We start from the raw sequence: 57,671 nt of genomic DNA, 5'->3' as shown, positions 1-57,671 counted from the left end.
CCGGGGCGCCCCCAGGATCTGGGCCACCGCCTCGGCTTCTTCGTCAGTGAGGTGCAGAAGCGGCCTGGCTTCGTCCGGATCCTCCCGGGCATAGACGACGACCTCGAATTCGCCGCTGCGGCGCGCGATGATGCCGATGCGGTCGCCCTTGTGGTCGGTGAATTCGTAGCGAAGGCCAACGCCCGGCAGCAGCACCTCGTTGACATCCATACCGTCAATCGTGACAGGTCGGACGGAGGCGCTGTCGCCGGATCGCCGAGCTCCTAAACAACTGCTAGAGAATCAGCCCTGCCGGGCCATCCCCGTGGTGTGCCGGCGGGGAATCGGCAGCAGCATCGACACCTCGCGGCGGTAATCGCTGTATTGGTGGCCGAGCGACGCGACCAGGTCACGCTCTTCGAGCTGCGTGGCGATCAGGATGTAGGTCGTCATACCGATCGAGAACAGCAGATGCCCGGCCGTCATGACGGGTGCGGCCCAGAACGCGATGACCATCCCGAGCATCAGGGGGTGACGCACCACGCGGTAGAGCAGACGGACGCGAAATTCAATGCTGGTGTAAGGCTTTTGGCGCGACGCCAGGTACACCTGCCGGAGCCCGAACAGGTCGAAATGGTTGATCAGGAACGTCGCCAGCAGCGCTATCGCCCAGCCGAGCCAGAACAGCACCCACAGCACCGCGCGGGCGGCCGGCAACCGCACATCCCAGATGACCGTCGGCATCGTTCGCCATTGCCAGTACAGCAGGGCCAGCACCACGCTCGACAGCAGCACGTAGGTGCTGCGCTCGATCGACGACGGCACAAACCGCGCCCACCATCGCTTGAACGCGGGCCGGGCCATCACGCTGTGCTGGACACCGAACAAGGCGACCAACGCCGCGTTGATCAGTATCGCTTGGGTGATGGGCGCGGCGAGCCCACGATCGACGCTTCGCGGCACCGCGAGGTTGCCCACGAAACCGATGAGATACAAAAAGGCCGCGAGGAAGAGCAGGTACGCCGCGGCGCCGTAACCAAGCGTCATGTATCGCTTCATGGGCTAAGTGTCCGCCGCATGCGCGCGCTCGCCTATAGGTCGTTTGCCTCAACTTCGCGAAACGGGGCCCTAGGCATTTTTGACTAGTCCGTTGCGCAGCGCGTACATGCTGGCGCCGATGCGGTTCGACACGCCGATCTTGGCGTAGGTTCGCTCGACGTGGTTGCGGGCGGTTTTCTCGCTGATCACCAACGACGCCGCGATCTCCTTGTTGGAGGCGCCGCGAGCGACCAGGCACAGCACTTCGATCTCCCTGGGGGTCAACCCGTCCGGCCGCATGTTGGGCCGTTGCGCCGGCTGCCCCGCCGCGTGCAGCACCGCTTCGACGGCGAGCGGTTCCAGCTCACCGGCCTGCGCCCGCCCGCGCAGCCGCCGGGCCGCCGCGTCCGGGGACATCTGTTCGCGATACGGCCTCGGCTCGCAGGCGGACTGGTAGCAGACCGCGGCCGCCAGGATGCGGTCCGGCAGGCCGAGCGCGGGCCCGGCGAGCCCGCGCGGGTACCCCGAGCCGTCAAGGCATTCATGGTGATTGCCGGCGACCTCCGCGAGCTGCCGGAGCCCGGGAACCTGGTTGAGGATGCGCACCGTCAAATACGGGTGCAGCCGAACGCGTTCGAACTCAGAGGCCGTCAACGACGCCGGCCTGGACCAGATCTGATTCGACACCCCGATACGGCCCAGGTCGTGGACGTGGCCCGCGCGTCGCGTCAATGCCACCGCCTCCGCATCGACACCCGCGGCCCGCGCGGCGTCCCCGGCGAGCCGGGCCACCGCCCGCGAATGCCCAAGGGTGAACGGGCATTTCAGGTCGACGAAGTCGCCGAGGGCGGCGAGCAGGGCGTCCAGCGATTGGTCGTCAAGCCGCTGATGCTGATCGGGCGCCGCCGCCAGGGCCGCCGCCCACGCGTCGCCGGCGGGCGGGCCGGCCAGGACGTCCTCGGCGTGGCGCAGGAACGCGTCGGAGACCTGCGGATCGAATTGGCCGCCGCGCCGGTCGCGCACCATGGCCGCGGCCCCCGCAACGCCATAGGTGCGGTGGTGCACCTCGACCATGTCGGCCAGCTGAGCGATCCGCATCTGAATCGGGATCTCGTCGCCCTGGGCGCCCGCGGGCAGCCCGCCGCCGTCGTAGCGCTCGAACGCAAACGCAACCGTCGCCTGCACGTTGGGGCCCAGGCCGATTCGGTCGGCCAGCACGGCGGCCGAGGTGCAATGCGAGTGGATCAACCGGGAGATGTTGCCGCGCGCGTCGGCGAACAGCGTTGCCATCACACTCAACCGGTGCGCGAGCGGCTGGCCGCGACCCACGTTGCCGGCCAGGAACCGCAAGTACGGTAACCCCGACCAGTCAACGAGATACGAGTCGTGGCGCACGGCGATGTCGTCGCCGAACCACCGCGCGTATTCATGCGAGTCGGCGTGACAGCCGATCCACATGACCAAGGTCGTGTAGTAGGTGCAGTCCCGTTGTTCGGTGTCGAGCCCGAGTCGGTCGGCAAGTCTGGTCGCGATGAGGGCCGCCCGGAGCATGTGCTCGGCGGGCTGGCCCAGGCCGAGGTCGATCGCCACCGACAGCGCGGCCAGCAGCTCCGCGCGGGTCGGCAGTTCGGGCTCCGACATGGGCCTCATTGTGCCCAGCTCATCGGCCCGCGGTCAGCCGATTGACACAGTGCGTCCGACGGCATGATGGTGGCCGGCGTCGAACGTTTCGAAATGTCCCGAGCCCACCACGAACAGGCCGCGTTGCGGCGGCCGGAAGCCCGCCAACCGCGGCTGACGCGGCAGCGGCCCGACCGGTCCGAGGTCCGCACCGCGCCATACCGCGCGCGAGTGCTCCACCGACCACACCCGCGCGGGTGCGATCATGAATCGCTGGCCGTTGGGCGCCGTTCCCGAGAGCCGTACCCTGCCGGCGCGCAGGGTCGGGCCGGCGGCTATACCCAGGGCGGCCAGCACCGCCCGGTTCGTCCACGCGCGCGCCGGCAACCGTCCGCCGACCGCGCTCATCAGCCGCGTCGACGGGGTGGTGCCGATATCGATCTGCCACGCAAGCAATCCCGGGATCTCGACGAACAGCGACCACGGGGTGACCCATGCGACGTCGATGTCGCACTGCACCGCATCGTTGGGGGTCGCCGAGCTGAAGAAGCGGGCGCAGCTCTGCGGGCCCGGCGTCGTCGCGTAGAAGGTCCAGACACCGTCGGGATCGCGGTGCCACACCGACCGATAGCCGGGCGAGAACGACGTCGCCGGAAAGTGCCGCAGCGCCAGGTAGTGTCCGCTGGCGAACGGAAGGCCCATCACACCGAAGCCGACGAACCGTTCGTCATCGCCGGCCGGCAGGTGGGGATTTTGCAGGACGGCCGTGGCGGCGTCCAACGGGGTGCGTGTTTTGGTCATGCGTGAATCGTCCGCGCACGCACGCCTGCAACGCATGGGGCGGACGCCTCAAATCTTCGGGCACCGCCGAGTGTGAAGCCTGCCGCACGTTCGTCGCCGAGTGTGAAGCTAGCTTCACGTTCGGCGGAAGGTGGACGCGCCTAGCGGCGCTTCACCGATTTGGGCGGCTTGGCGCCGCGCCCTTGCTGCCGCGCGGCCGCACGGCGCTCGCGCCGGCTGGCCCCGCCGGGCACCCCGGCCGGCGTCTTCTGACCGTCGCCGCGGTTGCGCTGCACCTGCGCCGAGCCGTCCTCCGACGGACCGGAATACGTCAGCGCGGGCGCCTCGTCATCAATGCCCTTGGCGCGCAACATGCTTGGGGCCTCTTCGCGCACGGCCGTCGACGTGCCGCCTTGCTCCCCCGCGGCGGCGGTCGCGAATTCCGCCAGGCCCTCCGGCGCTTCCACCGGCGCGACCTGAGGCGACGGCACCGCCTCGACGGTGACGTTGAACAGGAACCCGACCGACTCCTCTTTCATGCCGTCGAGCATGGCCATGAACATGTCGTAGCCCTCGCGCTGGTACTCCACCAACGGGTCGCGCTGCGCCATCGCGCGCAGCCCGATGCCCTCCTTGAGGTAGTCCATCTCGTAGAGGTGTTCGCGCCACTTGCGGTCGATGACGTTGAGCAACACGTTGCGTTCCAGCTGCCGCATCGCGCCCTCACCCGCGATTTCCTCGAGCTCGGCTTCCCTTGCGCCATAAGCGCGTTCGGCGTCTTTGAGCAGCTCGTCGAGCAGCTCCTCGCGAGTGAGGTCGTCGCGCTCGGAGTCAGCGTCCAGGCGCATCAACGTCTCGTGGTCGATGCCGACCGGGTACAGCGTCTTGAGCGCCGTCCACAACGCCTCCAGGTCCCAGTCCTCGGCGTAACCGTCGGCGGTCGCGCCGTTGACGTAGGCGGTGACCACGTCGCGGACCATGTCCAGCGCCTGCTCCTTGAGGTTTTCGCCCTCCAGGATGCGGCGGCGCTCGGCGTAGATCACCTTGCGCTGCTGGTTCATCACCTCGTCGTACTTGAGGACGTTCTTCCTGACCTCGAAGTTCTGCTGCTCGACCTGGGTCTGGGCGCTCTTGATCGCGCGGGTGACCATCTTGGCTTCGATCGGCACGTCGTCGGGCAGATTCAGCCGGTTCAGCATCGCCTCCAGCGCGGCGCCGTTGAACCGGCGCATGAGCTCGTCGCCCAGCGACAGGTAGAAGCGGGACTCGCCCGGGTCGCCCTGGCGGCCGGAGCGGCCGCGCAGCTGGTTGTCGATGCGCCGCGACTCGTGGCGCTCGGTGCCCAGCACGTATAGGCCGCCAGCCTCGACCACCTCGGCGGCCTCCTTGCTGGCCTCCTCCTTGACCTTGGGCAGTTCCTCGTGCCAGGCCGCCTCGTACTCGTCGGGGGTCTCCACCGGATCGAGGCCGCGCTCGCGCAGCCGCTGGTCGGTGAGGAAGTCGACGTTGCCGCCCAGCACGATGTCGGTGCCTCGGCCGGCCATGTTGGTGGCCACCGTGATCCCGCCGCGGCGGCCCGCCACGGCGATGATGGTCGCCTCCTGCTCGTGGTACTTGGCGTTGAGCACGTTGTGCGGAACGCGGCGCTTCTGGAACTGCCGCGACAGGTACTCGGAGCGCTCGACGCTGGTGGTACCGATCAGGACGGGCTGGCCCTTCTCGTAGCGCTCGGCGACGTCGTCGACCACCGCGATGTACTTGGCTTCCTCGGTCTTGTAGATGAGGTCGGACTGGTCGGTGCGGACCATCGGCTTGTTGGTCGGGATGGGCACCACGCCCAGCTTGTAGATCTCGTGCAGCTCGGCCGCCTCGGTCTGGGCGGTACCGGTCATGCCGGCGAGCTTGTCGTAGAGCCGGAAGTAGTTCTGCAGCGTGATGGTGGCCAGCGTCTGGTTCTCGGCCTTGATCTCGACGTGCTCCTTGGCCTCGATGGCCTGGTGCATGCCCTCGTTGTAGCGGCGGCCGTAGAGCACGCGGCCGGTGAACTCGTCGACGATGAGGACCTCGCCGTCGCGAACGATGTAGTCCTTGTCGCGGTTGAACAGCTCCTTGGCCTTCAGCGCGTTGTTGAGGTAGCTGACCAGCGGCGAGTTGGCGGCCTCGTAGAGGTTGTCGATGCCGAGCTGATCCTCGACGAACTCGACGCCCAGTTCGTGCACGCCGACGGTCCGTTTGCGCAGGTCCACCTCGTAGTGGACGTCCTTTTCCATCAGCGGCGCCAGCCGGGCGAACTCGAGGTACCAGTTGGAGGCGCCGTCGGCGGGCCCGGAGATGATCAGCGGGGTGCGGGCCTCGTCGATCAGGATGGAGTCGACCTCGTCGACGATGGCGAAGTTGTGCCCGCGCTGCACCAGGTCGTCGAGCGAATGCGCCATGTTGTCGCGCAGGTAGTCGAAGCCGAACTCGTTGTTGGTGCCGTAGGTGATGTCGGCGTGGTAGGCCACGCGGCGCTCGTCAGGCGTCATCTGCGCGAGGATCACGCCGACGTCCAGACCGAGGAACCGGTGCACGCGCCCCATCCACTCGCTGTCGCGTTTGGCCAGGTAGTCGTTGACCGTGACGACGTGCACGCCCTTGCCGCCGATGCCGTTGAGGTAGGCAGGCAACACCGACGTCAGGGTCTTGCCCTCACCGGTCTTCATCTCGGCGACGTTGCCGAAGTGCAGCGCCGCCGCGCCCATCACCTGCACGTCGAACGGGCGCTGGTCGAGCACCCGCCAGGCCGCCTCGCGGGCCACCGCGAACGCCTCGGGCAGCAGGTCGTCGAGGCTTTCGCCGTCGGCGTGCCGCTTCTTGAACTCATCGGTCTTGGCCCGCAGCTCCGCGTCGGTCAGCTTTTCGACCTCGTCGGACAAGGTGTTGACGTAGTCAGCCACCCGCTTGAGACGCTTGAGCATGCGACCTTCGCCAAGGCGCAGCAACTTCGACAGCACAGCTATGTCCCCTGTTGGTAGGAGTCTTTGATAAGGCGACTCCCATGGTAGGCGACGACCCCCCAATGGCCGCCGCAGCGGCGATCGCAAACGCGGCACTGCGGGCCGCGGCGGGTCGCCGCCTGAGGACCCGTCAGGAGAGCCTGATCAGCCCGTAGTCGTAGGCGTGCCGGCGGTAGACGACGCACGGCCGTTCGGTCTGCTTGTCGTGGAACAAGAAGAAGTCGTGCCCGACGAGCTCCATCTCGTAGAGCGCGTCGTCGACCGTCATCGGAGTGGCCGGGTGTTCCTTGGTCCGCACGATCCGTCCCGGCTCGTGGTCCGTCTCGGCGCCGTCATGCTCGACCGGTGGCTCCGGCATGCGCTCCTGCCGCGGCGGCGGCACGACCGCGGTGGCGGCGGCCAGCGACACCGGCGTCTTGTCGCCGTAGTGGACTTTGCGGCGGTCCTTGGCGCGGCGCAGCCGGTTCTCCAGCTTGTCGACCGCGGACTCGAACGCCGCGTAGAAGCTGTCGGCGCAGGCCTCCGCCCGGCTTACCGGCCCGCGACCGCGCGCGGTGATCTCCACGCGTTGACATGATTTGCGCTGGCGCCGGTTGGGCGCGTGTTTGAGCTCGACATCGAAGAGATAGATGGAGCGATCGAACCGCTCGAGGCGGGCGAGTTTCTGGGAGACGTACAGACGGTAGTGGTCGGGGATTTCTACGTTGCGGCCCTTGAACACGACTTCGGCATTGGTCGTCGGTTGAACTTGGCCGTCGGTTTGCGTCGACGGTTGGTCAAGAATCTGACCGGGATCCACGGATAGCCTTGACATACGTGACAACTCGTTTCTTTTTCACGTCGCACGCGCCCTGCGTGCCCGGCTTGCTGACGACGCGCCGACGAGGTGGGAGAGCGGCCTTTTGAAAGTCACCGCCGCAGGCTGCTCGCCGATGCAAGGTGTCGAATACTCACCCCTTCCCGCGAGTGGGGTCTTCAACCTGAGAATGTCGCGACCAGTGAGTCAGACCAGTGAGTTGATTAGCGTTGTCCTCGACGTTAGCTCTTGTTCGCCTCGCCATGCCACTAATTTCGCTGAGCTGTTGCGAGTTCTTCACATCCTCTTGGCGACCGCACAGCCTCAGGCGAACGCGATCGCCAGCACGGCGGTGACCCGAACGCCGGCGGCGTTCAACACCCGCACCGATTCGCGGGCCGTCGCCCCGGTGGTGACGACGTCGTCGACGATCAAGACGTCGGTGCCCGGCCGCGTTCCGCGCAGCACCACCCGGTCCGCGACGTTGCGCTCGCGGGCGGTGATGCCCAGGCCCACCGAGTCGCGAACCAGCGCCCTCATCCGCAGCGCCGGGGCGACGGTGATGGCCGGGTGGCCGGCCACCGCCGTGCGTGCCAGCCGGGTGACCGGGTCGCCGCCGCGCCGGCGCGCCGCCGAACGACGGGTCGGCGCCGGCACGACGGTCAGCGGGGTCTCGACGATTCCCCACGTCAGCAACCGGTGCACGCCGGTGGCCAGCGCGCCCGCCAGCGGCCCGACGAGATCGGCGCGACCCTGCTCCTTGAGCGCCAGGATCGCCTGCCGGCGGGAGCCGGCGTAGCGGCCCAGCGCGAACACCGGCGCCTGCGGGTCAACGCGGGGGCTCACCACATGCGGCTGGTCGGCGGCCACCGACAGCTCCCGAGCGCAGGCGTCACACCAGCGGGTCGATGGCGCCCCGCAGCCGCCGCACTGCAGCGGCAGGATGAGGTCCAGCATGGGGGCCAGTGTCGCGGGCGGGGGTGACAACGCCGGGCGCCGCCTCTTAGCCCGGTAGCACCGGCGCCGCCCCGAACACCGTCAACCCGGGCACCTCCGACCACCCCTGTTGGCTTTCGGCCGCCGACGCCGAATACTGCAGCACCCCTTGGGGTGCCCCGACATAGACCGTCGACGGGTTGGCCGCGACCGTCATCACCGGCATCTGCAGGCCCCGGGCGGGCGCATCGGAGTTCACCCCGTCGAGGTTGACGTACGACACCGGGTGGCTGGCGTCGGTGCGGGTCACCACGATGTCGTCACCGGTTCGCCAGGACAGCGACACCACCGAGTTGCCGAGCCCGAAACCGAGCCGCCGCGGGTACGTCAGGGCGAACTGGCCGGCCTGGGTCTGCTCGACACTGGCCAGGATCACCTGACCGCCGATCACCATCGCGGCGCGCGTGCTGTCGCGGGACAGCTGCAGGTCGGTGATCGGCCCCGGGAACCGGCTGGCCACGGCGACGGAATCGACCGGGATGCGGGCGGGTTGCCCCGACGCCGGCTCCTGGATCGCGCGCAGCACGTTGTTGCCGTCCACCACCACCCAGACCGCGTCGTCCAGTGACCAGCTCGGACGCGACAGGCTGTGCCCGTCGGCGGACTGGACCGCTTCGCCACCGAGGTCACCGATCCACAGCGACGCCGCCTCGTCCGGCGCGCCGCGGTGCAGCGTCACGACGGACGCCACCTGCCGCCCGCTGCGCGACAGCGCGGCGCCGGTCTGGTCGCCCATGCGCCCGAACGCCCCGGGCACGTTGGTGAAGCGCTGACCGTCCAGCGATACCAGCGAGCCGTTCACCAGGGCATGCAGCCCGGCGCCCGCCCCGTCGGCCACGCCCGGGTCGGTGGCGGCCACATCGGAGGTCGTCCACCCCTCGGCGAACCTGTCGTCCAGCGGCGCGCCGTCGGCGTTGATCACATACGGGCCCCGGATGTCGGCCCTTGCCAGCGTCCAAATGATTTGCGCGGCAAGCAATTGCCGGCTGTGCGGATCGGTGGTGGACAGCTTCTCCAGATCGATGCGCGCGCCGCCGTAACCGCGCCCGATCCCGTTCTTGCCGCCGTCGGCCCGGGTCACCGGTCCGCGCAGCCGCAGCGGCGGGGCGAGCAGGTTGCGCACCGTGTGGGCCATCTCGGGCCGCGGCCCGGCGATCAGCTTGGACACCAATTCCGTGGCCAGCTGATCGTGATCGGCGACCGCGACGTAGCGCGGATCGGGTACCACCGTCTTGCCGGTCGGGTCGGCGAAGTACAGCGTGTTGCGCTTGTAGGTCGACTGAAACTGCTGCCAGTCCAGGAAAACCCCGTTGGGCAGGCGGTCGATTCGCCACCCGCCCGAGGTCTTGACCAACTCGATCGGGCCGGGGTCGGGCAGCACCCCCTCGGCGGTTTCGAACACCCCCATGTCCGACAGCGACCCCAGGATGTCCGCCCGCATTGTCGCCGAAACCCGTTCGGCGGCACGGGTTTCCACGAACACCACGTGGTCGATCAGCAATGCGCTACCGGCGTCGTCCCAGGCGTTGGACGCCGACTGGGTGAGGAACTGCCGGGCCGCCAGATGCCGGTTCGCCGGATCGGCTGTGGCCTTGAGGAATTCGCGCAGCAGCACGTCGGGATCCATGCCCGGGGTCGGCTTGGGCAGATTCGACGGGGCAGGCCGTTCGACGGTGCCGATGGCTTGGGGCGCCGACGAACTGGGCACCCCCGCGCAGCCGGCCAGCAGCGAAGCCAGCAACAGCAGCCCGAGCAGGCGGCGCATTACCCGTTCCTCTCGGCGTGTTCACGTTGCCGCGAACGGTCTTTGGTCTGTTGCGCGCCCACCGGGCCGGTGTTGGCGGTCGGCGGAATGGGCTTCATGGGCAGGGGGCTGGTGGTGACCTTGTGGCCGCGAACCAGGGGAAGCGTCAGCCGGAAGCACGAGCCCTCGCCGGGCTCGCCCCACGCCTCCAGCCGGCCCTGGTGCAGGCGCGCGTCCTCCACGCTGATCGCCAGGCCGAGGCCGGTGCCCCCGGACCGGCGCACCCGCGACGGGTCGGCCCGCCAGAACCGGCTGAACACCAGCTTCTCCTCGCCGGGCCGCAGCCCCACCCCGTAGTCGCGGACGGTGACGGCGACGGTGTCCTCGTCGGCGCCCATCCGGATCTGCACCGGCTTGTGCTCAGCGTGGTCGATGGCGTTGGCGATCAGGTTGCGCAGGATTCGCTCCACCCGCCGGGTGTCGACCTCGGCGATCACCTCCTCTTCCGGCAGGTCGACGAGCAGCTCGATGCCGGCGTCTTCGGCCAGGTGGCCCACGTTGCTGAGAGCGCTCTGCACGGTGGTGCGCAGATCTACCGCCTCGACGGACAGCTCGGCCACACCGGCGTCGTGGCGGGAGATTTCCAGCAGGTCGTTGAGCAGCGACTCAAACCGGTCCAGCTCGTTGACCATCAGCTCGGTGGACCGCGCCAGCGTGGGGTCGAGGTCGGCGCTGTGGTCATAGATGAGGTCGGCGGCCATCCGCACGGTGGTCAGCGGGGTGCGCAGTTCGTGGCTGACGTCGGAGGTGAACCGGCGCTGCAGGTTGCCGAACTCTTCGAGCTGGGTGATCTGGCGGGACAGGCTCTCCGCCATGTCGTTGAAGGACACCGCCAACCGGGCCATGTCGTCTTCGCCGCGCACCGGCATCCGTTCGGACAGGTGCCCCTCGGCGAACCGTTCGGCGATCCGCGACGCCGATCGCACCGGCACCACCACCTGGCGGGAGACCAGCAGCGCGATCCCGGCGAGCAGCACCAGCAGGACGGCGCCGCCGGTGATCATGGTGCCCCGGACCAGCGTGATGGTGGCCTGCTCGTTCTTCAACGGGAAGATCAGGTACAGCTCCAGGTTGGCCACCTGCGACGACGCCGGCGTGCCGATGACGAGCGCCGGACCGGAGAAGCCGTCGGTGTGCACGGTGGCGTACTGGTACGACGCCTGCCCGGCCTTGACGAAGCCGCGCAGGGAATTGGGCACCTGGTCGACGGGCCCGGCCGCGGTCGCCGCGCGCGGCCCGTCGCCGGGCACGATCAGCACCGCGTCGAACGCGCCGGCCAGCCCGGCGCCCGACGCGGGGTCGGTCTTCGACGTCAACGTGTTGCGGGCCAGCTGCAGGCTGCTGTCCAGCGAGCGCGTCTCCTCGCCGCTAACGATCCCGCCGACGGTGGTGCGCGCGCGCTCGATCTGCTCGATGGCGGCTTTGACCTTGACGTCGAGCACACGATTGGTGACCTGACTGGTCAACACGAAGCCGAGTGCCAGGATCACCGCCAGGGACAGCCCGAGCGTCAGCGCCACGACACGCAGCTGCAACGAGCGGCGCCAGGCAGCCGCCACGGCTCGACTCACCGCACCCATGCCGCGACTCATTGGGCCGGAGCGCCCCCAGCGGCTCCGAGTGCGTCGCCGGGAGCCCCAGATCACCGCCGGCGCCCTCCCCCACGGCGCTCATCATTGTCGCCAGCGGTCACGGAGGTCCGGCCTTGTAACCCACTCCTCGAACGGTCAACACCACGGTCGGGTTTTCAGGATCCTTCTCAACCTTGGCCCGCAGACGCTGGACATGCACGTTCACCAGGCGGGTGTCCGCCGGGTGCCGGTAGCCCCACACCTGTTCGAGCAGCACATCACGAGTAAACACCTGCCGCGGTTTGCGCGCCAATGCGACCAACAGGTCGAATTCCAGCGGCGTCAGGGAAATCTGCTCGCCGTTGCGTGTCACCTTGTGCGCCGGCACGTCGATCTCGACGTCGGCGATGGAGAGCATCTCGGCCGGCTCGTCATCGTTGCGCCGCAGCCGCGCCCGCACCCGGGCCACCAGCTCCTTGGGCTTGAACGGCTTCATGATGTAGTCGTCGGCGCCCGACTCGAGGCCGAGGACCACGTCCACGGTGTCGGTCTTGGCCGTCAGCATGACGATCGGAACGCCCGAATCGGAGCGCAGCACGCGACAGACGTCGATGCCGTTCATGCCGGGCAGCATCAGGTCCAACAACACTAGATCGGGGCGCAGTTCGCGCACCGCAGTCAGGGCCTGGGTACCGTCACCGATGACCGCGGTGTCGAAACCCTCCCCACGCAACACGATGGTGAGCATCTCGGCCAGCGAAGCGTCGTCATCGACGACCAAAATCCTTTGCCTCATGGAGTCCATGGTGTCACCAGATCGGGACAAACCTGGGGCGCCACACGGGCGTTTCTTGCTCCGAGCCGCAAATATGGGGCCAAATACGGTCAAATTCCCGTGCTCGGGGCCCCCGGCGCGCCCTCCCGGACGGTTGCGGGGACGTCCTTGGCGCCGATGAGGGTGGTGGCCAGGCGGCCCGGATCGACATCCGCGTCGGCGACCAACCAGGGCCCGCCCCAGCCCGCGGCGGCCAGCTGGGCGTACACCGCGCCAGTGCGCAGCTGCAGTTCGTCGTCGCGTTCGTAGCTGTCGCGCGACCGCCCCGGGTCGGATTGCGCCCGGCTGCGGGCGCGCTGCCCGGCCAGCTCCGCCGACACCGCGAGCAGCACCTGCCAGTCGGGGGCGGGCAGCCGCAGCCGCCGGTACTCGAGATCGAGCACCCAGGCGGCCGCCGCCCCGGCCGCGTCCTCGTGCAGGCGCGCGGCGCTGTAGGCCGCGTTGGATGCGACGTAGCGATCCAGGATCACGACGTCGTGGTCGCGGCGCAGCGCCTCGATGTCCTCGACGGCCCCCGCCCGGTCGAGCGCGAACAGCACCGCCATCGCGTAGACGGATGACGCGAGGTCACCATGCTCACCGTGCAGGGCCTCGGCCGCGACGTCGGCGGTCACCGATTTGCCGTAGCGCGGGAAGGCCACGATCGCCACGGACTTCCCGGCCGCCTGGAACGCTTTTCGCAGGCCCTCGGACAGCGTCCGCTTGCCCGCGCCGTCAACCCCTTCGATCGCGATCAGCACGGCGCGAGCCTAGCGGGCCGTCGGGTGTGAAGTTACCTTCACACCCGATGCCGAACGTGAAGCTGATTTCACGTTCGGGTCACCGAGGCTCAGTAGCGGTAGTGGTCGGCCTTGTAGGGACCGTCGACGTCGACGCCGATGTACTCGGCCTGCTCCTTGGTCAGCTTGGTCAGCTTGCCGCCGAGGGCCTCGACGTGGATGCGGGCCACCTTCTCGTCGAGGTGCTTGGGCAGCCGGTACACCTCGTTGTCGTACTCGTCGTTCTTGGTCCACAGCTCGATCTGGGCGATCACCTGGTTGGAGAAGCTGTTGCTCATCACGAACGACGGGTGACCGGTGGCGTTGCCCAGGTTCAGCAGCCGGCCCTCGGAGAGCACGATGATCGACTTGCCGGTGTCCCCGAAGGTCCACAGATCGACCTGCGGGCGGATGTTGGTCTTGGTGGCCCCGGACTTCTCCAGCCGCGAGATCTGGATCTCGTTGTCGAAGTGGCCGATGTTGCCCAGGATCGCCTTGTCCTTCATCGCCTTCATGTGCTCGAGGGTGATGATGTCCTTGTTGCCGGTGGTGGTGATGACGATGTCGGCCTCGCCGATGACGTCCTCGACGGTCTTGACGTCGTGGCCCTCCATCAGCGCCTGCAGCGCGTTGATCGGGTCGATCTCGGTGACGGTCACCCGCGCGCCCTGACCGGCCAGCGACTCGACACTGCCCTTGCCGACGTCGCCGTAGCCGCAGACCAGCACCTTCTTGCCGCCGATCAGCACGTCGGTGCCGCGGTTGATCCCGTCGATCAGCGAGTGCCGGCAGCCGTACTTGTTGTCGAACTTGGACTTGGTCACCGAGTCGTTGACGTTGATCGCGGGGAAGGCCAGGTCACCGGCCGCGGCGAACTGGTAGAGGCGCAGCACGCCGGTGGTGGTCTCCTCGGTGACGCCCTTGATCGACTCGGAGATCTTCGTCCACTTGTCCTTGTCGGTCTCGAAGCGGCGGCGCAGCAGGTTCAGGAAGACCTTCCATTCGGCGGAGTCGTCCTCTTCGGCGGGCGGAACCACGCCGGCCTTCTCGTATTGCGCACCGCGCAACACCAGCATGGTGGCGTCGCCGCCGTCGTCGAGGATCATGTTGGCCGGTTCGTCGGGCCAGGTCAGCATCTGCTCGGCGGCCCACCAGTACTCCTCCAGCGTCTCGCCCTTCCAGGCGAACACGGGCACACCCTTCGGCTCCTCGGGGGTGCCGTGCGGGCCGACGACCACCGCGGCGGCGGCGTGGTCCTGGGTGGAGAAGATGTTGCACGACGCCCAGCGCACTTCGGCGCCCAGGGAGACGAGGGTCTCGATGAGGACCGCGGTCTGCACCGTCATGTGCAGCGAGCCCGAGACCCGCGCTCCCTTGAGGGGCTGCACTTCGGCGTATTCGCGGCGCAGCGACATCAGACCTGGCATCTCCTGCTCGGAGAGCTCGATGTCCCGGCGACCGTAATCGGCCAGCGACAGGTCGGCGACCTTGAAGTCGATGCCGTTGCGGACGTCGGCGCTCAGCGAACTTTCGGTCGTCGTCATAAAAATCTCATTCCTTCTGCGGCTCAGGTTCCATGAGGATTACTTAGCTTAGGTATGCGCTCTTGCGCCACTTTAGTCGGCGGCTCGGGCGTGGCGTCAGGGGACGTTGACGACGCCGTGACGCTCCGCGAACGGCGTCATCAGCCGCGCCAGATCCGCCGCCACATCGTGGTCGGCCTCCGGTGGCATCGACACGTAGCTCAACGCCAGCCGCACGATGGCCCGCGCCAGCACGCCGGCGTCCTCGTCACTGGTGGCCACCCAGCTGCGGGTGAATGCCGTGCTCAGCCGCTCCGACGCCCGCGTGATGATGGGCGCGCTGTCGGTGGTGATGAGCTGTAGCAGGTCCGGCTTGGCGACACCGGACAGCAACGAGATGACCAACGGGTCCGCCGCCGACTCTGCGAAGAAGTCGCGGAAGCCTTGCAAGAACGCTTCGTAGACGTTGCCGACGTTGGCATCGATCGCGGCATGGACGGTGTCGACCAGCCGGTCGGCCAGGCGCAGGGCGTAACCCTGCGCCAGCCCCTGCCGTGAGCCGAACTCGTTGTAGATGGTCTGCCGGCTGATGCCCGCGGCGCGGGCCACGTCGGCCAGCGTGACGGCGGACCAGTCGCGGGTGCCCAGCAGCTCGCGCATCGCGTCCAGCACCGAGTCGCGCAGCAGGACGCGCGACGCCTCGGGGTATGGCATCCGCTTCACAGGCGCGACACTAGTTGTTGGGGCGCTCAGGATCGAGCTACCTCGACCATCTCGAAGTCGGATTTCGCCGCGCCACAGTCCGGGCAGCTCCAGTCGTCGGGAATGTCGTCCCAGCGGGTGCCGGGGGCGATGCCGTCCTCGGGCCAGCCCTTGGCCTCGTCGTACTCGAATCCACACTGCACGCAGATGAAGAGCTTGTAGTCGCTCACTGGTTCACTCCTATCCAATTGTCCGGCTCCTCCTCACCCGCTTGCGCGGCCGCATCGTCGCCGGACGTGGTTTCGAAATCGGCCTTCTCGCGCACTGCGCAATCGGGGCAGCACCAGTCGTCGGGGATGTCACTGAAGGGCGTCCCCGCGGAAAAGCCTTCCCGCGGAGCCCCTTTCGCCTCGTCGTAGGTGTAGTCGCAGCCCGGGCAGCGGTAGGTGGTCATGCGGGCACCCCGTAGCGTGCCAGCACCTTGTCGCGCATCCGCGGGTGGATGTTGACCTTGGTGATGTCGCCGTCGTAGTGCTCAAGCACCCGACGGTCCATCACCTTGCGCCACAGCGGCGGGATGTAGGTCAGCGAGATCATCGACGCGTATCCGCTCGGCAGGTTGGGCGCGCCTTCCATGCTGCGCAGGGTCTGGTACCGGCGGGTCGGGTTGGCGTGGTGATCGCTGTGCCGCTGCAGGTGATACAGGAACAGGTTGGTGACGATGTGGTCGGAGTTCCAGCTGTGCACCGGCGCGCAGCGCTCGTAGCGGCCTCCCGCGTTCTTCTGCCGCAGCAGCCCGTAGTGCTCCAGGTAGTTGACGGCCTCGAGAAGGCTGAAGCCGAAGACGGCCTGGATGATCACGAACGGGATGAGCGCCGGGCCGAAGACCCCGATCAGCACACCCCACAACACGATCGACAGCAGCCAGGCGTTGAGCACGTCGTTGGACAGGTACGTCGCCGGGTTCCACGGGTTCTTGCCCTGCCGGCGCAGGCGCTGGGACTCCAGCCGGAGCGACGAGCGCAGGCTGCCGAAGACGCTGCGCGGCAGGAACTCCCAGAAGGTCTCCCCGAAGCGGGCCGACGCCGGGTCTTCCGGCGTGGACACCCGCACGTGGTGGCCGCGGTTGTGCTCGATGTAGAAGTGGCCGTAGCAGGTCTGCGCCAGGGTGATCTTGGACAGCCACCGTTCCAACGAGTCCTTCTTGTGGCCCATCTCGTGCGCGGTGTTGATGCCGACGCCGCCGAGCACGCCCACCGACAGCGCCACGCCCAGCTTGCCCGCCCAGCCCAGCGGGCCGTCAAAACCGAGCCAGTGCAGGTTGGAGGCGGTGAAGAGGTAGGCACCCATGATCACGCTGAGGTATTGGAACGGAACGTAGATGTAGGTGCAGTAGCGGTAGTACTTGTCGTTCTCCAGCTGCTCCATCACCTCGTCGGGCGGGTTCTGCCCGTCGGGCCCGAACCGCAGGTCGAGGATCGGCAGCAGGACATAGAGCAGGATGGGCCCGATCCACAGCGGCACCTGCGCGGCGGCGTGCCAGCCGAGCTGGTTGAGCCCCCAGGTGATCGGCAGCATGACGAACAGTGCGGTGGGGGCGATCAGCCCCATCAGCCAGAGCCGGCGCTTCTTGTCCCGCCAGACGGGCGGCTCGGACGCTTCGGGGCCTACCTGCCGTTCGAGTGTGGTCATATGCCAAACCTCCTTGTGAGTCACACCACGTTGGAGATTGACAATATCGGTATTGGCGTCTTGTGTCTAGACACAAGGCGCAGTTTTGTAAAGCGATCCTTCTAGGGCACGGTGTCGGGTTCGGCCCTCGCGGGCGCCGCGATCCCCTCCGCCTCGCGACGGCCCTGCACCGAGTGCCGGTAGCCGTAGCCGACGTAGATCGCGGTACCCACCACGAGCCAGACACCGAACCGCACCCAGGTCAGCGCGGTGAGGTTGACCATCAGCCACACACACGCGCAGATCGAGGCGATCGGCAGAAATGGCACCCACGGCGCCCGGAAGCCGCGCTCAAGGTCCGGGCGAGTCCGGCGCAGCACCATGACGCCGGCCGAGACCAGGACGAACGCGAACAGCGTTCCGACGTTGACCATCTCCTCGAGCTTGGCGATCGGGAACACCGACGCGGTCGCGGCCACGACGATCGCCACGAGCACGGTGATCCGGACCGGGGTGCCGTGCGAGCCGGTCCTCGCCAGCTGCCGCGGCAACAGGCCGTCGCGCGCCATCGCGAACAGGACGCGGCACTGGCCGAGCATCAGAACCATCACCACAGTGGTCAAACCGGCCAGTGCCCCGATCGCGATGATCTTGCTGGCCCAGTGGATTCCGTTGGCCGTGAAGGCCGTGGCCAGGTTTGCCGGCTTGTGGCCGGGGACGGTCTTGAGCTGGGTGTAGGACACCATCCCGGACAGCACCACCGAGACCGCCACGTAGAGCACGGTCACGATCGCCAGCGACGCCAGGATGCCCCGAGGGACGTCGCGCTGGGGCCGCTTGGTCTCCTCGGCCATGGTGGCGACGATGTCGAACCCGATGAACGCGAAGAAGACGATCGACGCGCCCGCCAGCACGCCGTACCAGCCGTAGTGGCTGCTGTGCGCCCCGGTCAGCAGCGACAGCACCGACTGATTGACACCCGAGGACTCATGCCCGGCCTCGGGCTTGGGAATGAACGGCGAAAAGTTGGAGCCCTTGATGTAGAAGGCGCCGACGACGACGACCAACAGCACCACCGACACCTTGATGCCGGTGATCACCGCGGAGAACCTCGACGACAGCTTGGTGCCGAGGGCGATCAGGGTCGACACCCCGGCGACAATCAGCAGCGCGCCCCAGTCCAGGGTGATCGACCCGAGCTCGGTTGTGCCGCCGGCAAATCCGAACACATTGCCCAGGTAGCTCGACCACCCCTTGGCCACGACCGCCGCGCCGATCGCCAGCTCCAGCAGCAGGTTCCAGCCGATGATCCAGGCGAGAAACTCCCCGAAGGTGGCATACGAGAAGGTGTAAGCGCTGCCCGCGACCGGCAGGGTGGAGGCGAACTCGGCGTAACACAACGCGGCCAGCGCGCAGGTGACCGCCGCGATGATGAACGAAATCCAGATCGCCGGGCCGGTGATGTCACCGGTTGTCGACGCGGTCACCGTGAAGATTCCGGCGCCGATCACCACCGCGACGCCGAAAACGACCAGGTCCAACCAGGTGAGTTCCTTGCGTAACCGGGTGTCGGGCTCGTCGGTGTCGGCGATCGATTGTTCGACCGACTTCATGCGCCATCGGTTGGCCATCCGCCGCCCTTTCCCATCAACTGGGACCCATTGGTCCGTCACAGTACTGGGTACTCTGCCGAGATGCCGGACACCAAAGCAAACATCAGGGACCATGCGGTGGTCATCGGGGGCAGCATCGCCGGCCTGTGCGCGGCGCGGGTGCTTTCGGATTCCTTTTCCCGCGTCACCGTCTACGAACGCGACGAATTGCCGGACACACCGGCGAACCGGGCGACGGTCCCGCAAGACCGGCACCTGCACATGCTGATGGCCCGCGGCGCAATGGAGTTCGAGAGCCTGTTCCCCGGGCTACTGGAAGACATGGTGTCCGCGGGCGTGCCCATGCTGGAGAACCGGCCCGATTGCATTCACCTCGGCGCCGCGGGCCACGTGCTCGGGACCGCACACACCCTGCGCGACGAATTCACCGCGTATGTGCCCAGCCGCCCGCACTTGGAGTGGCAGTTGCGCAAACGAGTCCAGGACACGGACAACGTTGCGATGGTGCGGCGTTCCGTGGTCGAACCGCGGTTCGACCCGTCGCGCCAGCGGGTGACCGGGGTGCTGTTGGATCCGGCCGACGCCGACAACGGCGACCCGGAATGTCGAGAATTCGTAGCCGCGGACCTCGTCGTCGACGCGGCGGGTCGCGGCACCCGGCTGCCGGTGTGGTTGACGCAATGGGGGTACGAGCGCCCGAGGGAAGACCTCCTCGACATCGGCATCTTCTACGCCACCCAGCAGTTCCGCATCCCTGAAGGGCTGATCGCCGAGAAGGTGGTGGTCGCCGGCGCCTCGCACGACAAGTCGCTCGGGCTGGGCATGCTGTGTTACGAGGACGGCACCTGGGTGCTGACCACGTTCGGGGTGGCCGACGTCAAACCGCCGCAAACCTTCCCCGAGATGCTGGCCCTGGCCGACGAGCTGCTCCCGGCCCACGTCACCACCGCGCTGGCGCAGGCCGAACCGTTGGGGGAACCCGCTTTCCACGCCTTTCCGGCCAGCAAGTGGCGCCGCTACGACAAGCTGGATCGCTTCCCCGCCGGCATCATCCCCTTCGGCGATGCCGTCGCCAGCTTCAACCCGACCTTCGGGCAGGGCATGACGATGACGTCCCTGCAGGCCGGTCACCTGCGGCGCGCGCTGGGAGCCCCCGACGATCAGCTGGCCGCGGAATTGAGCCGGGCCACCGCCAAGACCACCTTCCCCGTCTGGACGATGAACGCCATCGCCGACGTCAGCTTCCACCACGCCGGCACCAAGGGACCCATCCCCTGGTGGTGGCGGCCGGTCGGTGCGCTGTTCGACCAGTTCCTGGGGGCCGCCGAGACCGATCCGGTTCTGGCGGAATGGTTCTTGCGCCGGTTCTCGCTGCTCGACAGCCTCTATATGGTTCCGCCGCCGCGCATCGTCGGCCGGACCATCGCGCACAACCTGCGGCTGTGGCTGGGCGAGCGCCGTCAGGCCGCCAAACACCGGCGGGCAGTGGCGATCGCGAGCGCGGCGGTGGGGGCACCTCCCGCTCGCGGGGGACCGGGCGACGCGGGTCGCCACCATCGGGACTAGTCACAGCCCGACAGTCGCCCTGAACAGCTTGGTGGGCTCGCGCGCGACCAGCCGGATCGGGGCGTCGTCGGCCGCCACCCAGGCGGCCATCCCCCGTTGCAGCGTCAGCGATCCGGACTTGCCGTGCACGGTCGTGCAACCCTCGGTGCACAGCAGGATCTGCGGACCCTCGTGGCTGCACGTGGCGTCGACCTCGTGGCCCAGATAATCGCCGTCGAGCTCCAGCAGCGCGACCGCGAACTCGTCGGCCGGGGTCTCGTAGATCAGGCCGAAGCCCTCGCGGCGGACGTGGGACCGCACCTCCGCCTCGGTGGTCGGGGTGAAGTCGAGCACCCGCAGCAGCTCGGGGACGTCGACGTGCTTGGGGGTCAGGCCGCCGCGTAACACGTTGTCGGAGTTGGCCATGACCTCCACCGCGAAACCGCGCAGGTAGGTGTGCAGGCTGCCGGCCGACACGAAGATCGCCTCGCCCGGGGCCAGCGTGATGCGGTTCAGCAACAGGGCCGCCAGCACCCCGGCATCGCCGGGATAGCGTTCCCCGAGTTCCAGCACCGTCTTGACTTCGCTGGCGAATTCCGTTGCCCCGGAGCTGATGTACTGGATGGCACCGTCCAGCACGGCGGGCACCAGCACGTCGATGTCGGGCTGCGGCGCGGTGATCCAGGTGGTGAACAGCGCACGCAGACCGTCGGCGTCGGACTGGTCGTTGAGCAAGTCGATGAAGGGGTCGAGGTCCGAGACGGCCAGGGCCCGCAGCAGCTCGACGGTGCGGGCGACCTGACGGAACCCGGCGAGCGCCTCGAACGGCTGCAGCGCCACGAGCACCTCGGGTTTGTGCGAGGTGTCCCGGTAGTTGCGCACCGGGGAGGACAGCGGAATCCCCAGCCGCTCCTCGCGCAGGTAACCCTCGGCCGCCTGCGCCGCGCTCGGGTGGGCCTGCAGGGACAGCGGCTCGTCGGCCGCGAGCACCTTGACCAGAAACGGCAGCACGTCACCGAACCGGGCGCGCACCCCGGGGCCGAGCTGCCCCTCCGGATCGGCGACCAGCTCGTCGAGCAATGAGGTCTGGCCCGTGTCCGTTTCCAGCCAGGCCGGGTCGCCCGGATGCGCGCCGAACCAGAGCTCGGCCTCCGGATGGGCGGCCGGAACCGAACGCCCGGTGAATTCCGCTATGGCGGTACGCGATCCCCAGGCGTACGTACGTAAGGCCCCGCGAAGCAGTTCCACTGTTCTATCTATCCCCGCGCCAGGCGCGCGTAAACCGCGGCCATCTCCAGTCGAACGGCCAATACTGCCAGTTGCTGCTCGGCGCCGATGGCACCGCCCAACGCCGGCGCAACCGTCGAGCCGGCCGAGCCGCCGGGCCCGTCGGGCACGTCTTCGGCGGCGAGCAGGTACACGTCGTCGAGCCCGACAGTCCGGGCCGCCACCACCGTCTGCTCGGCAGACAAGGTGAGGGCCAGCACCAGCAGCCGCTGGGGCAGCGGCCCGTCGATCTGCTCGTCGTGGAAGAGCGCGTCGGCGGGGTCCCGGAAGCCGCCGGACACCCCGGCGCGCAACGCGACGACCGCGTCCGACAATCCGCAGGCGGCGACCACCTGGTGTGCGATTCGCAGCAGGACCGAACTGCCGTGCCGGGCCAGCGCCAGCGTCGCGGCGCAGTCGCCGGCCAGCGCGACCTGGCGGTCCGCCATACGCGCGGCAATCGTCTTGGCCGGGTTGGTGAACAGCTCGCGGCCCGCGCTGTTGCGCAGGGCCTCGGCGTCCAGCTCGTCGGCCAGCGCCCGCAGATCGATGCCCGGTCGCTGATCCACGGTTTGCAGGACGGCCAGGCCGGCGGCCAGGTACCGGCACAACCCGAACTCGTCGGGGATCGGAAGCCGCGGCGCCAGCACGGCCGCCCGGCCGGCGGTGGAATCCCGCAGCGGACCCTCGTACGGCGCGACGACGACGACCCGCGCCCCGCGGCGCACCCCGGTCACGGCCGCGGTGACCAGCGCGGGATCGCCGGGATCGTCGCCCGCGACGATCAGCACGTCGAGCGGACCGATCCACGGCGGAACCTCGGCGGTCAGCGCGATCGGCTCGGAAGCCGCACCGGCGACCGTCGCGGCCAGCATGGCGCCGGCGGCTTCGGCGGCCCCGCGGCCGGCGACCCAGATCAGGCTGCGCGGTCGGTCGTCGGCCCGCAGCGGATCCAGCGCGCCCTCGTCGACCGCGGCGGCAATCGCGCGCACCTGCGCGCCGGCCGACGACGCCGAGCGCAGCAGGCCGTCCCGGTCGGCGGCGAGCAGACCCTCGGTGTCCTCGAGATCGATCGCCCGGACGGCGTTCACGGCGCGGCCTCTGCGGGCGCCGACTGGGCCTCGATCTCGGCGCTGATCTGGGCAACGACCGCGTCGACGTCCTCGGTGCTGCGCCCCTCCACGTTGAGCCGCAGCAACGGCTCGGTGTTGGAGCTGCGCAGGTTGAACCAGCTGCCGTCGCCCAAATCCACCGTCACCCCGTCCACGTGGTCGATGGAGTGGATCCGGCTGCCGAAGGACTTCAGCACCGCCTCCGTGCACAGCGAGGCATCCGCCACCGTGAAGTTGATCTCGCCGGACGATTCGTAGCGCTGGTAGTCGGCGGTCAACTCCGACAACGGCCGGTCCTGCTCGCCGAGGGCGGCCAGCACGTGCAGCGCCGCCAGCATCCCGGAGTCCGCACCCCAGAAGTCACGGAAGTAATAGTGCGCCGAGTGCTCCCCGCCGAAGATGGCGCCGGTGTCAGCCATCATCGCCTTGATATAGGAGTGTCCGACGCGGGAGCGCAGCGGGGTGCCGCCGCGTTCGGTGACCAGCTCGGGCACCGCCCGGGACGTGATCACGTTGTGGATGATCGTCGCGCCGATCTCCCGGCCCAGCTCGCGAGCGGCCACCAGGCTGGTCACCGTCGAGGGCGACACCGCCCGGCCGCGTTCGTCGACGACGAAGCAGCGGTCGGCGTCCCCGTCGAAGGCCAGCCCGATATCGGCGCCGGTGTCGCGCACGTACGCCTGCAGGTCGGCCAGGTTGGCCGGATCCAGCGGGTTGGCCTCGTGATTGGGGAAGGAGCCGTCGAGCTCGAAGTACAACGGCAGCAAGGTGATCGAGTCAATCGCGCCGAGCACCGCGGGCGCGGTGAGGCCGGCCATGCCGTTGCCGGCGTCCACGGCCACCCGCAGGGGCCGCAGCCCCGAGGTGCTCACCAGCGAACGCAGGAACGTCCCATAGTCGTCCAGCACGTCGCGGTCGGTGATGATTCCGGGTTGTCCGTCATAGCGCTCGACGCCGGCGATGACCTGCTCGGCGATGGTGCGCAGGCCGCTGTCGGCGCCGACCGGCTTGGCAGCCGCCCGGCACAGCTTGATCCCGTTGTAGGCGGCCGGGTTGTGGCTCGCGGTGAACATCGCGCCGGGGCAGTCCAGCGACCCGGAGGCGAAGTAGAGCTGATCGGTGGAGGCCAGGCCGATCCGCACCACGTCCAGGCCCTGGCTCATCACCCCGGAGGCGAAGGCCGCGGCCAGCGTGGGCGAACTGTCGCGCATGTCATGTCCGATCGCCACCTGCCGGGCACCCTCGCCGCGCATCAGCTTGGCGAAGGCCCCACCCAAAGCGGTGACCAGCGGCTCGTCGAGCTCTTCGCCGACCAGCCCTCGCACGTCGTAAGCCTTGACGACGCGGTGCACAGTCGCGGCGAGCCGAGACATGCGGGGGCCTCCTGACGCCATCGATTTCTAGCCTCTTGGCCGTCAGCCTATCGGCCCCCGGGAAACACGGGACCGCAGCGGTGCGCGGGGGTTGCGTGCGACGCCGGAACGGCTAGTCACCGGGGTCGGGCAACACCCGCAGATGCCCGCGGCGCCGGCCGGACCGATGCTCCGGCGGCGCGAGCACACTACTGCTGGGCGCGGTGGCCCCGCCGTGATGAATGTGCGGGTCGGCGAAGCCATCAAAGCCATTTCGGGGCGCGCCGGTGCCGCCGTAAGGCACGGCGCGCTCGCCGGGGCCGCCTTCGCGCACCGCGTCGGCCAGGGCGACCAGGTCGTCCTCGTCAGGGTGGGTGGGCTCAGAACGGAGGGGACCGGCGTGGCGCACGAGATCCCACCCGCGGGGTGCGGTGATCCGGCCGGCATGGCCGACGCACAGGTCCCACGAATGCGGTTCCCGCGCGGTCGCGAGTGGTCCCACCACTGCCGTCGAGTCCGAGTAGACGAACGTCAAGGTCGCCACGGCGTAGTGCGGACACCCGGGCCGGCAACAGCGACGGGGAACGTTCACGAGCGAAAGGCTATCGTGCGGAAACGCCGGTGAAGCGCCGGACACGCGCAATCGGTCGGCCCCCGATGTCCAACCGTTACCATCGGCGCGTGGGCGATTCGCGCAGCTCCCCGCGGAGAGATCGGTCCCAGGGCCGATTCGCTTCCCATCGGTCCTCCCGGCGGGGCCGCGATGTGCGCGGTCCGCTGCTGCCGCCGACGGTGCCCGGGTGGCGCAGCCGGGCCGAGCGGTTCGACATGGCGGTGCTGGAGGCCTACGAACCGATCGAGCGGCATTGGCAGGCCCGCCTCGCCGAGCTCGACGTGGCGGTCGATGAGATTCCGCGCATCGCGGCCAAGGATCCCGACAGCGTGCAGTGGCCGCCGGAGGTCATCGCCGACGGGCCGATCCCGCTGGCGCGATTGATCCCGGCCGGCGTCGACGTCCGCGGCAACGCCACGCGGGCGCGAATTGTCTTGTTCCGCAAGCCGATTGAGCGACGGGCCAAGGACACCGTCGAGCTCGGTGATTTGCTGCACGAAATATTGGTGGCCCAGGTGGCCATCTACCTCGATGTCGAGCCGTCGGTCATCGACCCGACGATCGATGACGAATAACGTTGTGCCGCGGCGTTAGATGATGCCGCGCTTGAGGCGGCGGCGCTCGCGCTCGGAGAGACCGCCCCAAATGCCGAAGCGCTCGTCATGCTCCAGGGCGTACTCCAGGCACTCATGACGTACCTCGCACCCCAGGCAGATCTTCTTCGCCTCGCGGGTGGAGCCGCCCTTCTCCGGGAAGAAGGCCTCGGGATCGGTTTGGGCGCACAGCGCCCGGTCCTGCCACTGGTCCGCGACGGGCGCCAGCATCGGCTCGGGCTCGAATGCGACTGGCGCATCGGGAACCACGGTCAGGTGCGGCCGAGCGGGTCGGACCGGCGCTGAGCCGATAGGGGTGTGCGGCGTGCTCGCCATGACTCCTCGAAGATGTTCGTAAGACATACGGTCGTCCGCCTCCTCAGTTTGATTGAGAGAGTGAGTGGTTCCCACTTTTCTGATGTGTACCGACAATTCGAACAAGTGATCGAATCTCGGTCTGCGACACCGGAACCGGCCGGCCAACCGGGAAATGACACTGTTGTGATTAGACACGGGTTAATCTGCCGGGTCAAGCACTACGGCCCATTTCCATACCATCTCGTGACCGAATTACGGCGTTTCCGTTGTTTTGCGCATTCGGCGTGTCGATCACACTGTCCACGACTAGGCTTAGGGGCCGCGTAACGAGCCCGCCATCAAGCAGTCGTCGGGCAGTACTGTCGTCCACGTGAAGGTCACCGTTCTTGTCGGTGGGGTTGGCGGCGCCCGCTTCCTGCTGGGGACTCAACAGTTGCTCGGGCTGGGTCAGTTCGAAACGCAACAGCACCCAGATGCGGGAGCCGGCAACCACGAACTTAGCGCAATCGTCAACATCGGCGACGACGCTTGGATTCATGGACTGCGGGTCTGCCCGGATTTGGACACCTGCATGTACACCTTAGGTGGAGGCGTAGACCCGGAGCGAGGGTGGGGTCACCGCGACGAAACCTGGCACGCCAAAGAGGAATTGGCGCGCTACGGCGTGCAGCCGGACTGGTTCGGACTCGGTGACCGGGATATCGCCACCCACCTGGTGCGCACCCAGATGCTGAACGCGGGCTACCCGCTGTCCCAGATCACCACGGCGCTGTGTGACCGCTGGCAACCCGGCGCCCGATTGCTGCCGGCGAGCGACGACCGCTGCGAGACGCACGTGGTGATCACCGATCCGGACGACGGCAGCCGCCGGGCTATCCACTTCCAGGAGTGGTGGGTGCGCTACCGGGCCGACGTGCCCACGCACAGCTTCGCTTTCGTCGGCGCCGAAAAGGCCACCGCCACAAGTGAAGCTGTCGCGGCCATCGCCGACGCCGACGTCATCCTGCTGGCGCCGTCCAACCCGGTGGTGAGCGTCGGCGCCATCCTGGCCATCCCCGGTATTCGCGCCGCGTTGCGGTCGGCGACCGCTCCGATCGTCGGCTACTCACCGATCATCGGCGGAAAACCATTGCGCGGCATGGCCGATGCGTGCCTGTCGGTGGTCGGGGTCGAATCCACCGCAGAGGCGGTCGGCCGGCACTACGGGGCGCGCCGTGGTACCGGGATTCTGGATTGCTGGCTGGTGCACGAGGGCGATCACGCCGACATCGAGGGCGTCGCCGTGGACGCGGTGCCGCTGTTGATGACCGACCCCAAGGCGACGGCCGAGATGGTCCGCGCCGGGCTCGACCTTGCGGGTGTGAACCCGTGACCGAACATGGCACCGGGGCGGCGATCGAAATCCTGCCCGTCGCCGGGCTACCCGAATTCCGGCCCGGCGACGACCTGAGCGCGGCGCTGGCCGCGGCCGCACCCTGGCTGCGCGATCGCGACGTCGTTGTGGTGACCAGCAAGGTGGTGTCCAAGTGCGAGGGCCGGCTGGTGCCGGCGCCGCAGGACGCCGAGGAGCGCGACCAACTCCGGCGCAAGCTGATCGACGCCGAGGCGGTGCGCGTGCTGGCGCGCAAGGGCCGCACCCTGATCACCGAGAACCGCATCGGTTTGATTCAGGCCGCCGCGGGCGTGGACGGGTCCAACGTGGGCCGCGACGAACTGGCGCTGCTGCCGGTCGACCCGGACGGCAGCGCCGCGGCGCTGCGCGCCGGGCTGCGCGAACGCCTCGGCGTCGACGTCGCCGTGGTCATCACCGACACGATGGGCCGCGCCTGGCGCACCGGCCAGATCGACGCCGCGGTGGGCTCGGCCGGTCTGGCTGTGCTGCACGGCTATTCGGGGGCCGTCGACCGGCACGGCAACGAGCTGGTGGTCACCGAGATCGCGGTCGCCGACGAGGTCGCGGCGGCGGCCGATCTGGTGAAGGGCAAACTGACCGCCATGCCGGTGGCCGTGGTGCGCGGCCTTGCGGTGGCCGACGACGGCTCGACGGCCCGGCAACTGTTGCGGCCCGGCGAGGAGGACCTGTTCTGGCTCGGCACCGCCGAGGCCCTCGACATGGGGCGCCGGCAAGCCCAGCTGTTGCGCCGATCGGTGCGCCGGTTCAGCGCCGAGCCGGTCGCCCCCGAGCTGATCGAAGCCGCCGTCGCCGAGGCGCTGACGGCCCCGGCCCCGCACCACACCCGCCCGGTCCGGTTCGTCTGGCTGCAGGCTCACGACGTCCGGCTGCGGATGCTGGACCGCATGAAAGACAAGTGGCGGTCCGACCTCGCCGGTGACGGCCGGCCCGCCGACGCGATAGACCGCCGGGTGGCGCGCGGCCAGGTCCTTTACGACGCACCCGAGGTCGTCATCCCGATGCTGGTTCCCGACGGCGCGCACTCCTATCCCGACGCCGCCCGCACCGACGCCGAGCACACCATGTTCACCGTCGCGGTCGGGGCGGCCGTGCAGGCCCTGTTGGTCGCTTTGGCGGTGCGGGGGGTGGGCAGTTGCTGGATCGGCTCGACGATCTTCGCCGCCGACCTGGTGCGCGCCGAACTCGAATTGCCCGGCGATTGGGAGCCGTTGGGCGCGATCGCGATCGGCTACCCCGAGGAACCCGCCGGGCCCCGCGACCCGGCGGATGCCGGGGATTTGTTGATCCGCAAGTGAGCCGCGCCTTTCGGAGATACTTAAGCCCATGAGGTTCGCGGGCAAGGCGGTGGCGTCCGCCGACAAGGCCCGCGGCGGCTACTACACGCCGACGCCCGTGGCCCGATTCCTGGCCCGGTGGGTTCGCGAGGCCGGACCCCGCATCGTGGAACCCTCCTGCGGCGACGGCGCGATCCTGCGCGAGCTGGCCGCCCTCGGCGGTCGGGTCCACGGCGTCGAGCTCGTCGCCGAGGAGGCCGCCAAGTCACGGGAATTCGCGCCCGTCGACGCCGCCGACCTGTTCACCTGGCTCGCCACCACCGAGCCCGGCGGCTGGGACGGGGTCGCGGGGAATCCGCCCTACATCCGGTTCGGCAACTGGGCGTCCGAGCAGCGCGACCCCGCGCTGGAACTGATGCGGCGCGCGGGTCTGCGGCCCACCCGGCTGACCAACGCCTGGGTTCCCTTCGTGGTGGCGAGCTCGATCTTGGTGCGCGATGGCGGCCGGGTGGGGTTGGTTCTTCCCGCCGAGCTGCTCCAGGTCACCTATGCCGCACAGCTGCGCGAGTTCCTGCTGGGCCGATTCAGTGACATCACGCTGTTGACGTTCGAGCGATTGGTGTTCGACGGCATCCTGCAGGAGGTCGTCTTGTTCTGCGGGGTCGCCGGCGCCGTGCCGGCCCGGATCCGCACGGTCCACCTCGCCGACGCCGATTCGCTCGCGCGGGCGGACCTGGACGCCGCCTGGGCGCCCACGCTGCTGCACGAGAACGAGAAGTGGACCAAGTACTTTCTGGACCCGGCCGCGATCCGGCTGCTGCGAAAGCTCAAGGGGTCGACGGCCATGACCCGGCTAGGGTCGGTCGCCGACGTGGACGTGGGCATCGTGACGGGCCGCAACAGCTTCTTCACCTTCACCGATGTGCAGGCCCGCGAACTCGGGCTGCTGCCCCACTGTGTCCCACTCGTCTCGCGCAGCGCGCAGCTGTCCGGACTGGTCTATGACAGCGATTGCCGGGCAAGCGATGTCGCCGCCGGGCGCCGCGGCTGGCTGCTCAACGCGCCGCGCGACCCTGTCGACCCCGCCCTACTCGCGCACATCGACGCCGGTGAGTCCGCCGGCGTGGACCAGGGCTACAAGTGCTCGATCCGCAAGCCGTGGTGGGGCACGCCGTCGCTGTGGATCCCCGACCTGTTCATGTTGCGCCAGATCCATTTGGCGCCGCGGCTGACCGTCAACGCCGCCGCGGCGACGAGCACCGACACGGTGCACCGGGTCCGGCTGGCCGCCGGTGTCGACGCGACGGCGCTGGCCGCGGTGTTCCACAACAGCGTGACGTTCGCCTTCGCCGAGATCATCGGCCGCAGTTACGGCGGGGGCATCTTGGAGCTGGAACCCCGCGAAGCCGAGCAGCTGCCCATTCCCCCACCGGCGCTCGCCGGCGCCGAGCTCGCCTGCGACGTCGACCTGCTGTTGAAGGCCAACGAGATCGAGAAGGCGCTCGATCTCGTCGACCGCCGAGTCCTGATCGACGGGCTGGGGCTGGGACCCGAGACGGTGGCGCAATGCCGCGCGGCCTGGGTCTCGCTGCGGGATCGCCGGAAACGGCGGGGTTCCCGGTGAGCGTCCGTGAGTCGGCGATCTCGCTCTTGTCCGACTGGCAGGCCCCCGACGACGCGCAGGATTCGTTGCGGCACGCGGTCCTGGCGTTCGTGCTGGCCCGTCCCGACGCGTGTCGGCGCGAGTGCGTGCCGGGGCACGTCACCGCCTCGGCGCTGGTGCTCGACCACACAGGCGACCGGGTACTGCTGACGTTGCATCCCCGCTTGGGCCGCTGGGTGCAGCTGGGCGGCCACTGCGACGAGGACGACGCCGACGTCGTCGCCGCCGCGCTGCGCGAGGCCACGGAGGAGTCCGGCGTCGACGGGTTGCGCATCGAGCCCGAGCTGGCCGCCGTGCACGTCCACCCGGTCACCTGCTCGTTGGGCGTACCCACCCGCCACCTGGATCTGCAGTTCGTGGCGCACGCGCCGGCCGGTGCGCAGATCGCGATCAGCGACGAGTCGGAGGACTTGCGGTGGTGGCCGGCCGACGCGTTGCCGGACGGCACCGACCACGCCTTGGCCTATTTGGTGTCCCGAGCTGGGGGCACCGCCCGCTTGCGGGGGACACGCTAGCGTGGCGGCCGCCATCGAGCGTCACGCTGGCGTGACGCTCGATGCGAAGAGACGGGCCCTAGACGTCGGACGAGTAGCGGATGCCGCCGTCGGGAATCGAAACGCCGGGCCAGACCCGGGCGCCGCGGAGCAGCTCGCAGCGCGCACCGATGTCGGCGCCGTCGCCGATGACGCCGTCGCGGATCAGCGCCCGGGGGCCGATGCGCGCGCCGAAGCCGATGATCGAGCGCTCGATCACGCTGCCGGCCTCGACCTTGACGCCGTCGAAGATCACCGCGCCGTCCAGCCGGACGCCGGGGCCGATCTCGGCGCCGCGCCCGACGACGGTTCCGCCGATCAGCACCGCGCCCGGCGACACCGCCGCGCCGTCGTGCACCAGCTGCTCGCCGCGGTGGCCGTGCAGGGCCGGCGACGGCGCGATCCCGCGCACCAGGTCCGCCGACCCGCGCACGAAGTCTTCCGGTGTGCCCATGTCCCGCCAGTAGGTGGCGTCGACGTAGCCGCACACCTTCACGTCGGGATCGGAGAGCAGGGCCGGGAACACCTCGCGCTCCACCGACACCTCCCGGCCGCGCGGGATCCGGTCGATGATGGCGCGCTTGAAGACATACGTGCCGGCGTTGATCTGATCCGTCGGCGGGTCCTGCGTCTTCTCCAAGAAGGCGGTGACCCGCCCGTCCTCGTCGGTGGTCACGCACCCGAAGGCCCGCGGGTCGCCCACCCGCACCAGGTGCAGGGTGACGTCGGACTGCTGGGCCCGGTGGAAGTCGATCATCTGGCTGAGGTCGGAACCCGAGAGCACGTCGCCGTTGAACACCATCACGGTGTCGTGACGCAGGTGGTCGGCGACGTTGGCGATGCCGCCGCCGGTCCCCAGGGGCCGCTCCTCGGTGACGTACTCGATCTGCAGGCCCAGCTTGGACCCGTCGCCGAACTCCGCCTCGAACACCGCGGCCTGATACGAGGTGCTCAGGATGACGTGCTCGATGCCCGCCGCGGCGATCCTCGACAGCAAGTGGGTCAAAAAGGGCAGCCCTGCGGTGGGCAGCATGGGCTTGGGCGCCGACAGCGTCAGCGGCCGCAGCCGGGTGCCCTTGCCGCCGACCAAAATCACGGCATCGACCTGCGGGTTAGCCATCTCAGCGCCGCCCTTCCGCCAGTTTCCGTCTCCGACTGCGCAACGCACTGCGCACCATCAGGCGGGAACGCAGCGCCAGCGAGGCCCACAGCGCCCAGCGCAGCGGCGCCCGCCACCACCCCGGATGCCGGTCGGCCAGGAACATGTAGGTGCTCTGATGATGCGCCGCCAGGTGGCTCGCCGGGTCGTCCCCGGTGGAGTGGCCCTTGTGGTGCAGCACCTCGGCCGACGGCACGTAGACGCTCAGCCAGCCGGCCCGGCCGAGCCGGTCTCCGAGGTCGACGTCTTCCATATACATGAAGTAGCGCTCGTCGAACCCGCCGACTTGAGCGAACGCGGACCGGCGGACCAGCAGGCACGACCCCGACAGCCAGCCCACCGGACGTTCGGTGGGCTCCAGCCGCTCTTGGCGATACGCCGCCGTCCACGGATTGCGCTTCCAGATCGGGCCGACCACCGCGTGCATGCCGCCCCGGACCAGGCTGGGCAGGTGGCGCGCCGACGGGTACACCGAGCCGTCGGGGTCGCGGATGAGCGGGCCAAGGGCGCCGGCACGCGGCCAGCGGGTGGCCGCATCCAGCAGGGCGTCGATGCTGCCCGGACCCCACTGCACGTCCGGGTTGGCCACGATCACCCAGGCGTCGTGGACCTCCGGCGTCTCGGCGAGCTGCGCGACCGCGCGGTTGATGGCGGTGCCATACCCGAGGTTGGCCCCGGTGTGAAACAACCGCACGTTCGGGTAGCGCTCGACGGCGGCCTCCGGGGTTCCGTCGGTGGAGCCGTTGTCGGCCATCACCACGCAGACCGCGCGATCCGTGGCCAGCGACAGCGAGGCCAGGAAACGCTCGAGGTGTGGGCCCGGTGAGTAGGTTACCGTCACGACCGGCAGGACGTCAGTCACGCGTAGAGGGTAACGGTCGATCGCCGGCAGAGGCGGCCAGCGCCGCGACAAGCGCAGCGCGCCAGGGCCTTAACGGCCGAAGGCCCGCCGCGGCGGATTGCCGGCCCGACAGCGCGGAATAGCTCGGTCGCGGTGCGGGGCGGGGAAACTCCGCGGTGCTGACCGGCCGCACCCGCGCCGGGTCGGCGCCGCATTCCTCGAATATCGCCCGGGTCTGCTCGAAGCGGGACACCGCGCCCTCGTTGGCGGCGTGCAGGATCGGGCCGGGCACGCAGTCGTCGGCGACCTGCAGCAGCGCGGCCGCCAGGTCGCCCACATACGTCGGTGACCCGACCTGGTCGTCGACCACCTTCACCGGGTCGTCCCCGGCGGCCAGGCGGCGCATGACGGCGACGAAGTCCTTGCCGTCATCGCCGGTGTAAACCCAGGCGGTCCGGACGATGACGGCCTCGGGCAGCGCCGCCAGGACGGCCTTTTCCCCGGCAAGCTTGCTGCGGGCGTACACGCCCAGCGGGGCGGTTTCGTCGTCGGGCTCGTAGGGGCGTGGCGCCGCGCCGTCAAAATTGCCACCGAAGACGTAGTCGGTGGAGACGTGGATCAGCCGGGCGCCGGCGCGCGCGCAGGCGCGGGCGATGTTCTCGGGGCCGATGGCGTTGACGGCGTAGGCGCCGGCCTCGTCGGCCTCGGCGGCGTCGACGTTGGTGTAGGCCGCGCAGTTGATCACCACGTCGCCGCGTTGGATGATCCGCTCGGCGGCGGCGGGGTCGGTGATGTCCCACTCGGACGACGTCAGCGCCAGCACGTCGCGGCCCTGGCTGGCCGCCAACGACCGCAAATAGCTGCCCAGCTGCCCCCCGGCACCGGCGATCACGATCCTGCTCGACATCGTTTGAGTCTGGCATGCCCGGGAAAGCCCGGGCGAACGCCTGGGGCGCGCGGGGGTTCGCTAACCGCGAAGCGCGTGTGTCGCAAGTAACCTAGTGGGATGCCTGTGCAACGTGTGGTTCGTGTGATTGCCACTGCGCTCACGCTCGTGGTCGTCCTCGGCACCGGGCTGGCGTGGAGCAACGTCCGGTCCTTCGAGGACGGCATCTTTCACATGTCCGCACCCTCGCTCGGCAAGGGCGGCGACGACGGCGCGATCGACATCCTGCTGGTCGGCCTCGACAGCCGCACCGACGCCCACGGCAACCCGCTGTCCGCCGAGGAACTGGCCTCCCTGCGGGCCGGCGACGAGGAAGCGACCAACACCGACACGATCATCCTGATCCGCATCCCCAACAACGGGAAGTCGGCGACCGCCATCTCGATCCCCCGCGACTCCTACGTCGCGGCCCCCGGGCTGGGCAAGACGAAGATCAACGGCGTCTACGGCCAAACCCGCGAGGCCAAGCGCACCAACCTGGTCAAGGCCGGTGACTCCGCCGAGGACGCCGCGGCGCAGGGCACCGAGGCCGGGCGCGAGGCCCTGATCAAGACCGTCGCCGACCTCACCGGCGTCACCGTCGACCACTACGCCGAGATCGGGCTGCTCGGCTTCTCCTTGATCACCGACGCACTCGGCGGCGTGGACGTCTGCCTCAAAGAGCCGGTGTTCGAACCGCTTTCGGGCGCCGACTTCCCGGCCGGCCCGCAACGGCTCGACGGGCCGGAGGCGCTCAGCTTCGTCCGTCAGCGCCACGAGTTGCCGCGCGGCGACCTGGACCGGGTGGTGCGCCAGCAGGTGGTGATGGCCTCGCTCGCCCACCGGGTCATCTCCGGCAAGACGCTGTCCAGTCCCACCACGGTGCGACGGCTGGAGGCGGCAGTCCAGCGCTCGGTGGTGATCTCGTCGGGTTGGGACGTCATGGATTTCGTCCAGCAGATGCAGAAGCTGGCCGGCGGCAACGTCGCGTTCGCCACCATTCCGGTGCTGGACGGGGCCGGCTGGAGCGACGACGGAATGCAGAGTGTGGTGCGGGTGGACCCGCACCAGGTCGCCGACTGGGTCAGCGGGCTGCTGCACGACCAGGAGCAGGGAAAGACCGAGGAGATCGCCTACACCCCGGCGAAGACCACCGCCAGCGTGGTCAACGACACCGACATCAACGGGCTGGCAACGGCGGTCTCACAGGTGTTGACCGCCAAGGGATTTGGCGCCGGTACGGTCGGCAACAACGACGGCGGCCACGTCAAGGGCAGCCAGGTGCGGGCCGCCAAGAGCGACGATCTGGGCGCCCAGGAGGTGTCCAAGGAGCTGGGCGGCTTGCCGGTGGTCGCCGATTCGTCCGTCGCGCCGGGCTCGGTCCGGGTGGTGCTGGGCAACGACTACAGCGGCCCCGGCTCGGGACTTTCCGGCACCGGGACGGTGATGCCCGCCCGGGTGTCCAGCGTCGGTTCGGTGGCGGCCGACCCGAACGTCCCTGCGCCCTCGCCGATCCTGACCGCGGGCTCCGACAAGCCCGAGTGCATCAACTGAACACGCTCTCCGGCGCCATCCTCGACCCGATGCTGCGGGCCGACCCGGTGGGCCCGCGCATCACCTATTACGACGACGCGACCGGCGAACGCATCGAGTTGTCCGCGGCGACGCTGGCCAACTGGGCGGCCAAGACCGGCAACCTGTTACGCGACGAGCTGGGCGCCGGGCCGGGCAGCCGGGTCGCGATCCTGCTGCCGGCGCACTGGCAGACGGCGGCCGTGTTGTTCGGGGTGTGGTGGATCGGCGCCGAAGCGGTGCTCGCACCGGGCGCGGGCGCCGCCACAGACTTAGCGCTGTGCACCGCCAAGGGGCTGGACGAGGCGGACTCCGCCGTGGCGGCATCGGGGGGTGAGGTGGCGGTGCTGTCGCTGGATCCGTTCGGCCGCCCGGCCCCCGACCTGCCGATCGGCGTCACTGACTACGCCACGGCCGTGCGGGTGCACGGCGACCAGATCGTCGCCGAACGCCATCCCGGTCCGGCGCTGGCCGGACGATCGGTCGACGAGGTCCTGGCCGATTGCCAAAGCTCGGCCGCCGCAAGGGAATTGACGGCCGCGGACCGGGTCCTGTCCACCGCCACGTGGTCCGGGCCCGGGGAACTGGTGGACGGCCTGCTGGCGATCCTGGCCGTCGGCGCGTCGCTGGTGCAGGTGGCCAATCCCGACCAGTCGGCACTGACGCGCAGGATCGAGACTGAAAAGGTCACCCGGGTGCTGTAGGCCAGTCCAATACATATTGATATGGCAATATTTCAATGTTAACGTCGAGCGAGTATCAGCAGACGCTGCGACGACAGGGAGGTCCGGGCAATGGCGGGGTACGCGCTCTTGACGAAAGCGGCATCGACGGTGGTCACCGGCCTCGTCGGCGCGACGGCCTACGAGGTGTTGCGCAAGGCCGTGGCCAAGGCGCCGCTGCACGAGACCGCGGTGTCGGCGGCTGAGCTGGGGCTGCGCGGGACGCGCAAGGCCGAGGAGGCCGCCGAGTCGGCGCGGCTGAAGATCGCCGACGTCATGGCCGAAGCCCGAGAACGCATCGGCGAGGAAGCCCCCACGCCGTCCGTCGGCGACGTCCACCAGCACGACCACTGATCCCCGCGCAGATGGCGCTCGCCACCGCCCTGGACCCAGTCCGCTCGGAAGAGCCTGCACTGCAGGTTGTTTCGGATGCCGCCGGGCGCATGCGGGTTGCCGTCGACTGGCTCCGCTGCAACTCCCGGCGCGCCGTGGCGGTCGAGGAGGCCGTCGCCAAGCAGGACGGCGTGCGCGTGGTGCACGCCTACCCGCGCACCGGTTCCGTCGTCGTCTGGTATTCACGCCGCCGCTGCGACCGCTCCGCGGTGCTGGCGGCGATCAGCTCAGCCGCACATGTCGCCGCCGAGCTGATCCCGGCACGCGAGCCGCATTCGTCGGAGATCCGCAACACCGACGTGTTGCGGATGGTCATCGGCGGTGCGGCGCTGGCCCTGCTCGGCGTGCGCCGTTACGTGTTCGCCCGGCCGACGCTGCTCGGCCCGAACGGCCGGATCCTGGCCACCGGGGTCACCATCTTCACCGGCTACCCGTTCCTGCGCGGCGCGCTGCGCTCCCTGCGTTCCGGCCGGGCCGGCACCGACGCCCTGGTGTCGGCGGCCACGGTGGCCAGCCTGGTGCTGCGCGAGAACGTGGTGGCGCTCACCGTGCTGTGGCTGCTCAACATCGGCGAGTACCTGCAAGACCTCACCCTGCGCCGGACCCGGCGCGCCATCTCGGAACTGCTGCGCGGCAGCCAGGACACGGCGTGGATCCGGCTGCCGGGCACTTCTGGGGCCTCTGGCCCTGGCACCGAAGTTCAGATCCCCATCGACAGCGTGCAGATCGGCGACGAGGTGGTCATTCACGACCGCGTCGCGATACCGGTGGACGGCGAGGTGGTCGACGGCGAGGCGATCGTGAACCAATCCGCGATCACCGGCGAGAACCTGCCCGTCAGCGTCCTGGTCGGCGCGCACGTGCACGCCGGGTCGGTCGTGGTGCGCGGACGCCTGGTGGTGCGCGCCCAGGCCGTCGGCAACCAGACCGCGATCGGGCGCATCATCACCCGGGTCGAGGAGGCGCAGCACGACCGGGCGCCCATCCAGACGATCGGCGAAAACTTCTCCCGCCGTTTCGTTCCCACCTCGTTCATCGTGTCGGCCGTCACCCTCGCGGTCACGGGCGACGTGCGCCGCGCGATGACCATGCTGTTGGTCGCGTGCCCCTGCGCGGTGGGCCTGTCCACCCCGACCGCGATCAGCGGCGCGATCGGCAACGGTGCGCGCCGCGGCATCCTGATCAAGGGCGGCTCCCACCTCGAACAGGCCGGCCGGGTGGACGCGATCTTGTTCGACAAGACCGGGACGCTGACCGTCGGCCGCCCGGTGGTCACCAATATCATTGCCCTGCATAAGGATTGGGAGCCCGAGCAGGTGCTGGCGTACGCGGCGAGCTCGGAGATCCACTCCCGCCATCCCTTGGCCGAGGCGGTGATCCGCTCGACCGAGGAGCGCCACATCACCATCCCACCGCACGAGGAGTGCGAGGTGCTGGTGGGCCTGGGCATGCGCACCTGGGCCGACGGCCGCACCCTGCTGCTCGGCAGCCCCGGGCTGCTGCGCGCCGAAAAGGTACGGGTGTCGAAGAAGGCGTCGGAGTGGGTGGACCGGCTGCGGCGGCAGGCCGAGACCCCGCTGCTGCTCGCGGTCGACGGCAAGCTGGTGGGGTTGATCAGCCTGCGCGACGAGGTACGGCCCGAAGCGGTCGAGGTGCTGAAGGAGTTGCGGGACAACGGGATTCGCCGGATCGTCATGCTCACCGGCGACCACCCGGACATCGCCCAGGTCGTCGCCGAGGAGCTGGGCATCGACGAGTGGCGCGCCGAGGTGATGCCGGAGGACAAGCTCGAGGTGGTGCGCGGACTGCAGAACGACGGCTACGTGGTCGGCATGGTCGGCGACGGCATCAACGACGCCCCCGCGCTGGCCGCCGCCGACATCGGGATCGCCATGGGCCTGGCCGGAACCGACGTCGCGGTCGAGACCGCCGACGTGGCGCTGGCCAACGACGACTTGCATCGCCTGCTGGACGTGCGCGACCTGGGCGCCCGGGCGGTCGACGTCATCCGGGAGAACTACAGCATGTCCATCGCGGTCAATGCCGCCGGGCTGATCATCGGCGCGGGCGGGGCGCTGTCCCCCGTGCTGGCCGCGATCCTGCACAACGCGTCGTCAGTCGCGGTGGTGGCCAACAGCTCCCGGCTGATCCGCTACCGACTGGACTGAGTTGCGATCGCCGGCGCGGCGCCGACCCAATCAGGAGTGGGCCGTCTGGTCTTTCAGCACCCGCTTGAGTACCTTGCCTCCCGCGTTGCGGGGCAGTTCGTCGACAAAGCAGACATCGCGAGGAATCTTGAAGCGCGCCAATCGGTTTCGGACGTAATCCTGGACATCGCGCTCGGTCAGCGCCGCGCCCGGCCGGAGGACGACGTAGGCGCGCAACCGCTGCCCGAACTCCTCGTCGTCGACGCCGACGACCGCGGCTTCGAGGATGTCGCGATGGTGCGCGAGAGCCTCTTCGACCTCGCCGGGGTACACGTTCTCCCCGCCGGAGACGATCATCTCGTCGTCGCGCCCGTCGATGAAAAGCCTTCCGTCCGTGTCGAAATGACCGACGTCGCCGGTAGACATCAGCCCGTGGATCGACTCTTTGGTGCCGCCACCGGTGTATCCCTCGAAGGCCAGCACGTTACCGACGAAAATCCGCCCCGGCGTCCCGGGGGGAACCTCGCGGCCGTCGTCGGTGAAAACCTTGACGACCGAGCCGGGCACCACCGCGCCCACGCATCCGGGCGCGACGGTCAGGTCGGCGGGCGTGGCGATGGTGGCGTAGGCGACCTCGGTGGACCCGTACATGTTGTAGACCACGGGGCCCAGGGCTTCGAGCGCCCGGGTGGCCAGTGCGGCCCCGAGCTGGGAACCGCCGATGAACACGATGCGCAGCGACGACAGGTCATGCTCGGCCAGGGCCGCCGGCCCCAGATCGAGGATGCGCCGCAACATGATCGGCACGACGATCATGGCGCTGGCCCGGTGTGCGGCCACGCTGGCCAGCGTCTGCCGGGCGTCGAAGCGGCGGCGCAGCACCAGGGTCGAGCCCAGCACCATCGCATACATCGCGTGGCTGAAACCCATCGAATGAAACAGCGGCACACAGCATTCGGTGACTTCCCGGCCGCGGAACGGCACCTTGCCGAGCAGCCCGCCGACCGGTATCAGCGAGTAGGGCTCGGAACGCGCGGCGCCCTTCGGCGTTCCCGTCGTCCCGCTGGTCGAGATGACGATCTTGGGCCGCCCACCGGATGCGGGCGGCGGACTGGGATCGCCAAGCTCGATCAGCGCGTCCAGGGTGTCGGGAGCGGGCGATGGGGTCCAGGCCCGGATCCGGCCCAGCCTCGGCTGGACGTCCGCGACGACGGCGCTGAACTCCTCGTCGTACACCAGCAGGTCGACGCGTTCCCGGGTCAGCATCCCGTCCAGCTGCGCGGCGCCGAAACCGGTGTTGAGCAGCAAGACACCAGCGCCGCACTTGGCGGCTGCGTACACGGCTTCCAGAAAGCCCCGGTGGTTGCCCACCAGGATCGCCACGCCGTTGCCCGGGCCGAGCCCACGCCGCCGCCACTCGTTGCCCAACGCGTTGGTCCGCTCGTCCAGCTCACCGAACGTGAGGGGGCCGCGCTCGTCGATTAGCGCAACCCCGTCGCGGTCTCGCCCGGCGGCGATCGCCGTCGCCGCCCCCAAGATCCCGTAGCGGTCGAGGGCGCGCAGCACCGGAAAGATCCGTCCGGGGGGTGCCCACCGCAATCCCCCGGCCCGGGCATACAGAAGCAGCGACCGGGCTTCCAAATTCGCGCGCCCGAGAAGTCCCACCGTCTGCACACGTCGATGCTGCCGCCCGCCCCGGCCCCGGATAAGGGCGCAACGCCACTAGCGGGAGGGGCTTTGGTCACCATCGTTATTCTGGCTAACGACTAGACGGAAAGGGCATTGCCGATGACGCGCACCGACAACGACAGCTGGGACCTGGCCACCAGTGTGGGGGCCACCGCCACCATGGTGGCGGCCGGACGGGCCCGGGCCACCCGCGACGCGCTGATCGACGACCGGTTCGCCGAGCCGCTGGTACGCGCCGTCGGCGTCGACTTCTTCACCCGGTGGGCCAACGGCGAACTCGACTCCGTCGACGTCGACGAGCCCGGCGCCCCGTGGGGCATGCAGCGCATGACCGACATGCTGGCCGCCCGCACGCGCTACATCGATGCGTTCTTCGCCGAGGCGGGCGCCCAACAAGACCCAGCCATCCGCCAGGTGGTCATCCTGGCCTCCGGCCTGGACGCGCGCGCGTACCGGCTGCCCTGGGCCGCGGGGACCACGGTGTTCGAGATCGACCAGCCGCAAGTCATCGAATTCAAGACCACCACCATCGCCGACCTCGGCGCCGAGCCCACCGCCGAGGTCCGGGCCGTCCCGATCGACCTGCGCCACGATTGGCCGTCGGCGCTGCGCGAGGCCGGGTTCGACACCGGGCGGCCCGCCGCCTGGGCCGCCGAGGGCCTGCTCGGCTTCCTGCCGCCCGAGGCGCAGGACCGGCTGCTCGACGACATCACGGCGCTCAGCGCCGACGGCAGCCGGCTGGTGGCCGAGGTCTTCATCAACTCCGGCGACAACGGGGAGGCCCTGAACGCCGCCAGCCAGAAGTGGCGGGACAACGGCCTGGACATCGCGCTCGGCGACCTGGGCTTCCCGGGCGCGCGCAACGACGCGGCGACCTATCTGGAGCGGCACGGCTGGCGCACGGTTCGCACACCCCTGAATCAGTTGTTGGCCGACAACGGGTTACCTTTGCAGCGCACCGACCCCGGTGCGCCGTTCGCCCAGAACTACTACTGCACCGGGGTCTTGCATAAGGCGATGCACACTGCCCGTTGACGGAAGGCCACCCATGGCAAACAGCGCGCCCGCCAAGCCGCTCGACGGTTTCCGGGTACTCGATTTCACCCAGAACATCGCCGGGCCGCTGGCCGGCCAGGTGCTGGCCGACCTGGGCGCCGAGGTGATCAAGGTCGAGGCGCCCCTCGGTGAGGCGGCCCGGCAGATCATCGCGGTCCTGCCCGGGCGCCCGCCGCTGCCCACGCTGTTTCTGCCCCACAACCGGGGCAAGAAGTCCGTGGCGGTGGACCTCACGGACGACGAGGCCAAGCAGCAGATCCTGCGGTTGGTCGACACCGCCGACGTCGTGCTGGAGGGGTTTCGCCCCGGCGTGATGGAACGCATGGGGCTGGGCCCCGACGACCTGCGCGCCCGCAACCCCAGGCTGATCTACGCGCGGCTGTCGGCCTACGGCGGCAACGGCCCGCACGGCAGCAGGCCGGGCGTCGATCTGATGGTCGCGGCCGAGTCGGGCATGACCACCGGCATGCCGACACCGACCGGCAAACCGCAGATCATCCCCTTCCAGCTCGTCGACGCCGCCAGCGGTCACGTTCTGGCCCAGGCGGTGCTGGCCGCACTGCTCAACCGGGAGCGCCACGGGGTGGCCGACGTGGTGCGGGTCGCCATGTACGACGTCGCGGTCAACTTGCAGGCCAGCCAGCTCACGATCCACCTCAACAAGCCGAGCGAGACGCCCAAGCCCGACGCCGCTCCAAAAGCCAAGAAGCGCAAGGGAGTCGGCTTCGCCACCCAACCGTCGGACGCGTTCAAGGCCGCCGACGGCTACCTGGTGATCAGTGCCTACGTGCCCAAGCACTGGGCGAAGCTGTGCCAGATCATCGGCCGCCCGGACCTGCTGGAAGACGAGCGGTTCATCGACCAGCGATCACGCGCGATGAATTACCCCGAATTGACCGAGGAACTCGAGTCGGCGCTGGCCGCCAAGACCGCGGCCGAATGGGTTGAGCTGCTTCAAGAAGGCGGCCTGATGGCCTGCCTGGCTTACACCTGGAAACAGGTGGTGGACACCCCGCTGTTCGCGGAGAACGAGCTCGCCCTGCGGGTGGGCAGCGGCGACCCGGAGATGGGGGCCATCACGGTGGTACGCATGCCGGCGCGCTACTCGAGCTTCGACGCGGTGGTCACCGACCCCCCGCCCGCGCCGGGGCAGCACAACGACGTGTTCCTCACCGCGCCGCAGCCGGCGCCATAACCGGCCGCCGTCACAGGCTGGGGAGACGCACCACCTGGACGAAGAACTCGTCGATCTGCCGGACCGCCTTCATGAACTGATCCAGGTCGACCGGCTTGGTGACATAGGCGTTGGCGTGCAGCTTGTAGCTGCGCAGGATGTCCTCCTCCGCCGAGGAGGTGGTGAGCACGACGACCGGGATGCGGGCCAGGTCCGGGTCGGACTTGACCTTCTCCAGCAGCTGGCGGCCGTCGTATTTCGGCAGGTTCAGGTCCAGCAGGATGAGGTCGGGCCTCGGCGCGTCCTTGAATTGACCGCGCTGGTAGAGGTAGTCGAGGCCTTCCTCTCCGTCGTGCGCGACGTGCAGCCGGTTCTTGAGTTTGTTGTGCTCGAACGCTTCTCGCGTGATGAGCTCGTCTCCCGGATCGTCTTCGACGAGCAGGATGTCGATGGCTCTACCGGCCGATGTCATTCGTGCGCTCCTTCCAATGCGGCCGCGCGTGGCGCGTCCGCGTCGTTGTGGGGCCCGGGCTCGGGCTCGGCCATGGGCAGCGTGAACTCGAACCGCGTTCCCTCGGTGCGGGACGTGTCGATCCGGATGGTGCCGCCATGGTGCTCGACGATCTTCTTGACCAGCGCCAGGCCGACACCGGTCCCGGCGTACACGTCGCGACCGTGCAGGCGCTGGAAGATGACAAAGACCTTGTCGGCGAACTCGGCCGGGATCCCGATACCGTTGTCCGACAGGGTGATCACCCATTCGCCGTCGTGGTTGCCGGTGCCCGGTGCGCACTCGATGACGACGCTGGGCCTGCGATCTTTGTGCCGGAACTTCACCGCATTGCCGATGAGGTTCTGCCACAGCATCGTCAGCAGCATCGGATCGCCCTTGATCCGCGGAAGACCGTCGGGGCGCACGATCTCGGCTTCCGACTCTTCGATCGCGGCGGCCAGGTTGGCCAGGCCGGAGTCCAGCGTGGTGTCGAGGTTCACGTCCGTCTCCGTCGTGCCCAGCCGGCCGACGCGCGAGAAGGTGAGCAGGTCGTTGATCAGCGCCTGCATCCGCTTGGCTCCGTCGACCGCGAAACCGATGTATTCGATCCCGCGCTCGTCCAGTTTGTCGCCGTATCGCCGCTCCAGCAGCTGACAGAACGAGGCGACCTTGCGCAGCGGCTCCTGCAGGTCGTGCGACGCGACGTAGGCGAACTGCTCGAGTTCGGCGTTGGACCGCCGCAATTCGGCCGCCTGCTCGTCCAGCTGCGCCTGGGCCGAACGCGATGTCTCGAGCTCGTCGACCATCCGCTTGCGCATGTTCTCGACGTCGATCGCCATGTCGCGAACGTCTTTGGGCCGCTTCGGCGGCGCGATGCTTTCCTCGAAGTTGCCCTTGGTGATCCGCCGGGATGCCGCGGCCAAGGCGGCGAGCGGACGGGCGACCGTGTCCCGGACGAGGAAGCCCAGCAGCCCGGCCGTGACGAAGAACAACAACACCATTGCGCCGAGTGCCCTGTCGCGCCACGCATCGGTGTGTTTGAGTTCGTCCGCGGCCGTCGCCCGCGCCGCGGACAGGTTCGCGTTCTGCCTATCGAAAAGCGTTCGCAAATGGTCGAATTCGGCTTTGCCGCGCTCCGCCGACGGTTTGCTCGCGACGTTCTTGCCGTTGGGCATCACAGTGGCGATGACCGGCTCGGCGTAGTTTTCCCGCCACTCGGCCGCGGCGCCCTCGATAGCGGCCAGGTCGCCTAACAGATCCGGGCGCCGGCTCAGGCGGCGCCGGATTTCTTCCGCCGCCGCCTGTTCGGCGTGTTGCCCGTCGTAGTACGGCGTGAGGAATTGCCGGTCCCCGGCGATCAGGTAGCCCCGGATGCCCGTCTCCTGGTCGCGCAACGCGGCCTGCAGCTGGAAGGCCCCCACGCGCGCCGGCTGAATGTTGTCGACAAGCTCGTGCGTCATCTGGTCCGTGCGGTTCAGCAACAGGAAGCCGACCACCGCACCGGCGAGCACCATCACGCCCATGCTGACCAGGACGAGGGCCTGCCATCCACGCACGGTCAGCTGCGACAGACGCAGGCGGCGCAACCTCGGGGTCACGTGGCGGTCCTTTCGACCCGCAGCACGGCGATGTCGTCGGTGAGCCCGCCGCGCGACTGGGCGAGTTCCTGCGCCCCGTCGATGAGCGCATCGACGAACTCCGGGCCCGGCCGGTTCGCGTGCGAGCGGGCCAGCGCGAGCAGTCCGTCCTCGCCGAGGCGCCGGGTGCCGTGTCCCGAATATCCCTCGAACAGCCCGTCCGTCAGCAGCAGCAGGCCGTGACCCGCCGGCAGATCCATCTCATACCGCGGCCAGTCGTCGTCGGCGCTCAGGCCCAGCGCGGGGCCGCCCGGCGGCTCCACCCATTCCACGGCGCCGTCGCGCTGCAGCAGCATCCCGGGATGGCCGGCGCGGACGGCGGTGATGCGCGTGCTGTCGGCCGGGAGTTGAAGACTGAGCACGGTCGCGAAAACGCCTGTGCCCGTTCGCTCGGAGCGCAGCACCCGCTCGAGCTGCCGCATCAGTTCCACCCCGTGCACACCGGCGAAGGTGAGGGCGCGAAAGGCGATCCGCAGCGCAGCGCCCAGGGCGGCCTCGTGCGGCCCGTGCCCCGCGACGTCGCCGATCAGGACGTGGACGACCCGGTCGGGCGTCTGGACCACGTCGTAAAAATCCCCGCACAGCAACGCGTCCTCGCGGCTCGGCCGGTACCGGGCGACGATGTCGACGCCCGGGTTGTCCAGCAGCAGCGGGGAGGGCAGCAGGCCGCGCTCCAGCAGCGCGTTCTCGCGGGCCCGCAGCTGGCTCGCGTGCAGGTCGGCGGCGATCAGCTCGGCGCGCTTGCGCTCGATCGCGTAGAGCAGCGCGCGCCGCAGCATCTCGGGCTCGACACGACCCTTGACCAGGTAGTCCTGAGCGCCCGCCGCGACCGCGGAGGCCCCGAAGTACTCGTCGTTCAGCCCGGTCAGCACGACGATCGGAACGGTGGCATCGCGCTTGGCGATGCGGTCCAGCGCGTCCATGCCGTTGGCGTCGGGCAGGTGCAGGTCCAACAGCACGCAGTCGGGCCGGGCGGAGGCCAGCTCCCGCTCGGCGTGGGCCATCGACTGCGCCCACACCACCCGGATATCGGCGACCCCGTCGGCGATCAGGTCTTCCACGAGCACCGCATCGGCGCGGTCGTCCTCGACCAACAGCAACGACAATGACTGCCAATTCGCCTCCGGGGTCACTGGAGCACGCACGGGCATCAATTCCCGGTTATCCGAGGATGCGCAAAGGAAGCCACGCTGTTCACTTCAGACCCCCTGGCCGCGGGTAAGACCCATCAGCACGACTCTACGTTTTAGGTACGGTCTCACCACCCCGAATGGTTAACCGTCCGAGATCCTATAGGTCAGCGCAGCAACGCCCGCGACATGACCACGCGCTGAATCTGATTCGTGCCCTCGTAGATCTGGGTGATCTTGGCGTCGCGCATCATCCGCTCGACGGGGAAATCGACGGTGTAGCCGGCACCGCCGAAGAGCTGCACCGCGTCGGTGGTCACCTCCATCGCGACGTCGGAGGCCAAGCACTTGGACGCCGCGGAGATGAAGCCCAGGTTGGATTCGCCGCGCTCCGCGCGGGCCGCCGCGTGGTACACCATCAGCCGGGCGGACTCCACCTTCATGGCCATGTCGGCGAGCATGAACTGCACGCCCTGGTTGTCGCTGACCGGGCGGCCGAACTGCTTGCGGTCCTTGGTGTATGCGATCGCGGCATCGAGCGCGCCCTGGGCGATGCCGACCGCCTGGGCACCGATGGTGGGCCGGGTGTGGTCCAGCGTCGCCAGCGCGGTCTTGAAGCCGGTGCCCGGCTCACCGATGATCCGGTCGCCCGGGATGCGGCAGTTCTCGAAGTACAGCTCGGTGGTCGGTGAGCCCTTGATGCCGAGCTTGCGCTCCTTGGGGCCGACGGTGAACCCCTCGTCGTCCTTGTGCACCATGAACGAGGAGATGCCGTTGGCGCCCTTGTCCGGGTCGGTTACCGCCATGACGGTGTACCAGCTCGACTTGCCGCCGTTGGTGATCCAGCACTTGGCGCCGTTGAGAATCCAGTCGTCCCCGTCGGCCTTGGCCCGGGTCCGCATCGAGGCCGCGTCGCTGCCGGCTTCCCGCTCGCTCAGCGCGTAGGACGCCATCGCGGTGCCGTCGGCGATCGAGGGCAACACCTGCTTCTTCAATTCGTCGGAGCCCCGCAGAATCAGCCCCATGGTGCCCAGCTTGTTCACCGCGGGGATCAGCGACGCCGAAGCGTCGACGCGGGCGACTTCCTCGATCACGATGCACGCCGCCACGGAATCGGCGCCCTGGCCGCCGTACTCCTCGGGCACGTGCACCGCGTTGAATCCGGAGGCATTGAGCGCTTCGAGCGCCTCGTCCGGGAAGCGCGAATTCTCGTCCACGTCGGCGGCGTGCGGGGCGATCTCCTTCTCCGCCAGCGCGCGGATCGCTGCCCGCAATTCGTTGTGTTCCTCGGGCAATTGGAACAAATCAAAGGTGGGGTTTCCGGCCCATCCAGCCATCTCGGACTCCTATTACGCTGTGCCGACCTGCCCGGCTCCGCCGCGGGCGCGGCCCGTCTCGTCGCCAGGCTACTAGCCGGTAACTTTACCCTGGCGCTCCTGAAGCGCCTCATCCTTGGCCCGCACGCTCTCAGCCAGCTGGCCTTGGAACTCGACGATTCGGGCCCGCAGCGCCGGGTCGGACGACCCGAGAATGCGCACGGCGAGCAGGCCCGCGTTCCGGGCGCCCCCGATCGAGACCGTGGCCACCGGGACACCCGCCGGCATCTGCACGATCGACAGCAACGAGTCGAGGCCGTCCAGCCGCGCCAGCGGCACCGGGACCCCGATCACCGGCAGCGGCGTCGCGGACGCGACCATCCCGGGCAAGTGGGCGGCGCCGCCGGCACCGGCGATGATCACCTCGATGCCGCGGTCGGCCGCGCCGCGCGCGTAGTCGAACATCACCTGGGGCGTGCGATGCGCCGAGACCACCCGAACCTCGGTCGGTATGTCGAACTCGGCCAGCGCGGCCGCGGCGTCGGCCATCACCGACCAGTCGCTGTCGCTGCCCATGATCACCCCGACCCGAGCCTCAGTCATGTGCGCCGCTCCTCCTCGCGTTTTCCGATCGCACTGCCCTGTTCATCGTCGCCGGCGCGTGAGAACTACTCATGTGGATCCCATCCGTCCGTCCACTGCCCGTGTGCCAACCAGTGTGCCGCCAGCTCTGCGCGCTCCCGCAGCGCGTCCACCTCCGCCATATCGGTCCCGAGGAAATTGACGTGGCCGATCTTGCGACCGGGTCGTTCCTCCTTGCCGTAGAGGTGGACCCGGGCGTCGGGCATCCGCGCGAACAGGTGGTGCAACCGCTCGTCCATCGTGATAGCGGGCATCGCCGGCCCCGTCTGCGGGGCGCCCAGCACGTTGGCCATCACCGTCACCGGCACCGTGGCGTCGGTGTCGCCGAGCGGATAGTCCAGCACCGCGCGCACGTGCTGTTCGAACTGGCTGGTGCGCGCGCCGTCCATGGTCCAGTGCCCGGAGTTGTGCGGGCGCATCGCGAGCTCGTTGACGAGCAGCGCGCCGTCGGTGGTCTCGAACAGCTCGACCGCGAACACCCCGACGACGCCCAGCTCGGCGGCCAACCGCAACGCCAGCTGCTGGGCCGCGGCGGCCAGCTCGCCGGGCAGCCCGGGCGCGGGCGCGATCACCTGCACGCAGATCCCGTCTCGCTGCACCGTCTCGACGACCGGCCAGGCCGCGCCCTGGCCGAACGGTGAGCGCGCCACCAGCGCCGACAGTTCGCGGCGCAGATTCACCTGTTCCTCGGCCATCACCGGCACATCGTCGGCCAGGAAGGTGGCGGCGATCTCACGGGCGTGCAACGGGTCGCGCGCCATTCGCACCCCGCGCCCGTCGTAACCGCCGCGGACCGCTTTGACGACCACGGGCCCGGCTATGCGTTGCGCGAAGGCATCGAGTTCGTCGACGCTCCGGATTTCCGCATAGCGGGGCACCGGGGCGCCCAGCGCCTCCAGCCGCCGGCGCATGACCAGCTTGTCCTGGGCGTGCACCAGCGCCTGCGGCGGCGGCGCGACGTTGACGCCTTCGGCGACCAGCTTGTCCAACAGCTCGGTCGGCACGTGTTCGTGGTCGAACGTCAGCACGTGGGCTCCGGCCGCGACCCGGCGGAGGTCTTCCAGGTCGGTGTGCGAACCGATCACCACGTCGGGGGTGACCTGCGCGGCCGGCTCGTCGGGGGCGGTGGCCAGCACCCGCAGCGTCTGCCCGAGGGCGATCGCGGCCTGGTGGGTCATCCGGGCTAGTTGGCCGCCGCCGACCATGGCGACTAACGGGGCGGCCCCGGGCGGGCGTGTACTCGGCACGGCCATCATGGTGTCACGGCCCGGGCGGCGTGTTGACCGGCGGTGACGCCGAATTGTTATGTACGATTTTGCGTCTATTTTGTGTCCGTCCGTACACTGACGACTTGTGCCCTTCGCCGAAGCCGCAATCGAGCGTCTACCCGGGTTTATTCAGCCCTATTTGCTGCGCCACCACGAACTGATCAAATTCGCCATCGTCGGCGGAACCACGTTCGTGATCGACTCGGCGATTTTCTACACGCTGAAGCTGACAATTCTGGACTCCAAGCCGGTCACCGCGAAGGTCATCGCCGGCATCGTCGCGGTGATCGCGTCCTACGTGTTGAACCGCGAATGGAGCTTCCGCGACCGTGGCGGCCGCGAACGTCACCACGAAGCGCTGCTGTTCTTCGCGTTCAGCGGCGTGGGGGTGCTGCTCTCCATGGCACCGCTGTGGTTCTCCAGCTACATCCTGCAGCTGCGTGAGCCGATGGTGTCGCTGACCGTGGAGAACATCGCCGACTTCATCTCCGCCTACATCATCGGCAACCTGCTGCAGATGGCGTTCCGCTTCTGGGCGTTCCGGCGCTGGGTGTTCCCCGACGAGTTCGCGCGCAACCCCGACAAGGCGCTGGAGTCCGCCCTCACCGCCGGCGGCATCGCCGAGATGCTCGAGGACGAGATCGAGGGCGGCAATGTCACGCTGCTGCGCGCCTGGCGTAACCGGGCCGGCCGGTCGGGTCAGCTGGGCGATTCCTCCGAACCCAGGGTGTCGAAAACTTCGTGATACAGCAGCGCGTGCACCTCGCGCAGCCGCGGAATGTCGTAGAACTCCAACGGATCTTGTGATGCCGATTCGATGATCAGCGTCCCGGTGCGAAACATCCGCTCGGTGATCCGGTCGCGGAATTCCACGCTGTTGATCCGCGCCAACGGGATATCGATGCCGGTGCGGGTCAGCACCCCGTGCCGAAACATCACCCGCCGGTTCGTCACGACGAAATGGGTGGTCAGCCAGGTCAAGAACGGCCACAGCGTCAGCCAGCCGACGATCACCAGCCAGATGCCCCAGATGACGCCGTAGATGATGTTCTTGGCCAGCTGGCCCCAATGCGTCGAATTGAGGTATCCGGAGCCGAACGACGCCAGCGCCGTCGCCAGCAGGAGGGCCACGACGGGCCAGATCAAACGCTTCCAGTGCGGGTGGCGGTGGACGATAACCTGCTCGCCGGCGGCCAGGACATTATCCGGATAGCTCACCCTGGCGACCTTAGCTCTCGGTGCGCCGATAGCTACCGCAAATGCACCACGTCCCCGGCCGAGACGACGACGGTCTGTCCTCCGCTTTCGATGCACAGCCTGCCCTGGTCGTCGACGGCGCTCGCCTGTCCGACGACCTCCTTGCCGCCGGGCAGGTGAGCCCGCACCCGGGTGCCGATGGTCAGGCTGCGCGCCCGGTAGTCGGCCGCCAGCGCCCAGTCGGCCCCGCGCGCGGCGCGCCAGGCCACGATCCGCCGTCCGAGCTCTCTCAACAGCCCGCACACCAGCCGCGTGCGGTCGGGCGCCGACACGCCCAGGTCGAGCAGCGAGGTGGCCCCGGCGCCGTCGACGTCCTCCGGCACCTCGGTTACGTTGAGCCCCAGGCCAATTACCACCACCGGCCGTGACACCTCGGCCAGGATGCCCGCCAGCTTGGCCGGTGAACCGGGGGCACCCGCAAGCACGTCGTTGGGCCACTTGAGTCCCACCTGCACCCCCTCGAGCAGGGGGGCCACCGTGTCGACCACCGCCACCCCGGTGGCCAGCGGCAGCCAGCCCCATCCGGCGGTGGGCACGTCGACGATGCTCACGGCGACCGACATCGTGATCTGGGCCCGCGGGGTGGCCGACCAGCCACGGCCGTGCCGCCCGCGCCCCGCGGTCTGGTGCTCGGCGATCAGCACGGAGCCGGCGACGTCGGTCCCCGACGCCGCTTGCGCGAGCAGGTCGGCGTTCGTGGAACCGGTCTGTTCGACGACCTCGAGCCGGCGCCAACCGAGTCCGGTGCCGATCACTTCGGCGCGCAGCGTGGCCTGGTCCAGCGGTGCCCTGAGCTCATCGGTGTCCATCACTGCCCAGCCTAAAACTCCGCCGGGGCGGCGGCCGATACCATCGGATCCCATGACAAGCGTTACCGACCACACCGCGGAGCCGGCCGCCGAGCACACCATCGACATCCACACCACGGCAGGCAAGCTGGCCGAGCTGCACAAGCGCCGGGAAGAGTCGCTGCACCCGGTGGGCGAAGAGGCCGTCGACAAGGTGCACGCCAAGGGCAAGCTGACCGCCCGCGAGCGCATCTATGCCCTGCTGGACGAGGACTCGTTCGTCGAACTCGACGCGTTGGCGCGGCACCGCAGCTCCAACTTCGGCCTGGAGAACAACCGCCCGCTCGGCGACGGCGTGGTCACCGGTTACGGCACCATCGACGGCCGCGACGTGTGCATCTTCAGCCAGGACGCCACGGTGTTCGGCGGCAGCCTCGGCGAGGTGTACGGCGAGAAGATCGTCAAGGTCCAGGAACTGGCGATCAAGACCGGCCGCCCGCTGATCGGCATCAACGACGGCGCCGGCGCGCGCATCCAGGAGGGCGTCGTCTCGCTCGGCCTGTACAGCAAGATCTTCCGCAACAACATCCTGGCCTCCGGCGTGATCCCGCAGATCTCGCTGATCATGGGCGCCGCCGCCGGTGGGCACGTCTACTCCCCCGCGTTGACCGACTTCGTGGTGATGGTCGACCAGACCAGCCAGATGTTCATCACCGGGCCGGACGTCATCAAGACCGTCACGGGCGAGGACGTCACGATGGAGGAACTCGGCGGCGCCCACACCCACATGGCCAAGTCGGGCACCCTGCACTATGTCGCCTCGGGCGAGCAGGACGCCTTCGACTGGGTGCGCGACCTGCTGAGCTACCTGCCGCCCAACAACGCCACCGACCCGCCGCGCTACGCCGAGCCCGTCCCCGAGGGCGCTATTGAGGACAACCTCACCGAGGAGGACCTCGAGCTGGACACGCTGATCCCGGACTCGGCCAACCAGCCGTACGACATGCACGAGGTGATCACCCGCATCCTCGACGACGACGAGTTCCTGGAGATCCAGAGCGGTTATGCCACCAACATCGTCGTCGGATTCGGCCGCATCGAGGGCCGGCCGGTCGGGATCGTGGCGAACCAGCCCACGCAGTTCGCCGGCTGCCTGGACATCAACGCCTCGGAGAAGGCGGCGCGGTTCGTGCGGACCTGCGACTGCTTCAACATCCCGATCATCATGCTGGTGGACGTCCCGGGCTTCCTGCCGGGCACCGGCCAGGAATACAACGGCATCATCCGGCGCGGCGCCAAGCTGCTGTTCGCCTACGGCGAGGCCACCGTTCCGAAGATCACCGTCATCACCCGCAAGGCCTACGGCGGCGCGTACTGCGTCATGGGCTCCAAGGACATGGGTTGCGACGTCAACATCGCCTGGCCGACGGCCCAGATCGCGGTGATGGGCGCCTCCGGGGCCGTCGGCTTCGTCTACCGCAAGCAGCTGGCCGAGGCGGCCAAGGAGGGCAAGGACGTCGACGAGCTGCGCCTGCAGTTGCAGCAGGAGTACGAGGACACGTTGGTCAACCCGTACGTCGCCGCCGAGCGAGGCTACGTGGACGCGGTGATCCCGCCGTCGCACACCCGCGGCTACATCGGCACCGCGCTGCGGCTGCTGGAGCGAAAGATCGCGCACCTGCCCCCCAAGAAGCACGGGAACATCCCGCTGTGAGCCGAACGAGCGGAGCGAACGCAGTGAGCGACGGGAGTGAGGCGAACAATCCGGCTGTGAGCAACGAAAACGGTTCTGAGCCAACCGAAGCCGTGCCGCATCCGCACGAGCCGCACGAGCCGCACATCCAGATCCTCAAGGGCCACCCCACCGACGAGGAGCTGGCCGCGCTGGTCGCCGCGCTCGGCGCCGTCGCCGGCAGCGCCCCCGAGCCCCGCGAGCCCGAGCCCACCCGCTGGGGCCTGCCGGTGGACCGGCTGCGTTTCGCGATGTCCAACTACCAGCGGCTCACCATGCAGCAAATGATGCACATGAAGCATTGACCCGCCTGGTTCTCGGGTCGGCATCGTCGGGCCGGCTGAAGGTGCTGCGCCAGGCCGGCGTCGATCCGCTGGTCGCGGTTTCCGGCGTGGACGAGGACGCCATCGTCGCCGAGCTGGGGCCCGAGGCCACCCCGGACGAGGTCGTGTGTGCGCTGGCCGCGGCCAAGGCCGAATGCGTGGCGGGCGAGCTGAACGGCGCCGTCGCCGCCGATTGCGTTGTCCTCGGCTGTGATTCGATGCTTTACCTCGACGGCGAGCTGTGCGGCAAGCCCGGGTCGGCCGACGCCGCGGTGGCCCAGTGGCGCCGCATGGGTGGCCGGTCGGGCCGGCTGCACACCGGGCACTGCCTGCTGCGGCTTCAGGATGGCACCGTCATCCGTCGTGAGGTGGAATCTGCTTGCACCACAGTGCATTTCGCCGTTCCCGCGGACACGGACCTGCGGGCTTACGTCGCCAGCGGCGAGCCGCTGCACGTGGCCGGCGGGTTCACCTTCGACGGGCTGGGCGGCTGGTTCGTCGACGGGATCGACGGCGACCCGTCGAACGTGATCGGCGTGAGCCTGCCGCTGCTGCGGTCCCTGTTGAGCCGGGTCGGGCTGTCCGTCAGTTCGGTGTGGGCGGCAAGCGCCGGCAACGCCGCCGGCTGATCCGCGAAACTTAAGCCACGGCGGTCCGCCCCGGCGTGTCGTCGCCGACGTTTAAGTGTCGTGGCATGCCAACTGCGGGGATCCGGCGTCCGGCCGTGACGGTAGGCTCGGTTGCGTGGCATTACCCCCCGATCCAAGCCCGACCCTGACGGCCTACGCCCACCCTGAACGGCTGGTCACCGCCGACTGGGTCTCCGCCCACCAGGGCGTCCCCGGCCTGGTGATCGTCGAGTCCGACGAGGACGTCTTGCTCTACGACGTCGGCCATATCCCCGGCGCGGTCAAGGTCGACTGGCACACCGACCTCAACGACCCGACGGTCCGCGACTACATCAACGGCGAGCAGTTCGCCGAATTGATGGACCGCAAGGGCATCTCGCGCGACGACACCGTGGTGATCTACGGCGACAAGAGCAACTGGTGGGCCGCGTACGCGCTGTGGGTCTTCACGTTGTTCGGCCACCCCGACGTGCGCCTGCTCAACGGCGGACGCGACCTGTGGTTGGCCGAGCGCCGGGAGACCACCCTGGACGTGCCGACCAAGACCTCCACCGGCTACCCCGTCGTCGACCGCAACGACGAACCCATCCGGGCGTTCAAGGACGACGTGCTGGCCATCCTGGGCTCCGAGCCGCTGATCGACGTGCGCTCGCCGGACGAGTACACCGGCAAGCGCACCCACATGCCCGAGTACCCCGAGGAAGGCGTGCTGCGCGGCGGCCACATCCCCACCGCCCGGTCCATCCCGTGGGCTAAGGCCGTCGACGATAGCGGGCGATTCCGCAGCCGCGAGGAGCTCGAGGAGCTCTACGACTTCATCGACCCCGACGACAAGACCGTCGTGTACTGCCGCATCGGCGAGCGGTCCAGCCACACCTGGTTCGTGCTCACGTACCTGCTGGGCAAGCCCGGCGTGCGCAACTACGACGGATCGTGGACGGAGTGGGGCAACACCGTGCGCACACCGATCGTCGCCGGTGAAGAACCGGGAGCCGTTCCGGTCCGATGACCCTGCCCGCCGCGCTGGCTGAGGTGGTGTCCGACTTCGCCGAAGTACAGGGCCAGGACAAGCTGACACTGCTGCTGGAATTCGCCAATGAACTCCCTGCCCTGCCTCCCGAGTTGGAGGAGCAGGCCATGGAGCCGGTGCCCGAGTGCCAGACCCCGCTCTTCCTCCACGTCGACGCCAGCGACCTCAACCGGGTGCGGTTGCACTTCAGCGCACCCGCCGAGGCGCCGACCACGCGGGGGTTCGCCTCCATCCTGGCCGCCGGCCTCGATCAGCAGCCCGCGGCCGACATTCTGGCGGTGCCCGAGGATTTCTACACCGACCTGGGTTTGGCCGCGCTGATCAGCCCGCTGCGGTTGCGCGGCATGTCGGCGATGCTCGCCCGCATCAAGCGGCGGCTGCGCGAGTCGGCTCAAAATTCCGGCACCGCCTCATCGGCCTGACGGCGCGGCGCTTAGACTTCCCCGGAGTTGTAAGAAACTCTCTTAAGAAGCCCACGGCGGAAACCACGTCCGCAGAGATATGCCAAACAGGAGGCGCAGTGGCTAGTCACGCCAGCTCGAGGATCTCCAAAGTGCTTGTCGCCAACCGCGGCGAGATCGCTGTTCGGGTGATCCGCGCGGCCCGCGATGCGGGCCTGCCCAGCGTGGCGGTGTACGCCGAGCCCGACGCCGACGCGCCGCACGTGCGCCTCGCCGACGAGGCGTTCGCCCTGGGCGGCCAGACCTCGGCGGAGTCCTACCTGGACTTCGGCAAGCTCCTCGACGCGGCGGCCAAGTCGGGCGCCAACGCCATCCACCCCGGCTACGGCTTCCTCTCGGAGAATGCCGATTTCGCGCAGGCGGTCATCGACGCCGGGCTGATCTGGATCGGCCCCAGCCCCCAGTCGATCCGCGACCTCGGTGACAAGGTCACGGCCCGCCACATCGCCGCCCGCGCCCAGGCTCCCCTGGTGCCCGGTACCCCCGACCCCGTCAAGGACGCCGACGAGGTGGTGGCCTTCGCCAAGGAGTACGGCGTGCCGATCGCCATCAAGGCGGCCTTCGGCGGCGGCGGCCGCGGCATGAAGGTCGCGCGCACCATCGAAGAGATCCCCGAGCTGTTCGAATCGGCCACCCGTGAGGCCGTCGCCGCCTTCGGCCGCGGCGAGTGCTTCGTCGAGCGCTACCTGGACAAGCCGCGCCACGTCGAGGCGCAGGTGATCGCCGACCAGCACGGCAACGTCGTGGTCGCCGGGACCCGCGACTGCTCGCTGCAACGCCGTTTCCAGAAGCTGGTCGAGGAGGCGCCGGCGCCGTTTTTGACCGACGCGCAGCGCAAAGAGATCCACGAGTCGGCCAAGCGGATCTGCAAGGAGGCGCACTACTACGGCGCCGGGACCGTCGAATACCTGGTCGGCCAGGATGGGCTGATCTCCTTCCTGGAGGTCAACACCCGCCTCCAGGTCGAGCACCCCGTCACCGAGGAGACCGCCGACATCGACCTGGTGCGGCAGCAGTTCAAGATCGCCAACGGCGAGAAGCTGGACCTGACCGAGGACCCCATACCCAATGGGCATGCCATCGAGTTCCGGATCAACGGCGAGGACGCCGGACGCGGCTTCCTGCCCGCTCCCGGCCCGGTGACGAAGTTTCACCCGCCCGCGGGCCCGGGCGTGCGGTTGGACTCCGGGGTTGAGACCGGCTCGGTGATCGGCGGCCAGTTCGACTCGATGCTGGCCAAGCTGATCGTGCACGGGGCCAACCGCGCCGAGGCGCTGGCGCGCGCCCGGCGCGCGCTGGCCGAGTTCGAAGTCGAGGGCCTGGCCACGGTCATCCCGTTCCACCGCGCCGTGGTGTCCGACCCCGCGTTCATCGGCGACGACGAGGGCTTCTCGGTGCACACCCGCTGGATCGAAACCGAGTGGAACAACACCATCGAGCCCTTCACCGGTGGCGAACCCGTCGACGAGGACGACGCCCGGCCGCGGCAGAAGATGGTCGTGGAGGTCAACGGCCGCCGGCTCGAGGTGTCGCTGCCCGGCGATCTGGCGCTGTCGAATGGCGCCGCCGACTCGGCCGGTGTCATCCGCAAGAAGCCCAAGCCGCGCAAGCGCGGGTCCCACGGGGGCGCCGCGGCTTCCGGTGACGCGGTGACCGCGCCCATGCAGGGCACCGTGGTCAAGGTCGCGGTCGAGGAGGGTCAGCAGGTCGTCGTCGGCGAGCTGGTCGTGGTCCTCGAGGCGATGAAGATGGAGAACCCGGTCACCGCGCACAAGGACGGCGTTATCACCGGACTCGCCGTCGAGGCCGGCATCGCCATCACCCAGGGCACGGTACTCGCCGAGATCAAGTGATCCCGCGTTCCTGAGAATTAGTCCAGGAATCGTTGTAGGCCTGCTGCACCACAGGTATGGTCGGGTCAGGTTGAGTTCACAGCCGTCCGGATCACGTCAATTGGCGTGGAGAAGGTGAACTCCCTGCGTTCCAGCTCAAATCCACGCCCGACGTCTTCCGCAGCACATCCTGCTTTACGGATGGAGTCAGTAATGTCTGTGGCCCGATCTTGGCAGCACAGCGGCGCGGCGCAATTCACCGCGCGCTGCGACCCGTCGGGGACCCTGATCACGGTTGACGGTGAACTCGACGCCGCCAACGCCGATCAGCTCGCTGCTTACGTCCGACACGTCGTCGGTCGGTCGCCGCGCGTGATCCTGGACCTGCGCGGCCTGAAATTCATTGGTACGGCTGGCTTTTCGGCACTGCACCGCATCAACGTCGTCTGCTCGGCCGCCCAGGCGTCTTGGGCGATGGCGTCGAGCCCGGCGGTGTCGCGGTTGCTGCGCATCTGCGACCCCGACGGCACCCTCCCGGTGACGACGCCCATGGCCGAACCGCTGTTGGAACCGTTGCGGTGGGAAGGCGGAAAGCCCCTGTCCCTACTGCAATTGGTCGCGCAGCCGCGTTAGCGACTTCGCCAGCAGCCGGGACACGTGCATCTGCGAGATGCCAACCCGCTCGGCAATCTGTGTCTGCGTCATCGACTCGAAGAACCTGAGCACCAATACCGTTCGTTCTCGCTCGGGCAACGCCTCGAGCAGTGGACGCAGCGACTCCTGATCCTCGATCCGGTCCAGACCGGTATCCACGTCACCCAGGGTGTCGGCGATCGCGCGGGCTTCGTCCTCTTCGCCGCCGCCGCCGCTGTCGATGGACAAGGTGTTGTACGAGCTGCCCGCCACCAGGCCCTCGACGACCTCGTCGCGGTCCATCTCGAGCTCAGCGGCGAGTTCGGTTGCGGTGGGCGCCCGGCCCAGCCGTTGCGACAGATCGGCGGTGGCGGCGCCGATGTCCGTTGACATCCGATGTGATGTATTGCCACCGTATCTGCGGTATCGGCGTGTCTTTGCCAATCTATCCGAGGTA

General features: G+C 68.9%; 54 protein-coding genes and 1 pseudogene (1 of these 55 running past the window's edge). 20 read left to right on the top strand and 35 right to left on the bottom strand.

The genetic code is table 11. The annotated features are described in order from the left end of the window. The 17 genes from AWC17_RS21445 to AWC17_RS21365 all read right to left on the bottom strand — a co-directional run. Positions 1-210, bottom strand: partial view of a cation:proton antiporter regulatory subunit gene (locus tag AWC17_RS21445; protein ID WP_046186893.1) — the start only. Its footprint begins 273 nt before the window's first position; only the first 210 of its 483 coding nucleotides appear in the window; it begins with the start codon at positions 208-210; the stop codon falls past the left edge of the window. Between the two features lie 72 nt (positions 211-282). After that, entirely contained in the window at positions 283-1,038 is a 756-nt protein-coding gene (gene mddA, locus AWC17_RS21440) for a methanethiol S-methyltransferase (RefSeq protein ID WP_046186894.1), read from the bottom strand. Positions 1,039-1,107: 69 nt separating this feature from the next. Continuing rightward, positions 1,108-2,658 carry an HD domain-containing phosphohydrolase gene (locus AWC17_RS21435; protein ID WP_085165074.1) on the bottom strand — a complete coding sequence of 517 codons (1,551 nt, stop codon included), beginning with the start codon at positions 2,656-2,658 and terminating at the stop codon, positions 1,108-1,110. Between the two features lie 33 nt (positions 2,659-2,691). After that, positions 2,692-3,438: a hypothetical protein gene (locus tag AWC17_RS21430; RefSeq protein ID WP_085165073.1), complete on the bottom strand. Its 747-nt coding sequence runs from the start codon at positions 3,436-3,438 to the stop codon at positions 2,692-2,694. Between the two features lie 140 nt (positions 3,439-3,578). Next, complete coding sequence (secA, locus tag AWC17_RS21425) at positions 3,579-6,410, bottom strand: preprotein translocase subunit SecA (RefSeq protein WP_047322013.1); 2,832 nt, start codon at positions 6,408-6,410, stop codon at positions 3,579-3,581. A gap of 133 nt (positions 6,411-6,543) precedes the next feature. After that, a complete protein-coding gene (gene hpf, locus AWC17_RS21420) occupies positions 6,544-7,227 on the bottom strand; it encodes a ribosome hibernation-promoting factor, HPF/YfiA family (RefSeq protein ID WP_231588684.1) in 684 nt (227 codons plus the stop codon). 306 nt (positions 7,228-7,533) lie between these two features. After that, positions 7,534-8,166: a ComF family protein gene (locus AWC17_RS21415; protein ID WP_047322012.1), complete on the bottom strand. Its 633-nt coding sequence runs from the start codon at positions 8,164-8,166 to the stop codon at positions 7,534-7,536. Between the two features lie 46 nt (positions 8,167-8,212). After that, positions 8,213-9,970 (bottom strand): MtrAB system accessory lipoprotein LpqB, encoded by a 1,758-nt coding sequence (gene lpqB / locus AWC17_RS21410; RefSeq protein ID WP_047322011.1) that lies wholly within the window; start codon positions 9,968-9,970, stop codon positions 8,213-8,215. After that, a complete protein-coding gene (gene mtrB, locus AWC17_RS21405; RefSeq protein ID WP_082147487.1) occupies positions 9,970-11,655 on the bottom strand; it encodes an MtrAB system histidine kinase MtrB in 1,686 nt (561 codons plus the stop codon). The genes lpqB and mtrB overlap by 1 nt, the downstream gene beginning before the upstream one ends. Positions 11,656-11,698: 43 nt before the next feature. Further along, positions 11,699-12,385, bottom strand: coding sequence for a two-component system response regulator MtrA (gene mtrA / locus AWC17_RS21400; RefSeq protein WP_046187325.1), 687 nt, complete (start codon positions 12,383-12,385; stop codon positions 11,699-11,701). An 80-nt stretch (positions 12,386-12,465) separates the two neighbouring features. After that, positions 12,466-13,155, bottom strand: coding sequence for a dTMP kinase (locus AWC17_RS21395; RefSeq protein WP_085165072.1), 690 nt, complete (start codon positions 13,153-13,155; stop codon positions 12,466-12,468). Between the two features lie 89 nt (positions 13,156-13,244). Beyond that, positions 13,245-14,717, bottom strand: a complete 1,473-nt coding sequence (gene ahcY / locus AWC17_RS21390; protein WP_046185480.1) for an adenosylhomocysteinase — start codon at positions 14,715-14,717, stop codon at positions 13,245-13,247. A 96-nt stretch (positions 14,718-14,813) separates the two neighbouring features. Then, positions 14,814-15,410, bottom strand: coding sequence for a TetR family transcriptional regulator AlkX (gene alkX / locus AWC17_RS21385; protein WP_372517389.1), 597 nt, complete (start codon positions 15,408-15,410; stop codon positions 14,814-14,816). Positions 15,411-15,445: 35 nt separating this feature from the next. Then, entirely contained in the window at positions 15,446-15,628 is a 183-nt protein-coding gene (locus AWC17_RS21380) for a rubredoxin (protein ID WP_046185478.1), read from the bottom strand. Continuing rightward, entirely contained in the window at positions 15,625-15,852 is a 228-nt protein-coding gene (locus AWC17_RS21375) for a rubredoxin (RefSeq protein ID WP_046185477.1), read from the bottom strand. Before AWC17_RS21375 ends, AWC17_RS21380 begins: the two co-directional genes overlap by 4 nt. After that, positions 15,849-17,090: an alkane 1-monooxygenase gene (locus AWC17_RS21370; protein WP_046185476.1), complete on the bottom strand. Its 1,242-nt coding sequence runs from the start codon at positions 17,088-17,090 to the stop codon at positions 15,849-15,851. Before AWC17_RS21370 ends, AWC17_RS21375 begins: the two co-directional genes overlap by 4 nt. Positions 17,091-17,191: 101 nt before the next feature. Continuing rightward, positions 17,192-18,700, bottom strand: a complete 1,509-nt coding sequence (locus AWC17_RS21365; RefSeq protein WP_046185475.1) for an APC family permease — start codon at positions 18,698-18,700, stop codon at positions 17,192-17,194. Between the two features lie 99 nt (positions 18,701-18,799). Here AWC17_RS21365 and AWC17_RS21360 point away from each other — a divergent pair, with 99 nt between their 5' ends. After that, on the top strand, positions 18,800-20,248 hold the full coding sequence (locus AWC17_RS21360; protein ID WP_231588633.1) for an FAD-dependent oxidoreductase: 1,449 nt from the start codon (positions 18,800-18,802) through the stop codon (positions 20,246-20,248). Here the strand turns inward: AWC17_RS21360 and manA are convergent, their stop codons facing one another. From manA to AWC17_RS21340, 4 genes are all read right to left on the bottom strand, one after another. Then, positions 20,249-21,475 (bottom strand): mannose-6-phosphate isomerase, class I, encoded by a 1,227-nt coding sequence (gene manA, locus AWC17_RS21355; RefSeq protein WP_085165071.1) that lies wholly within the window; start codon positions 21,473-21,475, stop codon positions 20,249-20,251. An 8-nt stretch (positions 21,476-21,483) separates the two neighbouring features. Next, complete coding sequence (locus AWC17_RS21350) at positions 21,484-22,584, bottom strand: hypothetical protein (RefSeq protein WP_047322004.1); 1,101 nt, start codon at positions 22,582-22,584, stop codon at positions 21,484-21,486. Continuing rightward, entirely contained in the window at positions 22,581-23,978 is a 1,398-nt protein-coding gene (locus AWC17_RS21345; RefSeq protein WP_046187264.1) for a phosphomannomutase/phosphoglucomutase, read from the bottom strand. Before AWC17_RS21345 ends, AWC17_RS21350 begins: the two co-directional genes overlap by 4 nt. A 112-nt stretch (positions 23,979-24,090) precedes the next feature. Next, complete coding sequence (locus AWC17_RS21340; RefSeq protein ID WP_197089725.1) at positions 24,091-24,549, bottom strand: DUF3499 domain-containing protein; 459 nt, start codon at positions 24,547-24,549, stop codon at positions 24,091-24,093. 173 nt (positions 24,550-24,722) lie between these two features. Between AWC17_RS21340 and AWC17_RS21335 the strand changes: the two genes are divergently transcribed. Next, positions 24,723-25,145 (top strand): metallopeptidase family protein, encoded by a 423-nt coding sequence (locus AWC17_RS21335; protein ID WP_047322002.1) that lies wholly within the window; start codon positions 24,723-24,725, stop codon positions 25,143-25,145. Between the two features lie 15 nt (positions 25,146-25,160). Here the strand turns inward: AWC17_RS21335 and AWC17_RS21330 are convergent, their stop codons facing one another. After that, the gene (locus tag AWC17_RS21330; RefSeq protein ID WP_082123244.1) at positions 25,161-25,499 is read right to left on the bottom strand and encodes a WhiB family transcriptional regulator; all 339 of its coding nucleotides are present in this window, start codon (positions 25,497-25,499) and stop codon (positions 25,161-25,163) included. Between the two features lie 352 nt (positions 25,500-25,851). Between AWC17_RS21330 and cofD the strand changes: the two genes are divergently transcribed. From cofD to AWC17_RS21305, 4 genes are read left to right on the top strand one after another with little or no spacing between them, the layout of a single operon-like run. Beyond that, positions 25,852-26,853 carry a 2-phospho-L-lactate transferase gene (cofD, locus tag AWC17_RS21320; protein WP_046187134.1) on the top strand — a complete coding sequence of 334 codons (1,002 nt, stop codon included), beginning with the start codon at positions 25,852-25,854 and terminating at the stop codon, positions 26,851-26,853. Then, entirely contained in the window at positions 26,850-28,190 is a 1,341-nt protein-coding gene (locus AWC17_RS21315; protein WP_085165070.1) for a coenzyme F420-0:L-glutamate ligase, read from the top strand. The genes cofD and AWC17_RS21315 overlap by 4 nt, the downstream gene beginning before the upstream one ends. Before the next feature lie 28 nt (positions 28,191-28,218). Further along, positions 28,219-29,793, top strand: a complete 1,575-nt coding sequence (locus tag AWC17_RS21310) for an Eco57I restriction-modification methylase domain-containing protein (protein WP_085165069.1) — start codon at positions 28,219-28,221, stop codon at positions 29,791-29,793. Further along, positions 29,790-30,347, top strand: a complete 558-nt coding sequence (locus tag AWC17_RS21305) for an NUDIX hydrolase (RefSeq protein ID WP_197089724.1) — start codon at positions 29,790-29,792, stop codon at positions 30,345-30,347. Before AWC17_RS21310 ends, AWC17_RS21305 begins: the two co-directional genes overlap by 4 nt. A 58-nt stretch (positions 30,348-30,405) precedes the next feature. Here AWC17_RS21305 and manB read toward each other — a convergent pair whose 3' ends face one another. Genes manB through rfbD form a run of 3 tightly spaced genes read right to left on the bottom strand, consistent with a single transcriptional unit; the run spans position 30,406 to position 33,272 of the window. Beyond that, complete coding sequence (manB, locus tag AWC17_RS21300; RefSeq protein WP_047321999.1) at positions 30,406-31,485, bottom strand: mannose-1-phosphate guanylyltransferase; 1,080 nt, start codon at positions 31,483-31,485, stop codon at positions 30,406-30,408. Between the two features lies 1 nt (position 31,486). After that, positions 31,487-32,386, bottom strand: coding sequence for a glycosyltransferase family 2 protein (locus tag AWC17_RS21295; protein WP_046187272.1), 900 nt, complete (start codon positions 32,384-32,386; stop codon positions 31,487-31,489). Beyond that, on the bottom strand, positions 32,379-33,272 hold the full coding sequence (gene rfbD, locus AWC17_RS21290) for a dTDP-4-dehydrorhamnose reductase (RefSeq protein WP_047321998.1): 894 nt from the start codon (positions 33,270-33,272) through the stop codon (positions 32,379-32,381). The genes AWC17_RS21295 and rfbD overlap by 8 nt, the downstream gene beginning before the upstream one ends. A gap of 99 nt (positions 33,273-33,371) precedes the next feature. Here rfbD and AWC17_RS21285 point away from each other — a divergent pair, with 99 nt between their 5' ends. The 4 genes from AWC17_RS21285 (at position 33,372) to ctpC (ending at position 38,145) form a co-directional block, all read left to right on the top strand. Continuing rightward, complete coding sequence (locus AWC17_RS21285; protein WP_046185809.1) at positions 33,372-34,844, top strand: LCP family protein; 1,473 nt, start codon at positions 33,372-33,374, stop codon at positions 34,842-34,844. Beyond that, positions 34,832-35,566 carry a TIGR03089 family protein gene (locus AWC17_RS21280; protein WP_197083478.1) on the top strand — a complete coding sequence of 245 codons (735 nt, stop codon included), beginning with the start codon at positions 34,832-34,834 and terminating at the stop codon, positions 35,564-35,566. Before AWC17_RS21285 ends, AWC17_RS21280 begins: the two co-directional genes overlap by 13 nt. Before the next feature lie 90 nt (positions 35,567-35,656). After that, positions 35,657-35,938, top strand: coding sequence for a DUF1490 family protein (locus AWC17_RS21275; RefSeq protein ID WP_046185810.1), 282 nt, complete (start codon positions 35,657-35,659; stop codon positions 35,936-35,938). Between the two features lie 11 nt (positions 35,939-35,949). Next, positions 35,950-38,145 (top strand): manganese-exporting P-type ATPase CtpC, encoded by a 2,196-nt coding sequence (ctpC, locus tag AWC17_RS21270; protein ID WP_046185811.1) that lies wholly within the window; start codon positions 35,950-35,952, stop codon positions 38,143-38,145. Positions 38,146-38,175: 30 nt separating this feature from the next. Here ctpC and AWC17_RS21265 read toward each other — a convergent pair whose 3' ends face one another. Next, positions 38,176-39,798, bottom strand: coding sequence for an AMP-binding protein (locus AWC17_RS21265; RefSeq protein ID WP_052742813.1), 1,623 nt, complete (start codon positions 39,796-39,798; stop codon positions 38,176-38,178). A 114-nt stretch (positions 39,799-39,912) separates the two neighbouring features. Between AWC17_RS21265 and AWC17_RS21260 the strand changes: the two genes are divergently transcribed. Continuing rightward, complete coding sequence (locus AWC17_RS21260; protein WP_047321996.1) at positions 39,913-40,848, top strand: class I SAM-dependent methyltransferase; 936 nt, start codon at positions 39,913-39,915, stop codon at positions 40,846-40,848. 13 nt (positions 40,849-40,861) lie between these two features. Then, complete coding sequence (locus AWC17_RS21255; RefSeq protein WP_046186140.1) at positions 40,862-42,064, top strand: CoA transferase; 1,203 nt, start codon at positions 40,862-40,864, stop codon at positions 42,062-42,064. A 10-nt stretch (positions 42,065-42,074) separates the two neighbouring features. On the opposite strand, the gene AWC17_RS21250 is transcribed toward AWC17_RS21255, so the two are convergent. The 6 genes from AWC17_RS21250 to AWC17_RS21225 form a co-directional block, all read right to left on the bottom strand. Continuing rightward, positions 42,075-42,515: a response regulator gene (locus AWC17_RS21250; protein WP_046186141.1), complete on the bottom strand. Its 441-nt coding sequence runs from the start codon at positions 42,513-42,515 to the stop codon at positions 42,075-42,077. Further along, positions 42,512-44,059: a sensor histidine kinase gene (locus AWC17_RS21245; RefSeq protein ID WP_082123169.1), complete on the bottom strand. Its 1,548-nt coding sequence runs from the start codon at positions 44,057-44,059 to the stop codon at positions 42,512-42,514. Before AWC17_RS21245 ends, AWC17_RS21250 begins: the two co-directional genes overlap by 4 nt. Before the next feature lie 71 nt (positions 44,060-44,130). Continuing rightward, positions 44,131-45,324, bottom strand: a complete 1,194-nt coding sequence (locus tag AWC17_RS21240; protein ID WP_046186143.1) for a PP2C family protein-serine/threonine phosphatase — start codon at positions 45,322-45,324, stop codon at positions 44,131-44,133. Between the two features lie 146 nt (positions 45,325-45,470). Then, a complete protein-coding gene (locus AWC17_RS21235; protein WP_046186144.1) occupies positions 45,471-46,640 on the bottom strand; it encodes an acyl-CoA dehydrogenase in 1,170 nt (389 codons plus the stop codon). A gap of 72 nt (positions 46,641-46,712) precedes the next feature. Next, positions 46,713-47,222, bottom strand: coding sequence for a 5-(carboxyamino)imidazole ribonucleotide mutase (gene purE, locus AWC17_RS21230; protein ID WP_085165068.1), 510 nt, complete (start codon positions 47,220-47,222; stop codon positions 46,713-46,715). Positions 47,223-47,287: 65 nt separating this feature from the next. Continuing rightward, positions 47,288-48,517, bottom strand: coding sequence for a 5-(carboxyamino)imidazole ribonucleotide synthase (locus tag AWC17_RS21225; RefSeq protein ID WP_046185605.1), 1,230 nt, complete (start codon positions 48,515-48,517; stop codon positions 47,288-47,290). Positions 48,518-48,614: 97 nt separating this feature from the next. Between AWC17_RS21225 and AWC17_RS21220 the strand changes: the two genes are divergently transcribed. Then, entirely contained in the window at positions 48,615-49,274 is a 660-nt protein-coding gene (locus tag AWC17_RS21220) for a GtrA family protein (RefSeq protein ID WP_046185604.1), read from the top strand. Here the strand turns inward: AWC17_RS21220 and AWC17_RS21215 are convergent. Together AWC17_RS21215 and AWC17_RS21210 are read right to left on the bottom strand one after the other, a co-directional pair. Next, on the bottom strand, positions 49,229-49,747 hold the full coding sequence (locus AWC17_RS21215) for a PH domain-containing protein (RefSeq protein WP_046185603.1): 519 nt from the start codon (positions 49,745-49,747) through the stop codon (positions 49,229-49,231). The genes AWC17_RS21220 and AWC17_RS21215 overlap by 46 nt on opposite strands. 32 nt (positions 49,748-49,779) lie before the next feature. Then, positions 49,780-50,598: a biotin--[acetyl-CoA-carboxylase] ligase gene (locus AWC17_RS21210; protein WP_046185602.1), complete on the bottom strand. Its 819-nt coding sequence runs from the start codon at positions 50,596-50,598 to the stop codon at positions 49,780-49,782. Between the two features lie 49 nt (positions 50,599-50,647). On the opposite strand from AWC17_RS21210, the gene AWC17_RS21205 reads away from it, so the two are divergent. The 7 genes from AWC17_RS21205 to AWC17_RS21175 all read left to right on the top strand — a co-directional run bounded on the left by AWC17_RS21205 (position 50,648) and on the right by AWC17_RS21175 (position 57,214). After that, positions 50,648-52,288, top strand: coding sequence for an acyl-CoA carboxylase subunit beta (locus tag AWC17_RS21205; protein ID WP_046185601.1), 1,641 nt, complete (start codon positions 50,648-50,650; stop codon positions 52,286-52,288). Between the two features lie 56 nt (positions 52,289-52,344). After that, on the top strand, positions 52,345-52,611 hold the full coding sequence (locus AWC17_RS21200; RefSeq protein ID WP_244193510.1) for an acyl-CoA carboxylase epsilon subunit: 267 nt from the start codon (positions 52,345-52,347) through the stop codon (positions 52,609-52,611). Next, positions 52,608-53,258 (top strand): Maf family protein, encoded by a 651-nt coding sequence (locus AWC17_RS21195; RefSeq protein WP_085165067.1) that lies wholly within the window; start codon positions 52,608-52,610, stop codon positions 53,256-53,258. The genes AWC17_RS21200 and AWC17_RS21195 overlap by 4 nt, the downstream gene beginning before the upstream one ends. 115 nt (positions 53,259-53,373) lie before the next feature. Then, entirely contained in the window at positions 53,374-54,267 is an 894-nt protein-coding gene (locus AWC17_RS21190; RefSeq protein ID WP_046185598.1) for a sulfurtransferase, read from the top strand. Further along, complete coding sequence (locus tag AWC17_RS21185; RefSeq protein ID WP_046185597.1) at positions 54,264-54,710, top strand: SufE family protein; 447 nt, start codon at positions 54,264-54,266, stop codon at positions 54,708-54,710. Before AWC17_RS21190 ends, AWC17_RS21185 begins: the two co-directional genes overlap by 4 nt. Before the next feature lie 98 nt (positions 54,711-54,808). Further along, positions 54,809-56,602 (top strand): acetyl-CoA carboxylase biotin carboxylase subunit, encoded by a 1,794-nt coding sequence (locus AWC17_RS21180; RefSeq protein ID WP_047321991.1) that lies wholly within the window; start codon positions 54,809-54,811, stop codon positions 56,600-56,602. A gap of 180 nt (positions 56,603-56,782) precedes the next feature. Then, entirely contained in the window at positions 56,783-57,214 is a 432-nt protein-coding gene (locus AWC17_RS21175; RefSeq protein WP_046186302.1) for an STAS domain-containing protein, read from the top strand. On the opposite strand, the pseudogene AWC17_RS21170 reads toward AWC17_RS21175, so the two are convergent. Then, positions 57,185-57,595, bottom strand: a pseudogene (locus AWC17_RS21170) (sigma-70 family RNA polymerase sigma factor); the annotation flags it as partial. The gene AWC17_RS21175 and the pseudogene AWC17_RS21170 sit on opposite strands and share 30 nt — an antisense overlap. Between the last annotated feature and the right edge of the window lie 76 nt (positions 57,596-57,671).

Source organism: Mycobacterium nebraskense (assembly GCF_002102255.1).
GTDB lineage: Bacteria > Actinomycetota > Actinomycetes > Mycobacteriales > Mycobacteriaceae > Mycobacterium > Mycobacterium nebraskense.
Note: the sequence above shows the minus strand (reverse complement) of the source record. Positions and strands in the feature narration are given on the sequence as shown.

Coding starts and splice junctions, on each gene's coding strand:
- AWC17_RS21245 (WP_082123169.1), bottom strand. CDS start 44,059: ATGGGCGTGATGGTGCTCGCCGGTGCGGTGGTCGGCTTCCTGTTGCTG.
- AWC17_RS21285 (WP_046185809.1), top strand. CDS start 33,372: ATGCCTGTGCAACGTGTGGTTCGTGTGATTGCCACTGCGCTCACGCTC.
- AWC17_RS21430 (WP_085165073.1), bottom strand. CDS start 3,438: ATGACCAAAACACGCACCCCGTTGGACGCCGCCACGGCCGTCCTGCAA.
- AWC17_RS21275 (WP_046185810.1), top strand. CDS start 35,657: ATGGCGGGGTACGCGCTCTTGACGAAAGCGGCATCGACGGTGGTCACC.
- ahcY (WP_046185480.1), bottom strand. CDS start 14,717: ATGACGACGACCGAAAGTTCGCTGAGCGCCGACGTCCGCAACGGCATC.
- AWC17_RS21225 (WP_046185605.1), bottom strand. CDS start 48,517: ATGATGGCCGTGCCGAGTACACGCCCGCCCGGGGCCGCCCCGTTAGTC.
- alkX (WP_372517389.1), bottom strand. CDS start 15,410: ATGCCATACCCCGAGGCGTCGCGCGTCCTGCTGCGCGACTCGGTGCTG.
- AWC17_RS21435 (WP_085165074.1), bottom strand. CDS start 2,658: ATGTCGGAGCCCGAACTGCCGACCCGCGCGGAGCTGCTGGCCGCGCTG.
- AWC17_RS21240 (WP_046186143.1), bottom strand. CDS start 45,324: ATGCCCGTGCGTGCTCCAGTGACCCCGGAGGCGAATTGGCAGTCATTG.
- AWC17_RS21365 (WP_046185475.1), bottom strand. CDS start 18,700: ATGGCCAACCGATGGCGCATGAAGTCGGTCGAACAATCGATCGCCGAC.
- hpf (WP_231588684.1), bottom strand. CDS start 7,227: ATGTCAAGGCTATCCGTGGATCCCGGTCAGATTCTTGACCAACCGTCG.
- AWC17_RS21260 (WP_047321996.1), top strand. CDS start 39,913: ATGACGCGCACCGACAACGACAGCTGGGACCTGGCCACCAGTGTGGGG.
- AWC17_RS21185 (WP_046185597.1), top strand. CDS start 54,264: ATGACCCTGCCCGCCGCGCTGGCTGAGGTGGTGTCCGACTTCGCCGAA.
- manB (WP_047321999.1), bottom strand. CDS start 31,485: ATGGCTAACCCGCAGGTCGATGCCGTGATTTTGGTCGGCGGCAAGGGC.
- lpqB (WP_047322011.1), bottom strand. CDS start 9,970: ATGCGCCGCCTGCTCGGGCTGCTGTTGCTGGCTTCGCTGCTGGCCGGC.
- purE (WP_085165068.1), bottom strand. CDS start 47,222: ATGACTGAGGCTCGGGTCGGGGTGATCATGGGCAGCGACAGCGACTGG.
- rfbD (WP_047321998.1), bottom strand. CDS start 33,272: ATGTCGAGCAGGATCGTGATCGCCGGTGCCGGGGGGCAGCTGGGCAGC.
- AWC17_RS21310 (WP_085165069.1), top strand. CDS start 28,219: ATGAGGTTCGCGGGCAAGGCGGTGGCGTCCGCCGACAAGGCCCGCGGC.
- ctpC (WP_046185811.1), top strand. CDS start 35,950: ATGGCGCTCGCCACCGCCCTGGACCCAGTCCGCTCGGAAGAGCCTGCA.
- AWC17_RS21345 (WP_046187264.1), bottom strand. CDS start 23,978: ATGTCTCGGCTCGCCGCGACTGTGCACCGCGTCGTCAAGGCTTACGAC.
- AWC17_RS21250 (WP_046186141.1), bottom strand. CDS start 42,515: ATGACATCGGCCGGTAGAGCCATCGACATCCTGCTCGTCGAAGACGAT.
- AWC17_RS21235 (WP_046186144.1), bottom strand. CDS start 46,640: ATGGCTGGATGGGCCGGAAACCCCACCTTTGATTTGTTCCAATTGCCC.
- AWC17_RS21375 (WP_046185477.1), bottom strand. CDS start 15,852: ATGACCACCTACCGCTGCCCGGGCTGCGACTACACCTACGACGAGGCG.
- AWC17_RS21205 (WP_046185601.1), top strand. CDS start 50,648: ATGACAAGCGTTACCGACCACACCGCGGAGCCGGCCGCCGAGCACACC.
- AWC17_RS21370 (WP_046185476.1), bottom strand. CDS start 17,090: ATGACCACACTCGAACGGCAGGTAGGCCCCGAAGCGTCCGAGCCGCCC.
- AWC17_RS21175 (WP_046186302.1), top strand. CDS start 56,783: ATGGAGTCAGTAATGTCTGTGGCCCGATCTTGGCAGCACAGCGGCGCG.
- AWC17_RS21330 (WP_082123244.1), bottom strand. CDS start 25,499: ATGGCGAGCACGCCGCACACCCCTATCGGCTCAGCGCCGGTCCGACCC.
- AWC17_RS21415 (WP_047322012.1), bottom strand. CDS start 8,166: ATGCTGGACCTCATCCTGCCGCTGCAGTGCGGCGGCTGCGGGGCGCCA.
- mtrA (WP_046187325.1), bottom strand. CDS start 12,385: ATGGACTCCATGAGGCAAAGGATTTTGGTCGTCGATGACGACGCTTCG.
- mddA (WP_046186894.1), bottom strand. CDS start 1,038: ATGAAGCGATACATGACGCTTGGTTACGGCGCCGCGGCGTACCTGCTC.
- AWC17_RS21255 (WP_046186140.1), top strand. CDS start 40,862: ATGGCAAACAGCGCGCCCGCCAAGCCGCTCGACGGTTTCCGGGTACTC.